This window comes from Veillonella parvula, from assembly GCF_024461875.1.
Classification (GTDB): domain Bacteria; phylum Bacillota; class Negativicutes; order Veillonellales; family Veillonellaceae; genus Veillonella; species Veillonella parvula_I.
The window spans coordinates 1-57,671 of the sequence record NZ_JANGAL010000001.1 but is presented as its reverse complement, the minus strand read 5'-3'; the positions used below and the strand labels follow the sequence as shown (position 1 = coordinate 57,671).

Below are 57,671 nucleotides of genomic sequence, written 5' to 3'. Positions count from 1 at the left end.
TAATCGCTACATTACGAAGATTTTCGCGAATCATAAGATCCTCCCTTTAATTCTTTCAGTATATTCTATATCACATAGCCTCTGTGAAAGTAGCTATGTAGGTATATTTTCCAAAAATGGCAACAGTTAATTATAACGCAGTCTATAGAAAAAAGTCAAAATAGTACACCTATTCTAATCATGGCAATTTCAACATTCGATTATACTTTTGACTCATCTTAGGACAAAAACCTATTTACGCGCTATCGCCCGCTTAGCAGATTTACGCAACAACGGAATTTGTTTATCTGTTAAATGGAAACAGAATTTAGGAATCAGCTTTTTTATAATCTCCTCATCAGAGGCTTTCAAAATATATTCTGGCTGTAGCAACGGCTCTAATTCATCAAGTCCGGGATAATCCAGCCCAATACTCCAGTCATGATCTGCATTAAAAGGACATGCATCCTGGCAGTTATCACAGCCTAATATCCACGCCTCTAACATATCCTCCGTAACGCTATCCGGCAATTTACCGTCACCGAATGTATTAATAAAAGATACACAGGTTAACGGATTCATAGTAAACGGTGCAGATAAGGATTTTGTCCTACACCCTTGCTGACATAAATTACAAGAATCCGGACATGATGGTATCTCTAACTGTTGAATATACTCACAGGACTCATCAATTAAATAGCCTACCAGTTCATAGCTAGAACCTTTAGGTCCATAAAAAAAATTATTTTTTCGATAAATGCCTAAACCAGCTGCTACCGAAGCGGGCCGCAAAGGAATAATTCCGGCAGGTTTCGCCGTTTCACCGCCAATATATCGTATTCTATTTTCACCAAGCCAGACTTCAAAAGATTGCCGTCGTTTAAACTCATCACTGTGAGGAATATTTGACAAAGATAATAACAACCCTTTTGCATATCGGTTTCGAAGAGATACAGGAAACTTATAATCATCAAAATATTCAGTACAAACCACTATGGATTGTGCCCAAGGATACTTTTCTTTTAATGCTAAAAAATCTTTACTATGCGCATATACCTCTTTACTTTCAGGTACATCTTCTAAACGCTTTATCAACCGTTCTTTATAAAAATCAAGTGCATCAAGAGGCACTATACCACAACTGTCATACCCACACGCTAGCGCTTTATCATAAATCTCCTGGGCCAACAAAGTATTCATATCATCGCCTCCAAAATATGAACTAACTATGAACCTATCATACTCTTTTAAAAACTATAAAAAAAGATTTCTTATGAATCCGTCATCCTTAAAAGAGTAACATTACATAAGAAATCTTATATTAGTATTTAATTTGTATTAATCTTCACCAATCATGCGTACTTCTGGTTCGAGATGTACACCATGTTGATCATACACACGACGTTGTACCTCACTAATCAGGTCAAGTACATCCTTCGCACTTGCACTACCTATATTAATTACGAAGCCAGCATGCTTATGAGATACTTGCGCATCACCTACAGACAAACCTTTTAGGCCTGTTTGTTCAATCAATGTACCTGCAAAGTACCCTGGTGGGCGCTTAAAGGTTGAACCTGCACTGGCATATTCCAAAGGTTGCTTTGATTCACGTTTTTCTGTTAACTCATCCATACGTGCCTTGATGGCATCCTTGTCGCCTGGTTTGAGTGTCATAATGACTTCCCCAATAACTTCATGATTATCGTGGAATACACTATGACGATAAGCAAAGTCCAAGTGAGATGCATCATACTCTTTAATATTTCCTTGGAAATCTACGGCTCTCACTGCAGTAACTACATGGCTCATTTCCCCATCATAAGCACCTGCATTCATAAATACGGCACCACCAAGTGTGCCTGGAATACCAATGGCAAATTCAAGACCAGATAAACTATTCTCCCAAGCAAATTCAGAAGCATCCTTTAACATATACCCGGAACCAATGCACAATGTGTTTTCGTTACAATCCATGATTTGGGTCATATGTCGAACTGATACGACAGCACCACGGATACCTCCGTCTTTCACTAAAATATTAGATCCACAACCAATAATAGTTACAGGCACATCTAATTCGTGAATGGTACGAAGTGTAAAACTAAGTTCTGCCATCGTAGTAGGTTCAATAAATAAGTCCGCAGGTCCTCCAATTTTGAATGTCGTATGATGACAAAGAAGCTCCTGCTCTCGTACACGTGTATTTGGTAATTTTTCTAATAAAGCTGTTTGTAATACCTTAATGTTTTGGTTGTTGTTCGCCATGATCTAACACTTTCATCCCCTCAGTGATTGGTTCGCTAATGATTTTATAAATATCATTAGAAATCTGGCTCCAACGCATTTGCGCTTGCAAATAAGCAGACGCTGCAGCATTTTCTTGAATTTGAGGCATCAATTCCTCTTGTTTCTTTTGCAACTCATCCGCTTCTGGAGCACCGGACAACTTAGCATATTCCCATTGCATTTGTTGAGCCATAAATGTGCGAACCAAACCCGTTGCTACTGCATCTGCTTTCACTGCTTCCTGAGCAGCCATTAACTCTTTGTACTCTTCAGATTCACGCATTGCGTGAGCTAAATCATGAGCTTTATCGTAGTTCATAATATCCTCCTCCAAACAACACCGTTAAAATCGCTACCTGTCATATAGATTTGGTAGATCTTCTAACACATACGTATAATATATTTCTCAATTATGAAAGTCTATTTATTTAGATTGAATCCAATTGCCTTCAGCCTTAAGATCTGGGTAGTCAAGTTGACGCATACCTTCATAAGCTATAATTGCCACCGCATTAGATAAGTTCAGAGAACGTGCTTCATCTACCATGGGTATACGAATGCATGTATCCTCTTTACCATCTAATAAACTTTCAGGCAACCCTCTTGTTTCAGGCCCAAAAACGAGCATATCACCGATTTCATATTTCACCTCGGAATGAGTATGCTTTGCCTTGGTAGTGGCGTAGAAATATCTACGATCAGGATATTTCTCATATAATTCTTGAATATTTTCATGTACCTGTACATCTACCAAGTGCCAGTAATCAAGGCCAGCCCGTTTTACATGCTTGTCATCAATAGAAAAGCCAAGGGGTTTGATGAGATGTAAGGTCATATGATTGGCGGCGCATAAACGCGCTATATTTCCTGTATTACCTGGAATTTCAGGCTCATAAAGTACTATTTCCATTTTCAATCCCCTATTCTTTATATCTATATTATTCTACAAAGGAACGGACAAAATGTCCACTTTTCCCACCTTCTTTTTCTACAAGATATGTAGGGCCTATAATCATCCCCTTATCAATAGCTTTACACATATCGTAGACTGTTAAAAGTCCTACTTGAACCGCCGTAAGTGCCTCCATTTCAACACCTGTCTTTCCTGTCGTTTTTACAGTAGCATGAACTTTAACAGCTCTATTATGTGTAGCATCCGTACAGGCTGGACTTTCACCATCAACAAGAGTACAATGCACCTCTACCTTAGTTAATGCCAATGGATGACAAAGTGGAATTAGATTACTCGTCTGTTTCGCCCCCATAATAGCTGCCAATTGAGCAACACTAAGAACATCCCCTTTTTTTATTGTTCCCGCCTCGATGCGCTCATAAATGGCATCATTAATAGCAATAAAACCTACTGCCACGGCAGTACGAGTTGTAATATCCTTATCTGATACATCTACCATCCAAGCATTACCATCTTGATCAAAATGTGTTAAATCCATAATATATCCTTACTAGTTATGTATAAATTATCACCAATAGTTTTATTTTCATTTATTATATTATACAATAGAATTAAGAATTGTATGTACAAGGAAGGAAGTGTTCCTATGAAAACAAAACTAACTTATTTTGGTCACGCTTGCTTTATGCTCACACGTGGCGATGTATCCATGATTTTCGACCCATTCTTGACCGGTAATACATGGGATATCGCTAAAAAAGAAGATATTAAATGCCAATATATCTTTGTCAGTCATGGCCATGATGATCACTATGGAGACACAGATTTTATTGCCAAAGCAAATGACGCCCTCGTTATCTCTACTGCTGAGGTAGCGGGTAAAGCAGCTGCTGCCGGTTGCCGTACACACGCCATGCATTTAGGTGGTAAGTTCGACTTTGAATTCGGTTCTGTTCGAATGGTTCCTGCCTTCCACGGCTCTGGCATCCCTGGCGGTCACGCTGCAGGTTGTATCGTAGATTTCTATGGAGATATCCTATACTTCGCTGGTGATACAGCACTCTTTAGCGATATGAAATTATTAAATCGCTTTGGTGAAATCGATTACGCCCTTCTTCCTATCGGTGATAATTACACAATGGGGGTTGAAGATGCAGCCCTTGCTGCTTCTTATGTAAAAGCACGTATTTCCATTCCAATTCACTACAAAACATGGCCCGTTATCGACCGCGAACCAGGTGTATTTACAAGCCTTGTAGAAGGTAAGTATAACCAAACAGCACTCATTATCGATCCAGGTTCCTCTATTGAGCTTAACAGCTAATAATAATCCACAGACCTAAAAAAGACGCAATCCACTGGATTGCGTCTTTTTTGTATACCGTCTTGGTTCAAGATCAGACCTATAAAAAACTTGGGACCTAATAAACTAAATCTCTTGATTAGCCATAGAAAAGCCACCACGGTTAGCCATGCGTACAAACTCATCAATATCCTGAGTCTCATCAATCCCTACATAACCGAGTTCACGAACCATGCCGTACGGGTTATGCAAAGATAATTGTGGATTCTCACCGGTCAATACCCACAGCACCTTATAGCCTCTTGGAGCCTCTCGGAGTCGCTCTTCCCCTTTGCCATCTGTAAAGTATACAAGTAAATCTACACGGTTTTGATTAGCCATAGAGAATACAGGGGTAAAGGCTGTAGCACCACGCACATTGAGGCGAGGTTTTACATCTTTTACAGATTTCATCGTATAGGTGCGGCGTACTTCATTATCACATTCTACAACAGTAATACGATGGTTATAAGCATGCACGATTTGTAGCACTTGCTCTAAAGCATTTGTAAACTCCACATCAGTTATACTACCGCTCATGTCGAGAGCTACCCATACATTTGCCTTATGTTGACGTAATGTACCAGATAATTCCAAACGCTCAGGTTGGCGACGATTACGACGCATCGTCGTTTTTTTGTATCCACTCGCTACCTTGCCCATTAGCTTTTTAAGGTAGAAATACCAAGGCAAGGCGCGGCGTGTTTTTTGAAATGTATCGATAAGGCTTTTCACATAGCCTTCCATATCACCCTTTGAGGCTTCGTTGATATAGCGCTCCGTGATTTGGTCCATCGTATCTGTATCAATAGAATCGGATTCATCCCAAATATCATGGCTGGTTTGAGGGTCAAACTCCATAGCAACCGCTGTATCTGTGTTATCGATAGGCACAAAAAGGTCTGGTTTTTCTTTCATGACCTTATCAATAGCCTTCGCATAGTATTCAATGGTACGGAAACGCTTTAATAACAAACCAAAGCGCGTATTTACATTGGCCACCGTTACCGCATCACGATCCACATGTTCAAGGTAATCATTTACGACCATGTCCATAGCCATATGGACTGCTGTTTTGTGAAAGCCTTGGCTCAGCGCTTTTACCCGCATCAAATGAGCAGAAATGATATGAAGAACTTCACGCTTAATACCATCCTTCATGACATCAGGTGATTGGCGTAACAAGATAAAGGGATTTACATATAATACATATCCGCCCTGTTTAAGATTAATACCAAAAGCACTGGCCATATCAAAGCGAATGCGATGAGTCATTTGTAAGTAAAAGTAACCAAAGAATTGGTCCTCTTCAAGGAGCAGACTGTTTACATCATGTAATATGTTCCACAACCGTTGCTCATAGGCAGGTGTCATTATCGCTTGCTGCATAACGGAAAGGTCTGTCCCCTCCACTTGTACGTCTTCAAGAGCACGACCGATAGTACCTATATGGCTATCCGACATATTATGGTTCATAAGATCGGCCGCTATGCGTTCAGGCGCCATGCTATGATGTTGTTCTTCATAGCTATCTACATAGGCCTCATAGGATGCGTATATTTGCGTATACAAAGCCTCTGCTTCGCGATGTATGCGCTCTCGTTTCGCATGCCATCGATCAAGAGCCTCGATAGCCTCCGCATCATAAGAACCCGTTTTTTCCCAGCCATCGATATGAGTCAGTAAATCCGACGCATCACGTATATCGTCCTTATCTAAGTTTCGTTGCATATTTACACCTCCTTTTCTTTAGAAAACAAATTTAATATATGTCATATGCCATATATCAATTAGCATAATAATTAATAATTTACTACAGTCGATTATCTATATATAGCTTCGATTTGGTTAACTACTCACATAGAATTATTTTTGTGCTTCAAAGAAAGTATCTATAAAGAGGTCATCTTCAATAGCATAAGCGTAAACGCGCTCATAAGTGTTACGAAGATCTTTCATAACCGCTACGCGCAAGTCCCCTGGATACAAGGTCAAAAATTTCACAAAGTGATGAACTTCCTGGGCATTGCTATTGCGATTTAAACGATGCAACATATTTTTTGCTGCTACATAAAGGCGAGTTGGACTTTCACCTTTAACCTGCTCAGCCATAGACATAATAGCACCTGGTTTTTGAACCGCCGCCAATACATCGTCAAAAGTAATAAGAGGTTCTTGGTCGGACTCGATAAAGTTTACAAAAGCCTCCGCAATGAGTTTGCCTACGTTACCACGGATAACATTCATAAATACGTCTCGGCTATAGCTTGTTCCCTCTTGGTTTTTATAAATCGTATATAGACCAGACACGCGTTCAAAGGAACGAGGTGTAGCATCGATATCATCTTCGTGACGTTGATTTAAATATTCTGGATAAGAAGAAATGAATTCAATAACCTTTTCTTCAATGCCTGCACCAATAGCCCAATCAATCCATTGCATATAATCAGCATTCATGTAAAGCCATACGAAACGGTTTTGTTGTGCCGGGTCCATGTCAATTGTTTGGTAATCAAAGGAATCCTCAGGGTTCATAGCTGCGATAATGCGCACTTGATCACTTAAGGAGAAACCATTGATTTCACGGTTTAAGATAAGGTTCATCAACTCTTGTTGCACCGCATGTTCCGCACGGTTAATTTCATCGATAAAAAGTAATACATGGCGGCCTTGGTCTACAGCTTGTGCCACATGTTCCAATGTATGATGCACAGCGTATACTGTAGTTTTCACATCCCGTGTATTGCCATGACCATCCGTATGCGTCACCGTTTCTACAGTAGGCAAGCCTCCGATTTCACCTTCTTTTAAGAGGTTTCCGTCAATAGTTACTAATTCCCAATTATGTACCTCTGCAACGCGTGATGCGAGAGAGGTTTTACCAATACCAGTCTCACCGACGAGCAAGGGCACTTGATTAGCAGCAAGCACTAATTCAACGCTTGCCATTGTATCTATAAAGTTCATTACATCTCCATTCTAATATTTCAAATATTCGCCTACTGCGATTTTCTTAACAGTTCTAGTACCATACATATCAATAAGTGACAATATATCAATAGGCCATTTTGATTGACGTCCACCGATAGCTTTATTGTTGATTAACTCGCGTATATAGTCTTCATCAACTGTATCGCTGGAAATAGCATCTACAATTATAGCTTTGATTTCGTCTACTGTAACACCCAATGTATTAGGTATATAACCGACAATAGCCGCACTTACCTTAAATAGATGCAAGGCCAAGTCCTTAGTGAGGGTTGTAATCTGCCGCATTGCCTGTGGATCTTGCTTTACTGCTGCTTCTAGTACAGCTACGCTAGGCTCATCAATGTAGCGCAAGGCTAAGTAACTCTCTTGCACGGCTTGTAACTGCACAACCTCGCTTGGAGCATTGATATATTGTAAGGCATCATAATTCGCCTTCACCGCTTCTAATTGCAATTCTTCAGATGGGTTTGCAATATAGCGAATAGCCCAGCCTGATTGAGCTAACGCGCTTTGAATTAATGTATCAGACGGATCGCTGATGTATTCTAAAACCGCCCAGTCCTTTTCTACCAAAGCACTCAACAACTCTTCACTAGGATGCTCTACGAACTGTATGGCCCGTGGTGCTTGTGAAAGCGCTGTTTCAATAACCTTTTGAGTAGGTTCTTTAATATATTGTAACAGCATGCCGTTTTGCCCCACACATGTAAGTTGCATTGCTTCCGTAGGATTTGGAATATTACGGATTCCATGTGGGTTATTGATCAGCGCCGCTATATATTGTTCCTCTGTCATAATAACCTTCATTTCTATATAAAAAGGCCATACGAATACGTATGGCCTATACTGAATTCTATTCTTATTATATCATATTTTTTCGATGTAGTTATATATCTTTCGTATACATACTACTCCGTTAATGCATCTAAATCAGAATTATTCCCAATGACTAATAATTTATCATCTTCACCGAGAATGGTAATCGGGTTTGGTGGAACTTCTAAATCCTCACCGCGTCTTATGCCTACTGCATTAAGATTATATTTCTCACGCAGATTGGAGTCCTTTAAATTAGCCCCCACCAAGAATGACGGTACTTTAACTTCTATGAGACTAATATTTTTAGATAGTTGCAAATAATCCATTACATGATCTCTAGTTAAAAATTGTACAAGGCGTAATGCCATATCATATTCAGGGTAAATCACTTGATCTACACCTATTTTATGAAGCATTTTACCTTGTATATTATTTTCAGCCTTGGCCACAATTTTAGGTGCATCTAACTCTTTAAGAAGCATAGCTGTCATTAAATTAGCTTGAAGATTGCCACCTATAGCCACAACAACCATATCAAACTGGCTTAGCGCCAATGCTTTGATTGCCTCTTCATCGGTTGTATCTGCAACTATAGCATGTGTTATAAATGGTGAAATTTTCTGTACAACTTCTGGATCAATATCTACACCTAATACCTCATGATCCATGGAAGCTAACATCTTGGCAACAGTGCCACCAAATTGACCAAGACCTATTACTGCTATCGTTTTATGTTTCATATATGCCCCCTTTTATATTCAATCTAATCTGTTTTTATAACAATACACGCTCTTCTGCATAGCTAATTGGTTTAGTCGGTGCCGTTCTTAACGCCCAAGTACCAATAACAGTCATAACCCCTACACGACCCGTAAACATGACAAGCATCAACACCCATTTACTACTTTCAGATAAATCAGGTGTAATACCCGTTGTAAGACCTACGGTCCCAAAGGCAGAGGTTACCTCAAAAAGTAGTCGAATAAAGTTATACGGCTCATCCCAAGCCAAATAACAAGTAGCAAGCAAAACAAGAAGGATAGATAAAAAGATTATCCCATTTGCCTTAAGGACAGTAAGCAACGAAATACGACGTTCAAAAATCTCTGTATCAGGACGGTTATTAAATAATGTACGCGATGCTAGAAAAGCGACAGCAATAGTACTAATTTTAACACCGCCTCCTGTGGAGTTAGGGCCTGCCCCAATAAACATAAAAATGATGGTAATAAACAGAGTAATTGGATGCAAATCATTATAATCTACAGTTGCAAGACCTGCCGTACGAGGGGTAATCGATTGAAATAGAGCAGCCATGACCTTATTCCATATAGGTAAAGGACCAAAAGTTTTGGGATTCGCCCACTCAACTCCCAAGAAAATAATAGTCCCTAAAAGGATGAGCGCCGTTGTGCCAACTAACATTATTTTTGTGTGTAGTTTTAAATCTACAAAACGTCGTAGCTTGCGATGCGACCAAATATCAAAGGTTGCGAGATATCCGAAACCACCTATTACAATAAGGGCCATTGTATTTATATTAAATAATACATCGCCCACCATGGCATAAGGTAGATCATTATCAAAGAATATAAATCCTGCGTTACAAAAGCTGGAAATAGATTGCATAATCCCCGTATATAAAGCAGCATCACCAATATAGGGATATAGCTGAATAGTATAGATAATACCACCAATAATTTCAACACAGAAGGTATAAATAGTTAGTTTCTTCGTAATATGTAGAAGCCCTTTCATGCCATCTTGCCCTACATCCTCTGACAAAAGCACGCGATTTTTTAGACCTACCCGTCGCCCTAATACTAGAGCAATAATAGTGGTAAACGAAACAATCCCCAATCCACCTAATTGGATAAGGATTACCATGACGATTTTGCCAAACAAGGACCAATGATAATAGGTATCTACTGTCGTCAAGCCTGTTACAGAAACACAAGATACTGCGGTAAAAGCTGCATCCACAAGCGTTGTACTATTGCTTTGAGCATTTGATATGGGCAACATAAGTAATATCGTCCCTATAGTCATGGCAGCCAAAAAGCTAAGGGCTAATAGACGATAAGGATTTTGTTGCATATATTGCTGAACTTGATTTTTTGAAATATTTTGCCACATAACCGTAGTCCTATCCTATAAGTTCCTGCACTGACTGTAACGTTGGTAGTGGACTTCGCCCGCCTATGCCTTGTGTATTTAAAGAAGCTACCGCAGATGCAAAAATAGCGGCCTTCTCTAAATCGGAGTGCGCACAATGTTTGATCAACTCTACAGCACGTATAGATGCACCGTGAGACTTACTCGTTGAAATCGTTTCTTGCCCCTTCATATGATTAATTATATGTGCTAAATTAGCTAAAAAAGCACCATGAAAGCTATCCCCTGCCCCCGTAGTATCTACTATACTTTTCTGCGGGAATGGCTCACAACGATACGCTGTACCATCAGGCCATACAAAATAGCTACCATTAGCCCCATCCGTAACACCTGCAATTAAAGCACCACGGTCATGAATGATACGACAAGCATCTTCTAAATTAGTTGCGCCCGTATATTTTTCAGCATAGTCGCGAGCTACGATAACAATATGACTATCTTCTGTAATAGCCTTCATATCTTCATCGTAACGCTGAGCACCACCATCTAAAGAAATGATAGTCCCTGCTTCTTTCGCTACAGCAATAGCAGAACGCATGAGTTGGCGATGTCGACCATTAATATGCAAAATATAAGCATCCTCTATCAATTGCTTATGAACCTCTAAAAAATGGGGATCAGTTGCTGTAGATCGTTCAAAGAATACAGCGCGCTCACCAGTGCTTTGTTTTACAAGAATTGTGGCAACACCACTCTTAGCACCTCTTTCAACTTGAATTGCATCTGTATTAACATTATATTTTTCAAAGTCAGCTAGTATGTGACGGCCTACCATATCATCGCCAATGCTATCAATCATAGCCGTACGAACACCATATTTTCCGGCCACCGCTAGTGCTGTAGCCACTGGCCCACCACCATCGGTAGTAGACGATACGACTTGCTGTACCTCACGACCCGTTGGATAATGATCCACCACTATAAAACGGTCTAATGTACTAGCACCGATGCCTACGATATCTATATTTTTTTGAGGAAATATACTCATACTAACCTCCTAAACCTTTTATTAGCTATACAAGCCATATCACTTCACGTCTTATAGATTCACTATCTTACTTATGGGTTTATGACTTTAACAACAATTTGTTTTTTATTGTCCTTATAGACTTATACATCTATTGTTATACTTTTTAAAGTCATGTAAGTCTTATACCTACAGAATACCTTTCGCTCTATAAAAAGTAAACCCCAGACCGAAGTCTGGGGCTACTTTGTACTACAGAGAGCACGTATATGTCACGTAATATGTCTTGTATATTATATGTTGATTATTGGAAAAGGTTGTTAGAATTGAGGTGTAACATAATAGTTTAGGACATCATACGCTCCATCATATATTCAATCTCATCAGCACTCAAATTGTACATAGCTAGTACCATTCGTTCTGCTGCTTCCCCAGAAGCACCACTCTTTGCAATTTCAGCTTTCGCCTTAGCAATGAGAGCTTCTTTACGTTGGGCTTCAGAATCTTCATCAGTTGGCACAGAAATATTAGCTTTACCTTGACCAATGCCACGTACCTCTTGATTAGGATTGTCTTTAGAAGTTGTTTTTGTATCTTGTGCAGCTACTGCTTCTACAGCAAAGGAATTCTTACCAGTCAGGATATATTCAACTGCTTCTAATGTACTTTGTGTAAGATTTACAGTCCAGAATTCACCTGCTGCAGTCAATTTATAAAGTAAACCATTATAGGCAACAAGACCGCGTTTTTCCCATAATTTATAGAGCCAGTTCAATTCATCTAGTCTTGAATCCAGTTTTACTAAACTCATAATATTGAGGAACCCTTGTTCTAATTGACTTACTACTTGGTTTACGATAGGTTGTAAATCACTTTGTTTCATAAGGGCCATAAATGGTTTTTCACCGCGGGTAACCATATCTTCGTATGGTTTTAATGCACGATGTAACATCATACCATAACCGTCGACGTTACCACCTGCACCACTGCCAAATGGGAACATTGAAACGCCCGATTTAGCTAAAGTGTTATACAAGCTACGTTCACGATTATTAGCACTCCAGTGAGCGGCACTCAATCGACGATAGGAGCGTTCATCAAGGTATTTACGACCGAATTCAAACATCTCACCTTGCATCGCAGTTGTGGCTGCAGCTGGAACTTTGCCGTTTGCAATGTCTTTATTGAGATCACTACCATCAAATACATTTAATTGATATAGATCCGCACCATCTACGCCAGAGCTTACCAAATCTGCTAAGTCTTGTTCCCAAACCTCCATAGTTTGACCAGGCAAACCATAGATCAAGTCAATAACAACAGAGCATTGACCATAAGCTTTCAAGGCAGATAAACGTTCTAATACGGTTTCTTTCGTATCTAAACGTCCTACCATTTGACGTACTTCTGTATTGAAAGATTGTACACCGATGGACATACGGTTAACACCGTTTGCCATCCAAACTTCAAGATTTTCAGGAATTAAATCGTGAATACGACCTTCTAAGGTAAGTTCGTAATCATTTGCCAATGGCAAGTACGCTTTAATTGCTTTGAGCAGTCTTTCAGAGTTTGTAGGAGATAAAGATGTTGGTGTGCCACCTCCGATAAACAAGGCATGGATTAAGCCATCTTTTAATCTCGGACGCTCACTAGCGAGCTTTAATTCACTGATAAGACCATCAATATATTGGTCTTCAACACTTTGACTCGTACCGTTTTGGAAGAATCCACAATATGTGCATTTTGTCTTACAAAACGGAATATGAATGTAAGCGCATTGCATTTCGCCCTTTTTAGGAGCCCCATTCATTAATGCATCCCAAACGGCTTGCGTTTCTTTTGGAGAAACGAGCGTACCATTGAGACCTGCATGAACAACACGTTTATGAGGAAATGCACCACTCATCGGATTATCGCATTCTAAACCTAGTTGTAGGTTTCGCTGCTTCTCCGGAATGGACTCAAAGAAACTTGCTAAACTCATACTCCAATCCCCTTTCAGAAATTAGGCTTGCAACTTTGCAAGTACAGATTTTGTGAATTCTTTTGCATTTGCAAAGTCTTGTTCGTCTGGATGAGTTTCTGCAGCTTTATGTAACGCATCGCGTTCTGGGCTTTGACCATGTGCAGATCCAGGTGGGAACATTTTGTACATCATTTCGATTACTTTAGGATCGATTTTACCTTGGCATACAAACCCATCTACAAGGGATTCTTTGTTTTGCAACAATGTAGATGCTTTATCGATACTTTCACGAGCGTGATCAGAATCAGCATACATACCCAACGTAGCAAAGAATACGATGTTAGGATTTGTCAAAGTTTCAATCAACTGAGCCGCTTCTTTGTTAGCTGTACCGCGGTCTACCCAGAAACCTACGAACACAGTATCATAATCAGCTAAATTTTCAGGTGCATCTTTTACAGGGACGCAAGGTGTACCTTCAGGCATAACGGAAGCCATTGCTTCCGCTACACTTTTAGTATTTCCCGTAAGGGAAGAATATAAAATAATAGATTTCATAATTATCTCCTTTATTACTTAGATATATTTATTCTTCTTCATCTTCGCCATCGGCCTGTACTACAAAGTGTACAGGAACTTCTACTGGTTGTATATCCCCTGTTTCATTTGGATACGGAGTCGCTCGTCGCACTGCATCAAGAGCCGCTTCTACAAATATCTCATCCCCACCACTAGTTGGATATACATCTATTAAATTACCATTAGTATCTAATTTAGCCATTACATTAATTGTAACATCTACGTTCATTTTACGTTTAATAGCCGCATAAGGAATTTGTTTTTGGCTATCTACAGCTGCATAAAACCCCTCTACATTGAACGCTGCTTTACCTGTACCATGACCATCACCTTCACCAGTACCATCACCTGTACCAGTACCATGGCCTCTACCATCACCAACTCCAGTGCCTTCACCGGTACCATGACCACCGCCAGATCCGCCACCAGATCCAGGGCCGGTGCCACCAACAGCGGAATTATCACCGGATGTATTGCCTTTATTTTCGCTTGCTTTAGCTGCCACATCTACTGCATCAGGGATATCTGTTGCTGTAGATGGTTCAACATTTGCTACAACAGCCTTTGTTCTTGCCGCTACTTCATCTGCTGACAATGGTTTTGGGAACAGATCGGCTCTGTTACCTCCGCCACCACCAGCATGTCCACTGCCACCATCATCGAGCACACTTTGTGTGAGGTCGATTTCATAGGTATCCATTTCTTGAATGGCTGGAACCACTACAAAAAAGATTACAGCAATAAAGAGAGCAATAAGATGAACTACGGCGGATATAATGGCTGCTTTTTTCCATGATATGCCTAGTCCCATAGTTATCCTTTCTGTTCAGCTGCAATAGCTAAGCGTTTAACGCCAGATTGTTTTAACATGTCCATAATCGCTACTACTTGACCATGAGCCGCTCGTTTATCGGCTTGTAAGATAACACTAGCATTAGGGTTTTCTTGGATACGTTGTTTTACCATTGCCTCAGCATCGTCAATGCTCATTGGCTTGTTATCAATCGTAATATGACCCTCCGCATCTAATGTTAAAACCACTGGTAATTGAGCTGGTGCAGAAGCACTAGTAGCCTGTGGTAATTGTACAGACAAGGCTTTTTGAGCCACTGTTTGCAAGCTGTTCATCATGAAGAATACCAACAAGAAGAAAATGATATCAATCATTGGAATGATCATGAATTCCGGCTTAGTTTTCATACGAAAGCTTTGCAAGTTCATAACTATTTCCACCCTTCTCGTTTAGCTGTAACTATATTTACACACATATTTTCAATTTGGTTAATAATGGAGTCCAAACGATGACTAAAAATTGTGTAAACGATAAATGCCATTATGGCCACACATAAGCCAGATGCTGTCGCGATAAGCGCCTCACCTACACCACCAGTAATGGCAGATGCACCCGCACCGGAGTCAAGGATACTGAAAGAGCCAATCATACCTGTTACTGTACCAAGCAAGCCCAATAATGGAGAAATTGTAACTGTTGCACTTAAGTAGTCCATATATTTTCGGAAACCAACTGCATCAACCCCCATTTGATCAGCAAAAGCGGTCTTCATTGCTTCTTCGCTAGAATCATTATTTAAACCTGCTTCCGCAATACGACTTGCAATAGAAGGGTTCTCTTTAATTACTTTATCAATTTCATCCCAACGTTGTAATTTTGCGAATTCATTTACGGCATGAGTTACAACAAATGTTTTACCTGCATACTTACGATAGAAGAAAGCACGTTCTGCAGCTATAGCGATAACCATGAAAGACAAGAGTAACAATGGATACATTACATACCCGCCACTATGAAATAAGTGAATGACATAATTTAAATTTTCCATATTAGTAACCTTTCTGCCTGTTTACAGACTGAGCATTAGAACCTATAGGTTCCTTGAATTCGTGTATAATCGCCTAACTTAAAGCTTTCACTACCATATAAAGTGTCTCGTTTATTAGTGCCCTTCGCATCGAAAGTATAGAATGCTTCAAGGAGCAAGTCCTTGCGCGGTACATAGCCGGCACCAAATGTAAAGCTACGAACACCATCTAAGTAACGATCAGGTACTGCACCCGTACCATTACCACCGAAGAAGGAGCCATGTTCAAAGTATTTGTAATCGATGAACGCATTCCAAGATTTCGGAACATCTAAATCAGCACGCCCAATATCTAGACGAGCCATCCAGAAGTGTGGTGTGCCGCCCATTTGATGACCTTTTAGAGTAAAGTCTGCTGTGCCACGTTCATGTTGATATACGGTATTACCATTGAGGTAACGTCCTAAGTTAGAACGATTTTGACCGTAATCAACCGTAACAGCTGCATTAGCACCAAGTTGATACTTAGCACCAATACCAAATACATGAGCTACATTGGAGAAGCTGTATTCATCATTACTGTTTCCATTAGCATTTAAATATGTATGTGTTTTACCACCAAAGGAACGTAAGTACCAAGCTTGTAAACCAAGACGAGCACCAATTTGTTTCTTGTATTGAATAAATGCGGCCTTATCGATGGCTGGTACAGTATCTTTTTCAAGAACTACACCTTCTGTTCTGATCAAGTTACCAATGACCTTACCGATTGCTTCGCGTGGTAATTTATTTTCAGACTCTGCGTCATGTACAACTTTTTCAAGATTATACATATAGTTAAACAATGCATTAGGCATACCCCAACCATAGTAAGAACCACCTTCGCCATAATCACCAGAGGACATGGTGAAGTTCTTTTTGTAAATGGCATCTTTAGCATCATAATCACTAAATACGTATTTACCACTATCGTATTTGTAAGTCTTTGCACCTAAGAAGCCAGTGAATTCATAATCACTTGACGGTTGACCATAGTAATCATAAGATTTCTTAAATGTACCATCAGCTTGTTTCACCCAAACTTCGTCAAGCCCACTATTGTTATAATTACTCCAGTTATCTTTTGCATTATATTTGGCAATTTCTGTAATCGATTGATTAATCTCAGCTGCATGTTTATCAACATACTCTTTAGGATTTAGCAAGGCTTCTTTATTATCAGAGGATACGATAAGACCTTTTGCCTTTTCTTTCATAGATTCAGGGTACAATGGGGAATTTACGTTATACATAATGTCGCCTGTTTTATACAGTTTTTCCCCTGTTTTCTTATTGGTGATTTCATACATTGCATACCCACCAGATGGGATATCAAGGGAGAATTTAGTCCCTGCCATATCTGTAGGATATGCTTTTGTAAGAATATCTTGTAATCGACCCATAATTTGAGCTTGTTTTTTCTGAGTTTCAGCTAATTTAGCATTAGCCTTTTCAATTTCTTGATCACGGTTCGGATTACTCCATCTTAAGTCTAAGCTTTCTTTATAAGCTTCGTATTCAGCTTGCAAGTCTTTGAGCTGTTGATAGAAATAGAGGCTATCTGTTTTACCTTTATAGGTGGAATTATAAATACCAGTTGGACTATCTGGAGCTGCCGGATCTGTTGTGGTCTTCTTCTCACCATCAGAACCAGTTTTAGTAGCACTCTCAATATCATATGGATAATCATCACGATTAATACCAATCAATTCAGCTGCTGTTGGTGGTCTAAAGATAACTTTATGCACTGCATGTGTATATGCAGAATCAGTGATACCTGTACTATGTTTGAAAGTACCAACACCAATACGAACTTGAGAATCATGACCATTCCAAACAGCACGAACGCCATCATAAGATTGACCAAACCAGTAGCCACTAGCGCCCATAGGCTCAGTTAAACGCCCTACGGATACGTCCCATTTCTTAACGCGTCTTGTAAGATCAACTGTATCGAGTCGTTGATGGTTGAGACCTTTGGAATCAGATTTTGTCCAGCTTGTATCTACTCCACTCATACCACTCATGCTACCAATAACCTTGAGGTTTGTGAACTCATTGAGTCGAGCATCAAAGCCAAGACGTAAGCGTTGTTCAAAACTATGACGATTAGCATCGTACATATTGGCTTTTGCAGAACCGATAGCAGAGTTTGCTCTAAATGGAGATTGCGGTCTATTAGAACCATCATGTGCCATCCAACGCGCTCTATAGTCGCCAACCATTGTAATACCACGTTCTTTAGTAGTATCAAAATCAGAACGAATAAAGTCAGTTAAACGAACTACATCAGCTACATTTTGTACACCAGATTCAGAATTTACCACTTCACCATTAGCTACATTAACCCCTGTAGCATTAACTTTTGAACCATCCTTAGTTTTGCCGATGGCCGTAGTTTTACTACTATCGCCACCACCAAATTTAAGGTTAACACCCATGCGGTATACGCGTTCTTGTGTAGCACGATCATCATCGCGATGGTTAAAGATATTGTTGATACCGAAATACATCATGGCATTTTTATTGAAACGTTTTTGAATCATTACATTCCAAATGCCAAATGTTTTCTTTTCATACATTTGTTTCTTATAAACGCCTGCATCACCAGACAAGATATCTGGCCAGTAGTTACCACCGTTATTAAGAGTATTACTATCAAGCATATTGATATAGTAATCACCCCAGATGGAGCCATTCCAACCGGATTTAGGGTTATCATAAGTAATGCCAATATCAACTTTGTGCATTGGTTTATCCAATAATTGACGTGGCATGGATGGATCGCTTTTGTTGATGGCGTGTAAATATGTATAACCTAATTTACCAGACCAATATTTGCCGAATTTTTGTTGTACTTCCGCTTGCAACCCTGTAATTTCAGCTTTACCAATATTTTTAAAGCTGTAAATCATATCCGGTGCACGTTGGTATTTCGCATCACCTTTGAGATATGGTGCGAAGTCCATAAAATCACCAGTGAAGTATACAGACATATAGTTCTTAATACGGTTATGGAATACACCTACGCGTGCATATGTATTTTTATTTTCACCTTCCAAGCTCATGTCGAAATTGACTGATTTTTCTGGTTTCAAATTAGGATTGCCAGCCCAATACCAACCGAGTTTTGCTACCCCAATCCCTACAGGGTTAGAAGCATACATTTCCCAGTTATACCACAATTCGCCCATACCAGGTTCTGTATAACCAGTACCTACATTGGCTTTAAATCTGCGATGTGTATTACCGTTAACGTTATATGTCATACCCAAGGATGCAGATACGTTAGAACCAAACAAGCTACTATTATCAAAACGCACAATTGGAGACAATGTTAAATTCTTATTGACTTGCCATGTATCAGAAATGTAAGCGTTTATTTTACGAATCGTACCACTACCAGTAGTCAAGCGTTGGTCGCGATTACGGTACTCTTCCAAGAAAGCCTTACCATTTAGCTTAGGCGCTTTCTTACGCATTTCTGGATCGTTAGACTCACCATATTTAAAATAGTCGCCTACGATATTTGCACGATGCGCCGCCATTTCAGGATTTTCCGATTTCAACCGATTTTCTAAAGCATAATATCGCTTCTTAAATTCATCCGTTACGGGCTGATTATTCGGTGATGTGCTTGACCATTCACTGAGTCTGCTTTCCGATAAACCATAATTCACATAATCATCGTACGTAATGCCCGGCTTTTGTGCCTTTGTTTCAGCCCCATAGTATTCATAATCCATATCCCATTGCGGCATGCCGCCACCGGAATTAATGAATTTATAGTCATGGATGTGAGAGTAAACTTTAACACTATTATCGCCTTTACGTCGCACGAGACGATCGAGGCGGTCTACTAACAAGCTTTTATCGTAATCCCATGGATCAATGTACATCGTACTTGTATTAGGAGAACTCTTTAAGCGACTACCAGAACCTTCTTCACGAGCATAGCTAACACCATAGCTTAGCAAATGATTTTTATTGACTTGCGTATTAGCATTTACTCGAATATCTAATTGACGATGATCGATGTTATCAATATAACGCAACTCATTAGAGCCTTCATAAGCGGAACGACCTGTATAGTTAATGAGCGCTACGTCATTTTCTTTAATACGAGAGTAATTAGTTTCTACAGTCCAGTCACTCTTTCCAGCTCTAGAGGACCATTGCAGATTAGCTGTATTACGATCTGCCGTACGTTTGAAGTGTTGCTGTGGCTCTAAATCGGAGTCGGAGTGCTTAACATCGCGCACAAGATCTTCCGTGTAACGATTAAGTCGCAATTCCACCTTATTTTTATCATTTGCCTCGTAGGTCGCTACAAGACCGATATCTGCCGCATCACCATAGTAACGAAGTACATTTGGCTTGAAGTTATGTTTTGCATAATCAAAGGCCATCCCAGAGGCACGACGTTTAACAGATGCTAGAACAGGCATAAGATCTCGTTTACTACCTGATAAACCAACCTTTAACTTGCCCATTTGACCAGAATCGGCACGAATGAAGAAGTTTTGGAACGGAAATACATCGCCATCGCTCTTGCGACGCAAGCCTTCAGCATTAAATTGTACGGATGGTTTCTTTTGTGCTTTTTTAGTGATGATATTAACTACACCACCTACTGCATCAGATCCGTATTTAGCACTAGCCGCACCTTGAATAACTTCAATTCTCTCTACGTTCTCTGTACCCAAACGTTGTACTTCATCTGCCGCACCAGAGTACTTATCAAAATCACCTAGCACTGGTTGACCATCTACGAGGATGAGAGTGTGACGCGCTTCTGCACCGCGAATGGACACGCCAACACGTCCCATAGCATCAACTGTTCTAGATACACCTGTTTGTGTAAAAATAATATCTTCGACGGACTTCGCCTGTTTCTTTTCAATCTCTTTCTTGGTAATGATTTGCACTTGCTGTGAGTTCAATTTTGCTTCTTCTTCTGCCCATGTGCCTTTCACATGAACAACATCTGTAGTGACAGTCGCATTATCTGCCCAAACCACTAGAGGTACGCTAAGCCACAAGGCAACTGCACTAGACAGGATTATGGTACGCTTTGTATGTCCCCACCGGTTCATTATGCCCTCCTAAACTTATAACTAAACATATGTCTTGTATCTCCCACACAAAAATTAAAAAGATACACTTCACCAACATTAATGACATTGAATATCATTCACATTTTAATGTTAGCAAAGTGTATCTTGCATATCTACTCCGAATAGACCAAAAATATACGTTTCGGACAAATCGGACATAATTTTTAGAATTTATACGTCATTTGGAAACGAGTATAATTCCCAAGTTTAAAGTTTTCAGATCCATATAAGGTATCTCGTTTATTAATCCCTTTAGCATCAAATGTATAGAATGCTTGTAAAAGAAGATCTTTAGTTGGCACATAGCCACCACCAAAGGTAAAGCTCTTAATACCATCCAAGTAACGGTCAGGTACAGCCTCTGTGCCATTGCCGCCGAAGAAGGAGCCATGAGCAAAGTATTTATAGTCCACATAGGCATTCCAAGAGCCAGGTTTATTCATATCGGCATGGCCAACATCAAAGCGCAATGCCCAGAAATGAGGTACACCACCTATATCACGACCCTTGATATCGAATTGAGCAGATCCAGCCTTATGGTCATAATGAGTATTGCCATTCATGAAGCGGCCAAAGTCACTACGGTTTTGTCCATAGTCGAAGGAAATACTTACATTATGATTTAATTGATACTTAGCTCCAACGCCGAAAATATTAGCCATATTGTTGAATTCATGCGCTTCTGTAGCATTACCATTCGCCGTGTAGAAGCGATAGTCACTACCGCCAAAGGAGCGCAAGTACCACGCAGCTAAGCCAAGTCGAGGTGTTACCATATGTTTAACTTGAACATAGGCAGCCTTTTCAATTGGTGGAATTGTATCCCGCTCCAATACGACACCTATTGAAGGAATAACAGCACCTGTATATTTGCCTAGCGCCTCTCTCGGCAAACGACTGTTGCCGTCCGCTTTTTCAAGCATTCGAGCCAAGCTATTAAAATACGAAGCTATCATAGAAGGATAATAGGCACTTCCTTTTACGTTAATAAGACCAGACGTGCCGGAGTCGTTAATATCAACGACATTTGCCTTATAAATAGACTCGTCCAGCCCGTCAAAGGCATTATCTTCAAATTTCATCGTATATGGATTATTACCGAAACTATAGGTTGCTATATCTTTCGCCTTGGCACGATACGCCTCTACGATAGCCGCCTTATTCTGATTGTACCAATTTGAAATAAACGGTTTTCCGCCCTTAGCAAGAACAGAGGTATCACTCAACTTCATTTCAAACAATGGGTTTTTCTTATCAAGCCCAATCGTTCCCGGTGCTATTTTCTGAGTGAAAGTACGTTCGTCTTCATACCATTGTTCATCATCTTCATCATAGTATCGCGATTTATAAGAATACGTTACTGACACATCCGGCATCTTAATCGATACAGTCTGTTTAGCCGCATCCGCACCATAAGCTTTCACCGCGATTTCCTGCATCCGGCGCAACACATCAAACTGCGCAGCTCGTAACGGTTCCCGTTCTTTCGCCACACGAGCTTCCACATCCGGCAAGGATGCTTCCAACTTTGCTAGCTCCGCTTTTAATGGAGCCAGTTGATCCGCGGACATGCCGTCAATAAATTCTTTAGACCAGATATCGGAAGTCATATCGTCGATTTTCTTCTTTAATGTACCTACCTCCGCATCTAAAGCGCCTTCCTTATCGCGCAAGGCTTTTAATTGCTGGTAGAAATTAATAGTATTCCCTGCATTTGGTACGATGAGTTCCTTATTGGCACCGTCCGAATCCATAGTAACACCTAAGAATTCCTCTACCGTTGGAACCCGTTTAAAATTCGTATAAATAGCATGAGTATAAGCACTGTCACTAATTCCCGTACTATGTTTAAAGGTTCCCACACCGATACGGACTTGAGTATTCTTATTCGTCCAAACACTACGAAGACCGTCATATTCTTTATTAAACCAATAACCTGTAACCCCCATAGATTCAGTAATACGACCAACACTATGATCCCATTTAGAACCATGATGTGTTACATCTAGTTCTTCGAGACGTTGATGATTAAAACCTTTAGAGCCTTCTGTTTCATGACTGCTATCTACACCAGCTTGGCCAGAAGCACTACCCACAACACGTACATTCGTATTATCGTTAATGCGAGCATCGACACCGACACGTATACGTTGATTCAAGCCGTGTTCCTTGCGGTCCGCCAGATTCTTTGCCGCCTCGTCGGACACGTAACTAGTAGTCGTCACTCGCGTAGCAGGACGATCGGATCCAAGATGACTGTCATTACGTACACGATAGTCACCTACCAGTTCCGTACCTCGTTTTCTGTCTGTATCGAAAGGACGCGTAATAAAATCATGCAGCATAACCGGAGGTAACGATTCAAACTGCTCCTTCGTAAGTTTCGTTTTACTTTCACCTGAACCGAAACCGAATTTCATATTTAATCCAATACGATATACTCGAGCCGATAAAGCCCGATCATCATCACGATGGTTAAAGAGATTATCAATACCGAAATAGATTCGTGAATCCTTATCAATCTTCTTTTGAATCATCAAATTCCATATGCCGTAAGTTTTATGTTCATACATATCGGCGGTTTTTCTATTATTCAAATTATATCTGATAACGGAACGATCGGAATTATTAGGATCAATATAAGATACCATATAATTACCGCCGCCAGACAAGGAGTTACTATCCAGCATATGAATATAATAATCGCCCCACAGACTACCGCTCCATCCGCTGGCCTTATCCTCAAAATCCACACCGATATCCACTTTATGACGCGGTTTATCCAGTAATTCACGAGGCATATCTTTATCGCTCTTATTAAGCGCTCGTAAATACGTATATCCCAAACGGGCTTTCCAGTGCTTATTCAAAGTCTGTTTCACTTCAAATTGAAGACCTGTGATTTGAGCCTTGCCGATATTACGGAAACTGTAAATCATATCCGGCGCATGCGCAAATTTCGCCGCTCCATATGTGGTAGATTCATCATATTGAGGATAAAAATCCATCAAATATCCCGTATTGTAAATCGACATATAATTCCGAATATTATTGTGGAATACGGTTACTTTACCATAGGTATTTTTATTTTCCCCTTCCAAAGAAAGGTCGAAATTCATGGATTTCTCTGGTTTAAGGTTCGGATTTCCGACCCAATACCAACCTAATCGGGCTTCACCGCCACCGATTGTAGCATTTGTAATATTTGGGCCATACATTTCCCAGTTATAATACAGCTCGCCCATACCAGGTTCCGTATAACTGGTACCCACATTAGCCTTTAATCTGCGGTGCACATTTCCATGTACATTATGAGTCATGCCGAAATTAAACGACCAGTTGGAGCCGAATAAATCACTATGATCCAGTCTTATAATTGGTGATAAAGTAGTATTTTTATTAACCTGCCACGTATCCTGAATAAAGAAATTCTGTTTCTTGATCTCCGCACGTCCTGCAGTCTGTTGATTAACGCGTTTTAAATACTCTTCTTTAAAATAAGCTCCGTTTAATTTCAACTTCGTAGAATCAAAATCTGGTACGGCGCCATAATAAAAGCTTGGTAAATAGGCATCATAAAGTGCTGGATAATACTTACCGTTTTCATCTTTTCGGCCTTCCTTATTAAAATGATAATCCTCAATAAACTCTTTATTCTCCGCTAATAAACGTTTAGCAAACTGCTGATATCGCGCATAAGCTTCAGGATTCCGTTTTTTCAGCGTACGCTCCGTCACGGGGCCATCCACAAGCCCCATTACGGCCGCCGAATCAATTCCCGCCTGAGGATCCAAATATTGAAGATATTCTTCGTAAGTAAATTCTGGCAATGTATTTGGCTTACTTTTATCCCCGTTATACCATTCTTTCTCCTTATTCCACTGCTCTACACCAGCGTCGTTTTTTCTGAAAGAATGGTCATAAATCGTGGATGAAGGAACACCGTTTTTTACCGCTAGACTTTTATCGTAATCCCAGGGATCGATATGCCGTTTATAGGTATGAGGCGCATTTTTAAGTCTGCTACCTTCGCCTGTCTCCCATATAAACCCAATGCCATAAGACAAGAGATGTTTCTTATTGACTTGCGTGTCTGCCCCGAGTGTTACGCTCCATTGACGATGATCTACATTATCCACATAGTTTAACGTATTTTTCCCTTCATAGGTACTGTTCCCATAGTCACTGGTTAATGTTACATCATCTTCTTTGGTTCGCGTATAATTCAGTTCCGCTTTCCACGAACTCTTATTATCCTGACCAGTATACGTCAAATTAAGATTATTCCTGTCTAAATCCCGTTTGTAATGAACCTGAGGTTCCAAATAAGAAGTACTGCGCTTTACATACCGTTCTAAATCCTCATTATACCGATCGATGCGGATTCCCAAAGACTGCTTATCATTAATATCATATGTAGCGGCCAAACCTATATTAGAATTTGTACCGTAATACCGTAGGGAATTCTTTAAAAAACCGTGGTCTTCATCATTGGTCATAGCACTGATACGACGCTGCTCGCTGGCATAAATAGGCATAATGTCACGTTTACTACCGTGAATATTAACTTTTAACTTACCTAATGAGCCAGAATCAGCGCGCATAAAGAAATTGGAAAACGGTACGATATCACCGTCGCCTTTAGTTCTACGACCTTCCGCATTAAACTGAAGGCCAGCGGTCTTACGCGGTTTATTGGTGATAACATTGATAACACCACCGATGGCATCGGATCCGTATTTAGCACTGGCTGCACCTTGGATAATTTCTATACGTTCCACATTTTCTGTACCGAGACGTTGTAATTCATCACCAGCACCTTGATATTTGGCAAGGTCGCCCATCACGGGCTGTCCATCCACAAGAATCAAGGTATGACGAGGATCCGCTCCACGGATAGATACACCGACGCGCCCCATCGAATCGACGGTTCTAGATACGCCAGTTTCGGAAAACACAATATCTTCTACGGATTTTGCCTGCTTTTTGACAATATCCTTCTTCGTAATAATCGTCGTCTGTTGAGACTCTTGTTTTGCCTGCTCTTCAGCCCATGTACCGCGAACATGAACCACATCGGTTGTTACAGTCGCATTATCCGCCATAACTACCGGCATTTGCAACCAGCACGCTACTGCGCAGGATAGTATAAAATATCTCCTTGCCCGCACCCAACTCCTATTCATTAAACTTCCTCCAAACATATATTTAACCATGCATATAAAAATACACTTTACCACTACAACCAAATGACATTGAAAATCATTTACAGATTTAATAGTAGCAAAGTGTATTATACATATCTACTCCGAATAGACCAAAAACATACGTTTCGGACAATATTTAATTTTCATAGACTATCACACCTAGCCTAAAGGACAAAAATTTTTAGCTAGGATAATATAAGGTCCAAATTATTTAGACCTTACGATAAGCACTTGGCGTTACACCAGTAGCCTCTTTAAATGCACTTGTAAATTTACTACCATTCTCATACCCTACCGCATTAGCGATTTCTAAAATAGACTGATCTGAGTCTTGAAGCAATCTCTTCGCTGCATTAATACGACATTCTTTTAAATATTGATGTATGGTTGTACCAAATACACCTTTAAAACAACGTTTCAGGGTGGATGTAGGAATATCAAACTGTTCAGACAAGGAGTCAATAGTAATACGCTTCATAAACTGTGTCGATACATATTCACTTACAGCTTTTACAATATCTACCTGTTGCTTTCTATAAGTACTTCTCTTTTCAGGATTAGCTGTAGAGATAACAGATAATAATAAAAAAATTTCAATTACTTTTAATTTAAAATAGTGCTCCTTTATTTGATCTGGCACATTATATAAACTGGAAAAAATGTGACGAACTGTTTCCGTTTCTTCCATCATCATACCAAAGTCGGAATGCTCACAAAATCGATTTGCTAATTCGGTTAAATCTATTCGAGAATCACTAACAAGTGCATCTAATACAGGTTGAGCTTTTTCAACATCCACTAGTAATACAATACCTTTAAATAGTTTTGTCGGGAAATAATTTTCATGTTGGTAAGCGGAGCGTGTATGCCACCCTAACGACATATCCCCTGGTCCCATATATAAATACTCACCAGATGTGAACTTGCACTCAATGCGCCCTTCTTCACAGTGATTTATAGCAAACGTCTTGGTATGTGATTTAGCATAAAATTGAATCGTCTCTTGCTTCACATCTAGAAACATTAGATCGATACCGTCAAACACCGTATACCTTGACATAGATGTTCCAGCATGTGAAGCCGCATGATTATGTGGATTCATACTATCACCATATACACAAATTCTATAAACATAAATTAATAATATTATATTATAGTATACTTATTGATAGTCATTGTCAACTTCAAAATAGTAATAATTCATTTTACTTTCAAAAATATGAGCTGGCTCATTGTAGTAATATGAAACAATTACAATCATCGCTAGAAGTTGTGCTGGGTACTATAAAATAAGCCTCATGAATTAAACTGTAAGAATTTAATTCATGAGGCTATATTTAAAACTACGGATATAAGTTTCTATTTTTTTGTTTTAATAATAAAAGCTAATGCTATGACATGAGCTACCCATATAATACCCATAACCATTAGAGCAATAGGCATATCTTGACTAAAATAGGCACCAATCGTCATTATGGCACTAACGGATACGAGAATGGACAACTTTGCCCGCAATGACAACGCTTTATCGCGTTCATAAGCAGCAACAGTCTTTTGATATAAATTAGACGCCAAAAACATTTTATGGAGCCGTTCAGATCCACGAGCCAAGCAAAATAACGTTAGCATATAAAAAGGGACTGTTGGCAATAGTGGTAGTACGATACCTGCTGTACCAAGGGCAAAACTTATGGCCCCAATAGTCAGGAATACATATCGAACAACTACATTACGATGTTGCTCAGTTGTTTTCATTAATCCTCTTCTACGTAGTTAATAACTTTACCCTTGGTTTTAATAAAGTTAGGAACAATGAGTACTAAAGCGGCAATAGCTACAATGCCATAGATACCAGCCATACCTACCCATTCGTAAGCATTACCCAATACTAGACCCATTACGGCAAAGTCCGCATCACCAAAAGTTGTATTTTGGAAACCTAATTGACCAAGAACAGGAAGCGCCAAAGCTGGCAGGAATGTAATGGCTAACCCATTTAGGAAAGCGCCTACTGCTGCACCACGGCGACCACCAGTAGCATTACCATAAATACCTGCAGTAGCACCACAGAAGAAGTGTGGTACAAGCCCAGGAATAATTAATACGCCACCTACTGCACCAAGTATAAGCATGCCGATGATACCGCCGATGAAGGAACTAAGGAAGCCTAATACTACTGCAGTTGGAGCGTAGGTAAAGAATACGGCACAATCTACAGCTGGAATTGCATTAGGAATGATTTTTGTAGCAATCCCTTGGAATGCTGGAATTAAATCACCTAAAATCATACGCACACCAGAGTATACAATTGTTACACCAACAGCAAAGTTCATAGCACTCATAACAGCGTATAAATATGGGCTCATATCACCAGATAAAGTAGCTACAAACTCGGAACCTGCCGCAAAGGCTGCAATTAAGTAGAATACAATCATAGTTAATGCGGTAGATAATGTTGAGTCACGTAAAAAGCCCCATTTTTCTGGTATTTCAATATCTTCTGTACTATCTTCAGCTTTACCAACATATTTGGCAACCCAAGCCGATAAATAGTAGCCTAAACTACCAAAATGACCAATGGCAATTTCATCACCATCTGTCACTTTAGATGTATAACTTTGGCCAATAGCTGGAGAAATAGCAGACCAAGCCCCCATTAAGAAACCACCTACAAGTATGAGTTCCATACCGGATAAACCGGCTGTACCAAGTACGGCAGACATAAGGCATGCCATAAATAAGCTGTGATGACCTGTTAAGAACACATATTTAAACTTGGTAAAACGTGCAATACATAAGTTCATCAATAAGCCTACAACAAGAATAGACATTGTTTCAACGCCAAGTACCTTTTGTGCAACAGCTACGATAGCTTCATTATTTGGCACTACACCAGTAATATGGAATCCATGTTCAATCATTTTTCCCAATGGGTCAAGATTGCTAACGATAACACCCGCACCTGCAGCTAACATTAAATACCCGAGAATAGGTTTTAATGTGCCCGTCATTATTTTATGAAACGGACGTTTCAAGGCGATCAAGCCTATACATGACATAATACCAATCAAAAGTGCCGGTTGAGACAGCACATCACGCAAGAACTCTAATACCATTTCCATGGCACTACCTCCTATATAATTGTTACATATTATTGAGCAGCTTGTTTTAATGCTTCAAGAACATCTTCTGTAATCTTCTTTTTATTAATATAGCTACGAACAATAGCAACATTTTTATCGTCAAATTGTTCAGCCAACTCTTTAACAGTTACAATGAGGTCTGCCTTACGACCTTGAGCCGCGTTAAAATCGATAGATTCGACTTGTGCATCGATACCATTTTCAGCACAAATTTCTTCAATTTTCATTTTTAACATCAAGCTAGAACCAATACCATTACCACATACAGTTAATACAGAAATCATACTTGCCTCCTTCTAAATGTTTATTGCTCGTCTAAATGCTCTGCCAAGAATGCTTGTACGTCGTCAATACTTTCAAAGTCAACGGCCGCATCTAAGAATTCTTCATCCTCAAATAAAGTAGCAATATCTGTTAACAATTGAATATGCTCATCTTTATTGGGAGCACATAAGAATAATGCGACAGATACAGGGTCATTATCAGGACTGCCAAAATTCAATGGTTTTTCCAATGTCACTAAAGCTGTCCCTACACGCTTTGCACCATGTTCTGGGCGAGCATGTGGCATAGCAAGACCTGGAGCCAATACGATATATGGGCCCATTTCGCGAACTACTTCAACCATAGCCTCTGTATAAGATGGCTCCGTAAAACCCGCATCAACCATCAGTTGACCACCATGACGAATAACATCCTCCCACGTCTCAGCGGGATAATGAAAGGATACATTATCCTCAGATAATAAATCTTGTATCAAACTAACACCTCCTAAACGTACTTGTGTACATATAGTTCTATTATAGCTATTATAATAAATTTTTCATATATCAAAATAACAATGAACTTATAAAAATGAATAAAGCTAACATAAGATTTTGCTATTTATAATTTAATAAACCCTTATACGTATAATACCTATACAGGTATTAATATTGTATATATATTGAAATTTCTCTATACTTAGATAAGACTTAAACTGCCTAAATTAAAAATAGAATAAGGAGATTTTATGCAGACTTCGGTAAAAGTATTTGTACTCTTTCTAATCCTCTGTATTTCATTAGTAACAGCTTTACAGTTTGGCGCTAAATTCATTTCTCTAGACCAAATTATTTCAGCTCTTATGTCTATGATTGATGCAAATACTACAGCATCTATGACTGATACAATTATTACAGATATTCGCTTACCACGACTTATTTACTCTGTTCTAACAGGTATAGGTCTATCACTTGTAGGTCTATTAATGCAAACTGTCACGCGCAATGCTCTCGCAGATCCCTATGTATTAGGTGTTTCTTCTGGCGCAAGCACAGGTGCCGTTTTCGCTATTATCATGGGTGGGCTTCCATTCTTAGGCCAGTACAATACGCCTATTTTTGCGGCCCTAGGAGCAGCACTTTCAATTATATTAGTCCTCTTATGTGTTGGTAAAAGCAACAGCCCCGTAAAACTTATCCTCATAGGTATGGGTATGACTGGTGTATTCTCAGCCTTAACGATGATGATTATTTACGGAGCCAAACACGAAGCTCAAGTGCGAAGTGCTATGTTCTGGCTACTTGGCAGCTTTGCAGGCATACAATGGAGTGATTTACCATTAACAGCAATTATCGTAATCTTATTTATGCTATATATCTATATGTTTAATCAAGACCTTGATGTGTTGCTACTCGGTAATCATGAAGCAGCACAAATGGGACTTTCCGTTAAGCAGTTACAATTAAGCATCGTTATCATATCCTCTATTGTAATTGCCACACTAGTATCAAAGGTCGGTGTAGTTGGCTTTATCGGCCTTATCATCCCGCACCTTGCTAGGATTATAGGTGGACCTAAACATAAACATACATTACTATTTAGTGCACTCATCGGTAGCATCGTTATGATCTGGTCAGACGTATTATCGAGAGCACTCTACAGTCCAGAAGAAATTCCTATTGGTGTGCTTACATCTTTATTAGGGGCTCCACTCTTCATTTGGATTATCATGAATCGTTATAAACACAATGGTTAGTGTATATCATATCTATAGGAGATACTATGTATCAAATTAATCAGCTGTCTTTTTCTTATGAAACAAAAGAAGTGTTAAAGAATATTTCTGTAACATTTCCTACCAATAAAATAACAGCCATAATTGGACCGAATGGATGTGGTAAGTCTACACTACTTAGCCATCTATATCGACTTCATCCATCAAAAAACAAAATCACATTAAACGAAAAACCTTTAGAATCTTATAAAGGTCGAGAATTTGCTCAATTGGTAGCAGTCTTAACACAATCTAGAGATGCTATGATCGACGATTTTCTCGTAAAAGATATCGTTCTCATGGGACGGTATCCGTACAAACAACACTTTGGCACCTATAGTTCTGAGGATGTTAAAATTGCAGAGCATTATATGAATGAAGTAGGCATCACCCATTTATCAAATGAAGAAATTCATCATTTATCAGGTGGTGAGAAGCAACGCGTATTCATTGCTAAAGCCTTAACCCAGAAACCTCAAATACTTCTTTTAGATGAACCTACTAATCATTTAGATATGAAGTATAAAGTAGCACTTATGAAGCAATTGCGTGCTTTTAAAGGCACTACGATTGTAGTCCTTCATGACTTAAATCTAGCGGCTCAATATTGCGATCATATAGTCATCATGAACAACGGGACTATCCTAAAAGAAGGTGCCCCTACCGAGGTGCTCACACCTGAAATTCTTGAACCAATTTTTGAAGTTCCTTTCAAAACCTCTTGGGATGAAGGGCGCTATCATTTATATTATTAATTAGTAAAGAAAGGACTTACTATGTTTCAGAATTTAAGAAAGTCAAAAAAATTATTATTAATCGCTATGACATGTGCTACATTCGCTATTGCTGGTTGTGGTTCTGATACTACAAAAACTACAGCGGATAATGGAGCCTCTGTAACATGGAGTGAAACATTTGACGGTACAAAAACAGACTTTTCCGTAAAATCCGCCCCTACTCATGCAGTGTCCATGTCCCAAGCAACAACGGAAATGATGTTACAATTAGGCCTTGAGGACAAAATGGCTGGGACCGCTTTCAAAGAAGAAGAAATCTACCCACCTTTACAAGCAGCTTACGACAAAGTAAAAGTATTATCTGAAAAATGGCCTTCCTATGAAGTATTCATGTCCGTAAAGCCTGACTTCGCTACGGGATGGCCTGATTCTTTCAGCAAACGAGCTATACCTGCAGATAAAATGATTTCCCAAAAGGTTAATATTTGGATTCCTGAATCCATGTTATCTACTAAAGCTGACCTAGAAACCAACTTTAGCGACATGATTAAATTGGGTGAGATTTTCGGCGTAAAACCTAAAGCTGAAGAATGGGTTGCAGGTCAACGTAAAACATTGGCAGCTATCCAGGATAAACTAAAAGACTTACCTCGTAAACGCGTTTTCATTTATGACTCTGAAGACGGTCAACCATTCACAGCATTCGAAGGTTATACTACTAACATCTTAAAACTTATCGGTGCTGATAATGTAATGAGCGGCTTAGGCGTTGATAAAACATGGGCTAAAGGTTCTTGGGAAACAGTAATTGCACAAAACCCTGATTATATTATTATCGCCGACTATGGTAATTCTATTCGCAACGATGATGATTTTCAACAAAAAATTGAAAAGATCAAGGCTAATCCTCAACTTCAAGACATCACAGCCGTAAAAGAAGGTCACTTCATTCGTGTAAAACTTTCCGAAATCACACCTGGGGTACGTACAGTTGATGCTTTAAAACGTTTAGCTGAAGAAATTCACGGCATCAAAGTAGACTAATTTAATATAACAAGATATAGAGTAATATGTAATATGTATTGTATATTATATTATATATAACGAAGAAGGTCCCAATTCAAATGAATTGGGACCTTCTTCGTACTACTTGTATTGCACACAGCATATTGTTTAGAGAGTAAAGATGTGTTGTAGTTGAAAGATTTAGAAATAATGAATTATTGTAAAATAGATTTAAAATGTATTAAATTGTATATGCTGTGACAATGCCTGATTATTTATACTTCTCGACTATATTGTTGCCTATATCGTTTATCATTATTTGCCTTAATAGCCATGATCAATGGCTTTAGCGAAAGAAACTCTTCATCACTGAGTCGAAAGGTTCTACCAATACGTTTAATAGGATTACGTGGGCGCCCGGCACCGCGTCTAGATCCACCCCATGCCATATACATACCTCACTTTTCACTTGAAAAACTCCTTCTACCGATAGTATAACCTCGTATACATAAGTATGCAATAGCCATTCACTTTAAACAACCTCTTAACAGCCTATAAATTAGTAATAAACTTCATTTATTAGTAAAATGCATAATCAACAAAACACATATTTATAAGTATTTTTCCCTATTCAACTTGAATTGTAACATTAATGTTGCCAAATATAGATAAATCTCTTTTATAGAATATAGTATTTAAAAACCAGTTTATTTCTATATTTTTAGACTATTTAGATACTATCACGTACATATATAGTAAATAGAATTTTAAAATAGAAAAGCAAATTATTTATAAATATGACAATATAGCAAGAATATTTTGATAAACAAAAAAGACTGCGTTTGCAGTCTTTTTTACTATAATAAAAAGTATATGAATTAGCCAAATAGTAAGTGACCTACTTCATAAGCAATAGCAGCAACGATGCCAGATAATGGAATCGTTACAAACCAAGCCATAACCATAGATCTTGCTACGCCCCAGTTAACGGCTTTAATACGTTTAGAAGAGCCCACACCTAGTAAAGAACCACTTACTACGTGTGTAGTACTTACAGGCAAATGTAAGAATGTAGCTGTAAAAATAGTAATCGCCGAGTTTAAATCAGCAGCGAACCCATTAATAGTTTCTAGTTTGAAAATCTTGGTACCCATTGTAGAGATAATTTTCCAACCGCCTACAGCAGTACCCATAGCCATTGCAGTAGCACAACAAAGTTTTACCCAAATCGGTACATCTAATGTATCGATGAAACCACCGCTAAGTAAGGTTAATGTGATTATCCCCATCGCTTTTTGTGCATCATTAGAGCCATGAGAAAATGCCATCATAATTGCTGATACAATTTGCATGGATCTAAATCGATCATTTAAAGCAATTGGAGAAAATCTACCGAAAATAAGCAACAATACTTTCATCACAATATAGCCACCAATCATGGCTACAATCGGAGATAAAATAAGAGACAAAAAGATTTTTAAAATCCCCGCCTCATTCAATGCATCAAATCCTACAGACCAGCCCACAGCACCGATGATACCACCAATCAAAGCATGAGATGAGGAACTTGGAATTCCCCAATACCAAGTTAAAAGATTCCATGTAATGGCACCGATAAGGGCTGCAGAAATAATACCACTATCGATAAGAGATGGCGACATTACTATATCACCACCGATAGTCTTTGCAACACCTGTACTAACCATTGCACCCAAAAAATTGAGAGCAGCGGTCATCATAATTGCCTTTTTAGGCTCAATAGCTCGTGTAGAAACGGATGTGGCAATGGCATTCGCCGTATCATGAAAGCCATTGATATAGTCAAAGGCTAATGCTAAAAATACAACTAGCCATACTAAATAATGAGCATCAAGCATACTTCAATACTACCCGGCGGAATGTACCAACCAAATCTTCGCAGCCATCAATTACATCTTCCATAGCGCTAAGGATTTCCTTCCATTTGATAATTTCAATTGGATCTGTACATTCTGTAAAGAGCTTAGCCATTTCTTCATGATAAATATTATCCGCTTCAGACTCAAGTTTCAATACTTGGTGAACACGCCCCTCTACCTTCACATGATCCTTTTTGAGACTACCCATATAACCAATGGATTTATTGATATGCTTAACGCATTTAACAACAATTTCACTCATGCGAATAGCACCATCACTTGGTTTGCCAACGTGATACATAACCATTTTATCCATGATTTCTTTGATATTATCCAATGTAGTATCCAGTTGGTCAATCAAAAGCTGAATATCCTCACGATCCATTGGAGTGATAAATGTTTTGCGTAAACGCTCTACAGTTTCATTTACTAATTCATCGGCAGCTTTTTCCTTTGTATCAATTTCAAGAAATGCCTCTTCCTTAGAGATATCCCCCTTAAACACGCGTTCCATCATTTCCGCACTTTCATAAGTTAGTGCAGCATGCTTTTCCAAAATACTGAAAAACTTTTCTTCTTTTCCTTTTAATTTAAAAGCCATGAAGATCCTCCCGAACCAGTATTGATTGCTTCTATAATAACAATTTAATTATAGCATACTACAGGTAATTCCTAAACCAATTTACCAATCTCTATATTTTAACCCCTATGCGTATATGGCATATATAGAATCTACATCTGTGAAAGCTTTTATTGACCATATTTCCACTATATAAAGTAGATAAAAAAAGCAGATAGCTGCCTAACATATCAACTATCTGCTTTATATTTCTTAGCTATCTTTGTGCTTTTTATTAACTAGTAACTATCAACTCTTAGCTATTAGCTTCTGCCGCCGCTTTAGCTGCCTCTGCCGCCTTTTTCAAATTAGGTACGGATGTAGGGCATGTAGCAGGCGTACAAGCGCCATTAGGGCCTAAATCTTCAGAACGGTTCACAAAGGTAGTATGTAACATGTGATGTGCTTTGTGGCTCATAGGTTTGCCATCAAAGAACTCAGCATACAATTTTTGGATATCTGGATTATCACAAGCAGCTTTTACAGTTACTTCTGCATCGCGAGTATACAAGGAAGCAATACGAGCCTCACGAGCTTTATCAGCCATCGGCAATTTAACGCGTGGTTGTCCACCACCACCGATACAGCCACCACGACAAGCCATTACTTCAATGAAGTCATAATGGATATTTTCTGCACGCATGCGTTCGATGAACTTACGCAAATTACCTGTACCATGAACTGCCGCTACGTGTAATGTTTTATCGCCAATCACTACGTCTGCTTCGCGAGCACCATCCATGCCACGAATAGCTTCAAATGGAATCAATGTTTGAGGTGCATCTTCACCTGTCGCCATTTTGTAAGCCGCACGCATAGCCGCTTCCATAACACCACCAGTGTTACCGAAAATGATACCACCACCAGAAGCTTCACCCATCAATGGGTCAAAAGCAGAATCTTCAAGATCATCAAAATTGATTTCTTCTGCGCGCAACCATTTTGCAAGTTCCCGTGTAGTAATACAGTAGTCTGTATCGCGCATTTCTGGTGTATCCCAGTATTCCGCAGAGGAATTCATTTCATCGCGACGAATTTCAAATTTCTTAGCTGTACATGGTGTTACTGCAACGGCAACGATTTGTTTTGCATCAAGGCCCATTTTTTCAGCAAAATAAGTTTTTTGTGTAGGCGCTTGCATAGCAATCGGGCTCTTAGCCGTAGATAGGTTTGGCAAGAATTCTGGATAGAATGTTTCCGCAAACTTAACCCAAGCAGGACAACAAGATGTGAATTGAGGCAATACTGCATCACTATTAATAACGCGTTCTAATAACTCAGATGCTTCTTCCATGATAGTCATGTCCGCACCAAAGTTTGTATCAAGAATATAGTCACCACCCAATTTACGAAGAGCAGCCACCATTTTACCTTCTACAAACGTACCAGCCTCAAGGCCAAATTCCTCGCCTAAACCAACACGTACGGCAGGCGCAGTTTGGAAAATGACGATTTTATTAGGATCAGCAATAGCTGCTTTTACTTCATCAATCTCAGAACGTTCATTAATGGAATCGAATGGGCAAATAGATGCACATTGACCACAATGAATACAAATTGGATGATCCCCATTTGTTGTTAAATCATAATAATCAAATACACCCATGTCTACAGCACAAGCTTTACGACATAAGGAGCAGTTTTTACATTTAGTTAAATCTTGTACTAATGCAATATTTCCGTCTTCAATTGGCACGCGACGGTCTAAAAATTGGTACTTACTCATGAGTTCCTCCTACTTAGGTAACGTTGTTATCGTTAATCGTAGAAATTATACTATACATTGTGAGTTTTATCAATAAACTTACACGTAATTCCTTTGCATAACAGATATTAAAAAATAGCATGATAAAAGGAGTTATAGGCGTTCCTCTAATTCCATCCACCGTTCAGTGAGCACATCTATTTGAGTCTGTGTTTCTTCTCGTTCATCCATCAGTGACTGCATTTTTTCATAATCAGTAGCCACTTGGCTTATCATAACATCGAGGCCCTTCACTAAATGTTCTAGCTTAGGCAATTCATCCATAATTTTGGCATACTCCGCTTCTTCTGCTTTATTGAGACCCTTCTTTGGTATTTCTTTGAAAGTATCTGTTTCATCACTAGCTACAACATTATCATTTCCAAGGGTATCTACCCTATTAGATTGATTATCAACAGAGTCATCGCTATCAGTCTCTCCACCTTCTACAGCTCGTACCACTTTGGAATTAGCCGGTATATTATCATTTGGCATATAGAATGGGCGCTTGCTGCCACTACTTTCATCAAGAGCATCTTTGTAGTCAGAATACGAGCCATGAACGATTTCAATATGCCCATCGCCGGTAAAGACAAACAGTTTATCCACTACGCGGTCTAGGAAGTACCGATCGTGGCAAACGGTGATGATGACGCCACTAAAGGAGTCAAGGAAATCCTCTAATACCTCCAATGTTGGAATATCAAGATCATTCGTCGGTTCGTCCAGCAATAATACGTTAGGGGCGCTCATCAACAATTTTAAGAGGTATAAACGACGACGTTCCCCGCCAGAGAGTTTTCGAATCGGTACACCATGTAATTCTGGGGTAAAAAGGAATCGCTCAAGGATTTGTCCTGCGCTCAATGTAGATCCATCACCGAGTACCATATAAGAGTGGTCCTCACGAATATAATCGAGAACGCGCATATCTTCATCAAATTCAGGTAGCTCTTGTTTAAAATGAGCAATACGAACGGTCTCACCTTTACCAATAGTACCTCTCGTCGCTTCGTAGGTGCCATCAAGGATATTCATAAAGGTAGACTTACCAACACCATTGGGCCCTACTATACCGATACGATCATGGCGTACCACATGATAGGTAAAGTCCTTAATCATAGGACGTTCATCAAAATAAAACTCTAAATGCTCAATATCAAAGATGGTTTTTCCTAAACGTGTCTTCAGCGCAATAGGATCCATTTGATCCGGACGGCGGGTTTTCTCCATATTCTTTAATTTTTCGTAACGGTCAAGACGAGCCTTTTGTTTTGTAGTTCTAGCCAGAGCACCACGACGTACCCATTCGATTTCTCGTTTTAAAAATTGACGTCGTTTTTCTTCCGTAGCAGCTTCACGAGCCTCTCGATCAGCTTTCAAGGCAATAAATTCTTCATAATTGCCATCGTATTGATACATATGACGATTTGATAGCTCTAAAATACCATTACATACGGAATCGAGGAAATATCTATCATGGGTACTGATTAATAATCCTCCTTGACGTACACTCAAATACGACTCTAGCCAATCAATACTATCTTCATCCAAATGGTTAGTCGGCTCATCTAGTAATAAAAGATCACATGGATATAGCAATGCTTGCCCCAATGCAAGACGACGCTTTTGCCCTCCTGATAACATAGCTACCTTTTGCTCCACATCAGGAAAGCCCAATTTAGATAAAATAATGCGCGCCTCTTGCTCTACCTGCCACCCGTCTTGTTGATCCATTTGCTCCAATGCATTCATATAGTTGCGAGATATTTTAGCATCGTCTTTACCAGACTCTTGCATTTGGCGATACTCACGACTAATACGTTCAAAAGCTTTTACCATTTGCAACCGAGGATGATTTCCATCAAGAACGGCCTCAAGCAAAGTAGCTTCCGCATCAAAATCAGGTGTCTGCGCTAAGTAATAAATGCTAGCCTTACCATTACGCTCAATGGTGCCTTTATCAGCTTCCATTTGTCCTGCTAATATTTTTAGAAATGTAGACTTACCCGTTCCATTGATGCCCACAAGACCTAATCGTTTTTCCGTGGTAAAAGTCATACTCACCTCTTTAAACAACAGCCTTGTGCCATATGATTTCTCTATGTTCTGTAAACTAATAACGTTCATATTCCGCTCCTATTTTGTAATTCTGTTATTTATTATACTACACATTACCATTGACAGTAACAGGCGCCCTCAGTAGAATAAACGTAACATATATATTCATGAGGAGGTCCACATGGCGACGGATATGGTTTTAGACTTTTATGAAAGTATCAACTTTGAACTTATCGACATTGATGGGTATGACACATTATTTACTGAGCTCTTAGAGGATGGCACGTATGCAACTGTGTCCGATGATGACGGCTATATGCCAGAGGACTTAGAGACACCAGTCGTATTCAATGTGTACGACGATAACGACTCCTTCCAATGGAGTGTTACCCTTGATGACTCTTACCAATTAAAAGATTTATTGGATGGTGCAGAAAGTACGGATGCTTTCTTAGTCACATTACAAAAACTTCGAAAAGAACATATTGAACAGTATCAATAGAAAAAAGCGATGGCCCTTTAGGTCATCGCTTTTTCTATATTGGTTAGCTAATTGCCTCTTGAGCTTTCACAAGCTCATCTTGTGCACTAGCATCTAAAATTTCAATGAGACTATTTACGATATCAGCAGCCCCATCCACATGCCATTCGCGAGCACGTTCAGACATTTGTTGAAGTCGCGGAGAATTAATTAACAGTGCAGTTACCACATCTTCTAAGTTGTGAATATCGCGAGCCCAACGAGCACATCCCCGTTGCTCTAACAGTTCTGCATTTGCCTCTTCCTGCCCTGGGATAGCATTAAAGAATACCATTGGCAATCCGATTGTAACAGCCTCCATACAGGTCAATGCACCAGGTTTTGTAACGAGCAAAGACGATGATTTCATGAGCTCAGAAATATTGGTAGTATAACCATATACGGTGGTCTTCGTCTTCATAGATTCACTAAGTACAACTAACGATTCGTAAAGAGACGTATTTTGTCCAGCTACAACGGTAATTTCACCAATACCATTTACTTCATCTAGATGTTTTAAAGCCGTCTCAAGAGAGCCTAAACCCAGGCCACCACCCATAACAAGAACTTTCACAGGTTCCTCTAAGCTATACTCTTCAATAGCATCACGGAAAAAAGATCGCCGCACTGGAATGCCAGATACATGAATACGAGATTCATCGATACCTGAAGCTACCATTTCAGGTACCATAGATTCTGTTGCAACATAGTAAACATCAATCTGTGGATAGAGCCAAAACTGATGACTACTAAAATCTGTCATAATAGCCACTAGTGGTACATCTATATGACCTTGACGTTTTAAAATCGATGCCGCCCCACAAGGAAATGGATGTGTAAAGACCATTACATCTGGCTCTTCTTGTTGTACCAGTTTAAGCATACGGCTTTTAAGTAGGTACGACAATGCGGTTTGCATAATAGTACCTCGTTTTTCCCCTTTTGATACGCGATAAATCATATCATAGAGCATAGGAAATACGTCAATCATCTTGATATAGGTACCCTTAATTAAATGCTCTACAGACATAGTTTCTGTATCAAGAAAATCAACATGGGTAATTGATGCTTGTGGCTCTTTTTCTTTCCAATATTCTTCTATGGCTCTTGCGGCTTGCATATGTCCAGTGCCGATTGAGGCAGACACGATGAGAACCTTCCTTGATGTTTCGTTATTCATAATGCACCCTTTCTCTGTGCATTATACCATAAATAGATAAAAAAAAGAGACCTCGAAAGGTCTCTTTCACATCCAATATGGATTATTTTTTGCGTTTTTTAGCTTTTGCAGCGTTAACTTGTTCTTTCAAACCTTTACCAGCTTTGAATGCAGGGGATTTGGAAGCTGCAATTGTGATAGTTTTACCGTTTTGTGGGTTACGGCCTTCACGAGCTGCGCGTTCACGAACTTCGAAAGTACCGAAGCCGATAACTTGTACTTTGCCACCAGCTGCTAATTCTTGAGCTACTGTGTCAAATACAGCTTTTACTGCTTTTTCAGCATCTTTTTTAGTTAATTCAGTTTTTTGTGCAACACTTGCGATTAATTCTGTTTTGTTCATGACAGAACCTCCTTAAAATTACAATACCTTAGAAGTGTATAAACCTCTAGGTTACTTTTCCTGCACTTTAGCCTCCTCCCAAAAAGCATCGAGCTCAGCTAATGAAAAGTCTTCCCATGAGCGATCGCTTTGGTTAACACAAGCTTCTACATGTAAAAAACGCTGTCGGAACTTTGTGTTTGTGCGATTTAGTGCATTTTCACCGCTTATTTTATACCATCTGAATAGATTAATCAAGGAAAAAAGCACATCTCCTGCTTCTTTTTCCATATTTTCTCTATCATTTTGGTCAATAGCCTCCTTAAATTCCCCCATTTCTTCGGAAACTTTAGCCCAAACAGGATCAAGCTCATCCCAGTCAAATCCTAGCTTTGCAGCCTTTTCTTGGAGCTTATAAGCCGCCATTAAAGCAGGTAAACTTTTCGATACACCATCCAATACAGAATTTTGAATATTTTTCTTTTCTTGTGCCTTTAATTCATCCCAAGTGTATGATTTTTCATCATTTTCTGGGCTAAAAACACGAGGATGACGACGAATCATTTTTTCAGCGACATCATTAATTACGTCTTGAAGTGTAAAATGACCAGCCTCCTCTGCCAATTGACTGTGAAAAACAACTTGCAATAATACATCACCTAATTCTTCACGAAGATTCGGCATATCTTTATTATCAATGGCATCTACCACTTCGTAGGTTTCCTCTATAAAATAGCGACGTAAAGATTCATGCGTTTGCTTTTGATCCCAAGGACAGCCATTTGGTGCACGCAAAGTTTTCACTACATCGACTAAAGGTTGAATATCAATATTGTTCTTCATATAGCTTTGCTTCCTCCCTATTGCGTTGAGCTTGTAAGCGCTTGCCTATGATTGGGAAATGGTATATATCATCTTTTACGACAGCTTTAGTAAGCCATAACGATAAACCATATACAAAAATAGCCACTACAATTGCTGCAGCCACAGCGCCACCATTGCCTAATAAATCAACAGTGCTCACATAGATGACTTGTGTAGCACCGCCCATGGCCATGGCAGATACTATTATTTTTAATAACTCTAATGTGTTGAGTACCGAACCTACATATCTTTTTACAAAAATATAATTAATAAGCGCTGCAATAGCAAAGTTTAAATTCGTCGCCCAAGCCGCACCATTAATGCCCAACTCAACACTGCCTGTCAACTCATAATCTAAGAATGTCTTCACTAATAAGCCGATAAAAATCGACACCATAGGAATTACTGTCCTTCCTAACCCTTGTAAAACACCTGCAGTAACCTGCTGCCATCCGAGGAACACAATACTCAAGCTAATAACAGCAATAACAGGCCCTGCGTGGGGTGTTGCATATATTAATTGCGATATTGGCGTAGCTAATACACAGAGACCAATACAGGCTGGAATCGTAAACATATTAGCAATTTTAATCGCCGTTTCCGCTCGTTTCAAGATGCGATGTACATCACCTTGAGTATGGGCCTCAGATACGGCTGGTACAAGACTAGCGGCTAAGGACGTAGTTAGAATAATTGGCAACCCAATCAGCGATGTTGCCATACCCGTTAAATAGCCAAATTGTGTGGTTGCTTCATTGAGATAGTATCCAATATCCATCAATCGTTTTGGGACGATAAATGTATCAATGAGTGATACCATAGGAAGCATAATATTCGCCATAGAAACAGGTATAGCAAGACTAAACAATCGTTTAACTACGGTGCCATTACTTTCACAAATAGCATTAGGATTCTGTTGTGAAAGCATCTTCTCTCGAACATTACGTTGTCGGTAGTAAAAATAAATTAATACCAGTAACCCTGCCAATACGCCTGGGAATGTAGCAAAAGTCGCACCACCTGCCGCCAAATGGAGTCCACGATCAATGAAGTAGTATGCCAAACCTACCATAGAAGACACGCGAAAGATTTGTTCAAATACTTGACTCGTACCAGTAGGCACCATATACTGGAAACCTTGGAAATACCCTCTAAAACAGCTCAGGATGGTCACTACAAAAATGGCTGGAGATAATAGCTGAATAGCAATTAAAGCACGTGGATCGGTGATGATTTGATTGTCTACGAGCCATTGCGCACTACCATATAAGGCCAAACTAAATACCAGCCCTAATATAGCGAGTACCCTTAAAGATACGGAAAATACTTGTTGTACGCCTCGCATATCATCATTAGCAAGTTTCTCTGCAATCATAATAGATATGGCTACAGGAATACCTGCAGCAGAAATACTAACGATAATTTGATAGATTGGATAGGCCATCATATATAGCCCAATTCCTTCACCACCTAAAATCCGTGCGATAAGAACCTTACTAAACGCACCAATGACCTTCACGATAATACCGGCTAAGGTTAAAATCATGGCTCCTTTTAAAAATCGATTCATAGGCCCTCCTTAGTCGGTGACTTGTGGCTAAGAGCCTTTATCACCGCTTCCGTAATGGTCAAAACAGAACCTTTCATGCCATTAAGATTCACATATAATGTGGCTGGCTTGGTGTCCATAAACTTCATTTTTTTCCATAAATCTTCTCGTACAGCCCCCATGTCCCAATCGGCCATTTTAGAATCGTCATACCAATGGATGGTGAGCTGCTTATCTCTACGGACGATACTTTTTATGCCCAGTAGGCGCGCTTGCTCTTTAATTTGAGCAATGCGCAACAAACGGTCTACTGGGTCGGTTGGTGTACCGAAGCGATCAATGAGCTCATCCGTCATATCATCGAGTTGCTCTTTAGATTTAATATGTAACAATCGTTGGTATACAGAAATCTTACGAGCACTATCTTTGATATATGCATCGTCAATAAAAGCATCTACCTCTAAATCGACGGCCGGATCAATGGATACATCTCGCTCAACTTCTTTATTTTGAGCCTTTGCAATCGCCTCTTCTAACATGCTCACATACATACCAAAGCCGACAGATGCGATATTACCATGTTGCTGTGAGCCTAAGAGATTACCTGCACCGCGAATCTCTAGATCTCTCATGGCTAACTTAAATCCTGCGCCGAGCTCGGTGAACTCCTCTATGGCTTTCAAACGCTTTTCAGCTGCCTCTGAAAGTATTTTATCTGGCCGATACATAAAGTATGCATAAGCACGTCTACGAGAACGGCCTACACGCCCTCGCATTTGGTATAGCTGAGATAAACCTAAACGATCCGCATCATAAATGATGATAGTATTGGCGTTAGGAATATCTAAGCCGGTTTCAATGATACTCGTGGACAAGAGCACATCATAATGACCTTCATAGAAATCGGTCATAATCTCCTCAATTTGACGGCCTGTCATCTGTCCATGAGCAACAGCATAACGCAAGCCAGGCAATGCGGATTCTAATAGTTCTCCCATGTGATTAATGGATGCGACACGGTTATATACGAAATAGACCTGTCCACCTCTTGCAAGTTCTCGTTTGATAGCATCTGCTATGAGATTCATATCGTATTCCACCACATAGGTTTGAACAGGCAATCGCTCCTCTGGCGGAGTATTGATAACAGACATTTCTCGAACGCCAACGAGGGACATATGTAAAGTCCGCGGAATCGGTGTAGCACTCAAAGTGAGTACATCGATATTGCTAGCCCACTCTTTCCACTTTTCTTTTTGTGCTACCCCAAAACGTTGCTCCTCGTCTACAACAAGCATTCCTAAGTCTTTGAATACCACCTTTTTGTTAAGTAATGAATGGGTTCCAATAAGAATATCAATAGATCCATCCTCTACGCCTTTAAGAATTTGTTTTTTCTCTGATGTAGTTCGGAATCGATTAAGCACATCTACTTTTACCCCAAATGGAGCAAAGCGATTCAAAAAAGTTTGGAAATGTTGCTGTGCTAAAACCGTAGTTGGTACAAGTACTGCCACTTGTTTTCCGCTCATAACGGCCTTGAAAATGGCGCGCATAGCCACTTCCGTTTTACCAAAACCTACATCACCAGCGAGCAGGCGATCCATAGGAACAGGTCTTTCCATGGATTCTTTAATCTCTGCGGTAGCCTGTAATTGGTCTTCCGTTTCCTCATATGGGAATGCATCTTCAAACTCTTGCTGCCATGGTTGGTCTGGCAAGAATGCAAAACCTTCTGTGATTTCTCGTTGTGCATATATCTCAACGAGTTTATCTGCTAAATCATCAATAGATTTTTTTGCCTTTGTAACAACCTTGCTCCAGTCACGGCCACCCATCTTATTAATACGTGGCACATCACCTTCGTTGCCAATATATTTTTGCAGTTGATCTAAATTATTAGCTGGTAAGAACAGTTTGTCCGTTCCAGCATAAGCAATCTCAATATAATCGCGGTGAATGCCTTCCGTCTCAATTGTTTTAAGACCAATATACTTGCCGATACCATGCATATTATGTACTACATAGTCACCAGGCGTTAAATCTGTAAAATAATTGATTTCTTGGCCCTTTTTAGGCTTATTACGAAGCTTGCGCTTTTGCTGTCCGTAAATATTACCTTCTACGACAACTACGAGATGGCTATTGGGCAATTCAAAACCATCTGTTAATAAGCCCTTTAAAATAACGACAGTGTTTGGCTTTGCTATCCATGTATCACTATGAATAAATGCAATATTCTCCCCTTCAAGGGCGCGCTCAATACCTTCTCGTCGTTGCTGATTATTTAGTACTAGTACCACTTGATGATTTAAACGATGCCATTGTTTAATTTCATCTGTTAATAGGGGAATTTGACGCTCAAAGCTCGTCATCGTCTTCCCTTGAATACCAATAGGGTTAAATCCAGTGAGACCAATAGAACGTTGTTGCATAAATGTGAAAGCCACTTGATTCGTAGCATCTACAGTGCGTTGTAGTTCATTCCAATCACAATGATTTTTCCGATGTGTAGGATCTTCTTTTAAGAATTTCTTTAATGCCTCTTGAATACGACCTGGCTCATCATAAATCAAAGTGCCATCTTTCACATAAGATAATAGAGTGCTATCCGCATCACTTTGACCAAGAAAGAAAGGCGTCACCGTATAGGATTCGATTTGTTCAATAGAACGTTGATTCTCAACAGAGAAGAAACGCAATGTATCAATCTCATCTCCAAAGAATTCAATACGAATCGGATGATCACTATTTACAGGATAAATATCCAAAATATCTCCGCGCACAGCAAAATGACCACGTTGTTCCACCTGGTCTACGCGTTCATATCCAATTGTTACGAGCTGTTCAAGAGCTACATCACGTTCAATTGCATCATTCAAAGCAAAATGCAACGATTGCCCCTTTAAATAATGAGGGGATACAACATATTGTGTAACCTCTTCAGCATTGGCAATGACTACTGCCGGCTCTTGCCATGCTAATAATGCTAATGCTCGCATTTGTGCACCTTGATTTTCAAGACTACGTGCTACAGTTGTAAAGTCTACATGATCTGTTATAGGAAATGATTGGACTGGCACATTAGGCCAAAAGAAAGCTAAATCTCGCTCCCACATCTCCTTATGATCCTTATCATGAACTACGATGACTACAGGCTTTTTAAGACCTGCAGAAAAAGCTTGATTTAAAAGGAAACTCTTTTGAGATCCACTAAGCCCATATATGACCGACTTTCCTTTACGCTGAAATGCGTTTAGCCCATCCACAAAGGATGGGTTCTGTGAAAGCAGTTTTGTTAATGTATTATTCATACTGCACCATATAGTATTACTATGATTGTATTAATTAAATAGTTCTAACTCATTTATTATAACATATAATGTAGTAGTTAATTCTGTACCTACCCTACTATTAAATTACAAGTGTTTATCGATATGAATATCCACATTAACTACTTAATTTTAGGCAAAAAAAATACACCTCTAAAGGTGCAATAAAGTTGGTGCGGGAGAAGGGACTTGAACCCCCACGCCGTAAGGCGCCAGATCCTAAGTCTGGTGCGTCTGCCAATTCCGCCACTCCCGCGTCTCAACTGAAATAATAATATCATGTATGGAATTCATCGTCAATCATTTTTTTATAAATGACTTAAAATTCATACATCTAAAAATAGATTCAAAGAAAAACAACTATCTAAACCTTATGATTTACGTAAACCTAAAACAAATTCTAAAACTAAAAAATCTTAACTCTACAATTGTATATCTATTAACGCTTAACGCCTCATCTAAACCTAAACTCTACAGGTCTCAATCTAAAAGATCTTACCGATAATTAATATTTGCAAAATAAAAAGAGACTGACCCAGAATCCGAACTACTAGAACCCTGGGTCAGCCTCTTTTTTAGGATGATGATGAATAAATGCATGCCCTACATTTACCATAAAATATATTAACAGTCATAACATATGTCATGCTGGTAATACCAAAAAGGTAATCCACCATGACCATAGCACGACATTTAGGTCGTATAGAACTAAAATCTAAATCAAATATAATGCAATTTAGATTCAATAGAACTAAAAAATCCTTTTTACGGGTACGTAAAAAGGAGCTATTAACTTCTCCTCCCTATCTCTCGTAGGTCAAATGGTGAATGTTGAATAGGCAGTTCTCCTGACTCGGCGTCATCGCTCATCTAGCCTTCCCAGTTTCCCAGTGACTTAATTTAGACTCGCTCGACCATACAGTGGCGGGACCGTGCCGGCCTTTAACCGGCTTCTCTATTATGCTTTTCAGCACCTATTCCCAAATATGATATTTTCTATGCCTTTATTCTAACAGTCTACATTCATTTAGTCAATACGGCAGTAGCATATTTATTAATAAAAAAATGCTATATAGGTCTGCCGTATTGTTATAACAAAATATAAAAAGTTTAACGATCTAATCATTAGCTTTATCCAACGCGATTTCTAAATAGCCATCCTGCTATGGACATGCTTATAATGATTAGGATAATCATAGGAATAAAATTAAACCAAATATCCGTCAATCCTGCACCTTCTAAATAAATCCTGCGCATTGCATCAACAGAAAACCGCATAGGATTTCCATATGTAAGATATTGCAATATTTTCGGCATGTTATGTACAGGTGTGATTAATCCGGACAATAATGCTAGTGGAAAAAGAAAGACAAAAACATATACGAGAACTTGCTGCATATTTTTTGCAATAGCCGAAATAGATAACCCCAATCCAATACTACTACTTATAAATGTAAACAACACGGCATACACAAGAAATATGTTGCCCCGAAATGGAACTTTAAACCAAAACATGGCTATTAATAACAATACAGTACTTTGAAACAGTCCTATTATCATGGGTGGTATAGACTTTGCAATCAAAATTTGCATAGATGATACGGGCGTCACCAATAATTGATCAAAGGTCCCCTGCTCTCGTTCTCTCGCCACAGATAAGCCCCCCAACATGATAACTTGTGTCATACTGATCAATATAACGAGACCTGTCAAGAAAGTCCAGGAAGACTGCTGATTTTCATTGTACCATGTACGAGATTCAATCGTGATTCCCTTATGCTCAACACCTAACCAAGTCTGATTGAATTGAGAAATGATTTGCCCCATATAGGCTGCTGCAAGACCTGAAGTCATTGTATTCGTTCCATTTACAATAACAGTAATAGATGTAGGTTGTTTAAGCTTTAAATTTTCTTCAAAATCCTGAGGTATGATAACCGCCATAATAACCTTGTTGGAGTCTATTAGTGGTGCGATTATATCCGGAGAGTTTGCAGATTGATACAGTTCAAAAACACCGGATGAATTAATAGTCGATTCTAATGCAGCTGCGGTCTGCGTATGACTTTCATCAATCAATACATAGGGAACCTTGTTGAGATTATAGGTTGCGGCGTAACCGAAGAGGAACCCTTGAATAATAACCGGTAACAGTAAGATTATACGAGTTTTCGGATCTTTAAAGGTGGCTAATAGCTCTTTCCATATGATGGAGACAATTTGATTCCAATACAGGCGCCAATTCATTATTCCACCTTCTTCCGCGTAATATAAATTGTCAATATTGTAAAGCAAATAGCAAAACCCGATAATACGGCACTATTTTTAATAATCAAATACCAGTTATTTCCACCTAGGAACAATGATTTCAGTAATTCTAAAAAATATGTAGGAGGTAAAAGCCGTGAAATATATTGAATCACCACAGGTTGTGAATGTGGATCAAATAAAAACCCCGTCAATATCAACGCCGGTAAAAAACTGGTAAGTAACGCCATTTGACAAGCTAAGAACTGTTTCTTCGTAAGCGCAGATATAAGTAGTCCCATATTTAAGGAAACAATCAAATACAATGTGGACACGATGCAGATGATCCATAAGGAACCACGCATAGGTACTTCATAAAAGAAATACGAAACACCGAGGCAAAACAACAGCCCCAATATGGCCAATACATAATAAGGCACTACCTTAGCCAAAATAATTTCAATAGGCTTAACTGGTGTAACGAATAAAGCCTCAAAAGTACCACGTTCCCATTCTCTAGCCATAACAACCGCCGTAAGAAAGACGGATACAATCGTCATGATAATCATGATGAGCCCAGGAATCAAAAACCAGGTACTTGTATTTGCTTCATTAAACCACATGCGATGGTTCATTGTTATATATCCACCACGTAGCATAAACGGAATATTCTTAACGGCCCATAAATTAATAGCTGAGTTTACATAACTTTCTATGCTCATCGCTACCGAAGTATCGACACCGTAGTAAATTCCCTGCACTTTCCCTTGTCCACGCATAACTTGAGCAGAAAAGTCCTGTGGAATCACCAATATGGCATCTACCTTTCGTTTTTCCATCAATAGTTCCGCCGTTTTTCTATCGCGAACCGCTATAGGTTGAAAGTACTCAGAGCCGTATAAGGAGTCATACACACTCTGGGTCATAGAATCTTGCCGTTCCATAACCACTGCTATCGGCACGTGTTTAACATCCAAAGTAACCCCTGAGCCGATGAGGATAATAAGTAGTATAGGTAGCACAACACCCAACAAAATAGTGCTAGGGTCGCGCAATACTTGTAAGGTCTCCTTGTATACCAATGAGGAAAACCGTCTTATAAATCCGTTCATACGTCATCCTCCTGTTCCCGTTTTTTTAGTATGACGGAGATAAACGCTTCATCCATAGTACAATTCTCATCGCCGGCAATCCGTCTAACTTCATCAGGTGTTCCCAGTACAACGAGTTTTCCTGCATCTTGAATCATAATACGGTCACAATATTCCGATTCATCCATAAAATGAGTCGTAATAATAATCGTTGTTCCTCGCCTTGATAAAGAAGTAATCTGTCGCCAGAAATTACGCCGTGTAAGAGGATCAATACCACTTGTGGGCTCATCCAAAAAAAGAATTTTAGGCTCATGCATTAAGGCAGCCGCCATGGACAAGCGCTGTTTATAACCACCAGGCAAATCACCGGCTATCATATCTCGCACATCATTTAGACGAAACTCCTTGATAACAGCTTCTATTCGATCATCCTTTTTTTGACTGTACAAACCGTACACACCAGCAAAAAATTCTAGATTTTCCATAACGGACAAATTGCCGTACAAAGAAAACTTTTGCGCTACATATCCGAAATTGCTTCTTGCTGCCGTACGAGATTTAACGACATCAACACCGGCTACACGTAAATCCCCGCTCGTTACAGGTAATAATCCACACAACATACGAAATGTCGTCGTCTTGCCGGCTCCGTTTGGTCCAAGCAATCCGAATACTTCTCCGCGCTGCACCGTAAATGATGTATTAGCTACCGCCGTAAAATCACCGAATGTCCTCACCAAATGAGATACGGAAATTTCTACTGGACGCTCAACCATTTCATTTGGGGACAACAAACGTTTTCGTTCTTTCTCTATCACACTTTCATTCAAATCCATATCGATACTATCTAAAGGCTCAGCCCCTTGTTTTGAGGCAATTTCATCCTCTTTTAACAACATCATAAAGGTATCTTCCAAACGGCTCTGAACTGGTTGTTCCTCCATACCGTACTCGCTAAGCCAAGGAATCGAAAGCATTTCTTTTGTTTTTATGTACCTCACGGCACCGGCCTCTGGAACGGCATCCGCCACGCATTTCCTGTCATCCATCAATGCGGCCTGTACATTTCTCATGCTCAACGACTTCGGAATCTTTACCTGAAAGCATCGTTCCTCAGACATTTGAGTCAACTCATGCGGTGTCCCAGTTGCTAAAAAGTGCCCCTTATTGAGGACGAAAACATCTTTACAACGCTCCGCCTCATCTAAGTATGCAGTGCTAACAAGTACGCTAATTCCATCTGTACGTACTAACGACTCTAAGATTTCCCATAACTCCCGCCTTGAAAATGGATCTACCCCTACGGTAGGCTCATCGAGCAATAAAAGCTCCGGAGAACGCACCAATGTACAGGCTAGGCTAAGCTTTTGCTTCATACCACCTGACAATTTACCGGCTTGACGCTTAGTAAATTTGGCTAGCCCCGTCATATGTAGTAATTTTTCAAACCGCTCCGTTCTCACATGCAAAGGAATACCGTGTAAATCTGCATAGAGATTCATGTTTTCACTGACGGATAATTCCTCATAAAGCCCAAACTTCTGAGGCATATAACTAAGTCTATCTTGAACTGCCTGTGAATGTGCTTTCACATCCATTCCGAGGACATCTAAAGAACCAGACGTGGCATCCAATAAACCGGCTATCAAACGAATCAAAGTCGTTTTCCCCGCCCCATCTGGCCCGACCAACGCAGTTAAACAGCCTTTTCGAATTTTAAAATCCAAATGGTCCAATGCTATTATAGGATCATCTCCGACAAGGGGAAATTCTTTATATAATTGTGACGCTTCGATTGCATATACATCATTCACCGCACACCTCTATATATCAATGGAAACAGTGGCAGGCATTCCTAAACGGAGACGATTATCAGGATCATCTACATATACCCGCACTTCATATACAAGTGTAGTACGCACATCCTTCGTTTCTACCGATTTAGGTGTAAATTCCGCTACGGAGGATATATATCCGATTGTACCGTGAATCGGTTCATTCTTATTGGTATCCGTCGTCACATTCGCATCCATACCGTTATAAATTTTTCCTAAATCCCGTTCGTTCACATATACACGTACCCATTTCTTAGTATTCTCAGCCAATTTAAATACAGGTGTATTCGGTGAAGCCATATCACCGACCTGTAATAATCGGGCCGTTATAACACCGTCTATAGGAGCTGTTAATACGGTTTGGTTTAACAAAAACTCCTGACGGGCCAGTTCGCTTTTCATCGCATCCAATTGGGCTTGGGCCTGTGCTATATCTTCCTGTCTTGGCCCTGCGACAGCTAAATTGTATGCTTGCTGAGCCTCGTTTAATTTGGCTTCCGATACTTTCACCTTCGCCTGTATATCATCTACAGACTGTCGACTAACGGCCTTACCATTTGAAGCATTATAGGATTTTTGTAACTTCTCTGCTTCCTGTTTCGATTGAGCTAACGCAGCTTCTGCAGATGTAACTCGTGCCGATGCTTGAGCGATTTCTTCTGGTCTACTGCCGGCCTGCAACTTGGCCACTATAGCGTCCTGTGCTGCAATGGTAGCCTTAGCCTGCTGTACAGTAAGATTCAATTCATCAGAATATAAATACCCCAAAATCTGCCCTTGGCTCACCACCGCACCTTCATCCACCAAAAGGCTGGCAATCCGGTCACTTCCTCGAAATGCAACATTAACTTCACGCAGATTCACATTGCCTTGCAACACAATATGATGAGAGGCAATGTACGCTTCGTATTGATTATAAGCATAATAACTTACTCCACCCAAAATTATTAGAAAGGCAATCATTATACCTGCGCACTTTTTTCTATTATTCGCCATCCACCCTTTAAGGACATCAAGTTTCTCTTTCATAATCATTCCCCGTTTCTCACACTATTTCTTAGCATGCGAGTCCGCCTCTGCCTCCTGATCCATGTCCATGGCTTCCCAACCACCGCCTAAGGATTTGAATAAACGAACGGTATCAGCAAACTCTTGCCCCCGACTCATGATATATTGCCGCCTTGCAGACAATACATTTCTTCGTGCATCAAGAACACTTAAGTAATCGCTAAGACCGGAGTCAAAATTGGTTTGCGCCAAAGATTCCGCTTGCTGTGCAGATTCTACAGCAGATTTCAATTCCTCAGACTTAATATGATCCTGAGATGCATCCGTTACCGCATTTCGGACCTCTCCTACAGCTTTCAAAACAGTCTCTTCGTAAAGTGCCAAGTATTCCTGTTCCTTTTCCGTTTGTACTTTTATATTCTTACGAATAGCACCGGCATTGAAAATAGGCATAGTGATAGATGGTCCTATTCCTATCATTTTACCGATAGCCGAAATAAGACCTCCCGATGAAAACGACTCCAAGCCTATACTGCCATTTAGTGAAAATCTAGGTTTAAGATCAGCCTTTGCAGCCTTGGTTTTCTGTTGTTGCGCCGCAATACGTCGTTCCGCCGCCTGAATATCAGGCCGTTGTCGTAAAGCTTCCGCCGGTATGCCGATAAATATGTGTGGATTCACCGTAGGTAATGAAGTATTTTCAATCAATAACCCGTCAATCTCGCCTGGAACTGTTCCTGTCAATATAGAAAGAGCAGCCATTGTGGAAGCTATATTTTTCTTTAATGAAGGAATCTCCGCTTGAGTCTGAGATAATGCATATGTAGCCTGTTGCACAGGTAATTTATTAATAATACCAGACTGATTATTTATCTTAATCAGTTCCAACGCTTCCTGTTGACGCTTCACATCATCTTCTGTTATGCGCAATTGCTCCTGTAAAGTTCTTAACGACATATACTGTAATGCGGTTTCCGCGCTCAAAGATACCCAGGTGGAATATAAATCCGCCTGTGATGCTTGTAACGAATTCGATGCAGCTCGTGATTTTGCTTTTTGTCTTCCGAATATATCAATTTCCCATCGCGCATCAATTCCCAATTTACCGGTTTCTACATTTCTCGTCATCTTATCAGATATAGGTAAATTCTTTATCGCTTCTCGGTCTGAATCCCATTCACCCTGACCTCTATTAGCCGACCATGAACCGGAAGCATCTAGCCAAGGTAATCGCTGTGCTTCAGCAATACCCAACTGTAACCGTCCTTGTCTAACTCGAGAACGAGCTACCTCTAACTGCCGATTATTTTTGAGGGTCAAATCAATTAATTGATCCAATACGGGATCATTAAAAACCTTCCACCAGTGGGCTAACTCTTCTTCACTGACCGCGTTCCCTTCCACAACCGCATACGGTAAGGGATGTTTTCCCGCTTCTTCTACCCAAGAATGTTCATTCAATTCTTTAGTTGCTTTTTGTTTCTCTGAAAGCTTAGTCTCATCAGCAGCAGTACTCTTTTTCTTCTTTTTTTTGCCATCTTTGTAATACGATGCAATAACAGGACTGCCTTGGTCAGAATCGTCAACAGTTTTTTCAGACTTATGCTGTATTATCGTATTATCTCGACGCGTTTGATTCGTATCTCTATTTGATTGACTAAAGCTGATGCCAGCGCTAGCACTCCAAGCCCCTAATGCTAAACATATATAAACAATTAAAAGTTGTTTTCTATTCGTCTTCATAGCAAACCTCTTTTCATTTCCATATATATCAGTATCATTATATGTTCATCTTATAATATAAAACCATTATGTATCAATAATATGAAGTATCATTTCAATCTAACTTGAGTTTTATCGAACTTTCACATAAAATAAAAATGTATTAATATAATTCAAGTGGAGGCGATTATGTATATCGGTGAAATCATTAAAAGCTATCGCGAACAACATAATATGACAGTTGAAGAATTCGCAAATAAATCGAATCTAAGTCAAGCAGAAATCACCCAATTGGAAGAATTATTTCAAAGCGATGGAACAACACCTTATCCTGTTGCAATGCGACAAATTAAAAGTATAGCTGAAGCCATCGAACAGCCAATCCCCATCATTATGAATCTTATTTCTGCAGATCAAGAAATTGTCGTTAACGTAGTAGCTGAATCAGATCAGCCACATGCGAAATAATAAAACTTAGTTAATTAAATAAAGATCATTAGCTCATAAAAGGACCCTACATAAATATGTAGGGTCCTTTATATACATATAAAAAGCAAAATAAAAAAGCACCACATTACTGTGATGCTTTAATTTGGTGACCCAGAAGGGATTCGAACCCCTGGCCTTTTGATTCGTAGTCAAACGCTCTATCCAGCTGAGCTACTGAGTCATGTACAAGGTACTCACTTATATTAACATAATGATTGCGGCTACGCAAGCATTTTTTAATATTTTTTGAGTAATTTTATGGACATGCGGCCCGAAGACCGCCATCCAAATTTTGGCAGGGGCAGTAGGACTTGAACCCACAACCAACGGTTTTGGAGACCGCTACTCTACCAATTGAGCTATACCCCTATATTCATCAAGCTTTGCTTGATACTTGATTAGTTTAACAAATATTACATACTATGTCAAGAAATATAGGCTTATTAATCAATAAATAATAAGAAATATTAAAGGAAAAGAGCCCTCTTTCAAGGGCTCTTATGTCTACCTAACTTTTACCTTTATATATACGGGAGATGGTATATATAATTAGAGAGTTTTGTATATGTATTGTTTTGTTTATACACAGGGAGAGTATTGTTGTGTATTTAAGTGTTGTTTTATGTGTTGTATTGTTTTGTGTTGTTTGTATTATTTGTAAAAGGGACAGGTAAAAGTTATTAGTAGTAGACCTCCATTTCCTTAGTTGATCTCAATCAACTATAGCTAGTATATAGATAGTTCGTGAAAACATAGTGAAAGTGATATGAAATATAATTAAAACGAGTAATTTTTGGTACATTTTGGTATATTATTAAATATCAGAAAGATAGCTATAAAGCACGTATTTACTAGGCTAGATAGGGACCTATATAAAAAAGTGATAATTCTATGCATGAATAGAATATGTAATAAATAGTAATTATTAAAATTTATAATTGAACCTCCATTAATTATTTAATCTCAATTAATTGAAAAATATGATTAAAAAATAATGAAATAATTAATACAGTAAACCGGTCATCGCTCTAGCATTTCTATCTTCTACATCCCCACTCATCAGATTTTCTAGTAGAAGAAAAGCCATACATAAAAAAGACACCCCCCTTATGTGTGCCTTCAATCAATCAGCGACTTTCTATCAATCCTCACTGTGGATTTTCCTTCACTGCTTTGCAGCTCGGTAAATCTTACGGTCAGAAGAAGGTGATGTGTGGGCCCCATACGTCGTTTAATCCTAATTACTTTTCGCTTGCCCTACTTGCTTCCTCACTGTGGATTTTCCTTCACTGCTTTGCAGCTCGGTAAATCTTACGTTCGGAAGAAAGCGATGCAGTGAATCTGTCGTCGTTTCACTCCTCCATCTTCTACTGCCCTGCTTTTCCCAAGGCCGTCTTACACAGACACGCAGATAGATATAACCTCTACAACCTTGGCTGGAGACGGTTCTAGCAAGGTTAGCTAGTCGAAGACTAGCAAAAAGAAAAGGCCTACCATTCGGTAGACCTTTTCTTTTCGTTAATCAGCAGCTTCCTATCCTCCCAGGCCGTCTCCAGCCAAGTACTTTCGGCGTTTATGAGCTTAACTACTGTGTTCGAGATGGGAACAGGTGGATCCTCATAGCCATCGCCACTGAATCTGTCAGAGTTTGTACTCTGAAAACCACATAGAAGTTATATATATTTGTTTGCACATTTCTGCTCAATGTTTTATTGTATGTTGCGTCCCATACTCAAAGTACACGTCTGGAGGATTGCGTCGAAGCCTGTGGATTTCACATCGTGAAATCTTACGTTTCGACGTAAGCGACTCCACGCAACTTGTGCGTCGCGTTGCTCCTTCAAGTTGGTTACGCTGCTTAAGTAAAGCCCTCGATCGATTAGTACCAGTCAGCTCCAAACCTCACGGCTCTTCCACACCTGGCCTATCTACCATGTCGTCTACATGGGATCTTACTAGCTTACGCTATGAGAAACCTCATCTCAAGGCTGGTTTCACGCTTAGATGCTTTCAGCGTTT

Annotated in this window: 45 protein-coding genes, 3 tRNA genes, 2 rRNA genes, 1 pseudogene and 1 riboswitch (1 of these 52 running past the window's edge); of the genes and pseudogenes, 6 read left to right on the top strand and 45 right to left on the bottom strand. The window is 39.5% G+C overall.

Annotated elements, in window-relative coordinates:
• From typA to moaC, 6 genes are all read right to left on the bottom strand, one after another.
• A protein-coding gene (gene typA, locus NE668_RS00250; protein WP_227037129.1) for a translational GTPase TypA crosses the window boundary here: on the bottom strand, positions 1–34 show its 5' end (the start). 1,778 nt of this gene lie to the left of the window's left edge; 34 of the gene's 1,812 nt are visible here — the first part of the coding sequence; the start codon lies at positions 32–34; the stop codon falls past the left edge of the window.
• A 197-nt stretch (positions 35–231) separates the two neighbouring features.
• Positions 232–1,179: an epoxyqueuosine reductase gene (locus NE668_RS00245; RefSeq protein ID WP_227037130.1), complete on the bottom strand. Its 948-nt coding sequence runs from the start codon at positions 1,177–1,179 to the stop codon at positions 232–234.
• 138 nt (positions 1,180–1,317) lie between these two features.
• On the bottom strand, positions 1,318–2,247 hold the full coding sequence (gene murB / locus NE668_RS00240) for a UDP-N-acetylmuramate dehydrogenase (RefSeq protein WP_227037131.1): 930 nt from the start codon (positions 2,245–2,247) through the stop codon (positions 1,318–1,320).
• Complete coding sequence (locus tag NE668_RS00235) at positions 2,222–2,587, bottom strand: YlbF/YmcA family competence regulator (RefSeq protein ID WP_227037132.1); 366 nt, start codon at positions 2,585–2,587, stop codon at positions 2,222–2,224. The genes murB and NE668_RS00235 overlap by 26 nt, the downstream gene beginning before the upstream one ends.
• Before the next feature lie 105 nt (positions 2,588–2,692).
• Complete coding sequence (gene trmL / locus NE668_RS00230) at positions 2,693–3,178, bottom strand: tRNA (uridine(34)/cytosine(34)/5-carboxymethylaminomethyluridine(34)-2'-O)-methyltransferase TrmL (protein ID WP_004696651.1); 486 nt, start codon at positions 3,176–3,178, stop codon at positions 2,693–2,695.
• A 28-nt stretch (positions 3,179–3,206) separates the two neighbouring features.
• Positions 3,207–3,719: a cyclic pyranopterin monophosphate synthase MoaC gene (gene moaC / locus NE668_RS00225; protein WP_264467085.1), complete on the bottom strand. Its 513-nt coding sequence runs from the start codon at positions 3,717–3,719 to the stop codon at positions 3,207–3,209.
• A gap of 108 nt (positions 3,720–3,827) precedes the next feature.
• Between moaC and NE668_RS00220 the strand changes: the two genes are divergently transcribed.
• Positions 3,828–4,505: a metal-dependent hydrolase gene (locus NE668_RS00220; protein WP_004696654.1), complete on the top strand. Its 678-nt coding sequence runs from the start codon at positions 3,828–3,830 to the stop codon at positions 4,503–4,505.
• A 105-nt stretch (positions 4,506–4,610) separates the two neighbouring features.
• Here the strand turns inward: NE668_RS00220 and NE668_RS00215 are convergent, their stop codons facing one another.
• The 18 genes from NE668_RS00215 to NE668_RS00130 all read right to left on the bottom strand — a co-directional run bounded on the left by NE668_RS00215 (position 4,611) and on the right by NE668_RS00130 (position 30,109).
• Positions 4,611–6,254, bottom strand: coding sequence for a vWA domain-containing protein (locus tag NE668_RS00215; RefSeq protein WP_227037133.1), 1,644 nt, complete (start codon positions 6,252–6,254; stop codon positions 4,611–4,613).
• A 135-nt stretch (positions 6,255–6,389) separates the two neighbouring features.
• Complete coding sequence (locus tag NE668_RS00210) at positions 6,390–7,490, bottom strand: AAA family ATPase (RefSeq protein ID WP_227037134.1); 1,101 nt, start codon at positions 7,488–7,490, stop codon at positions 6,390–6,392.
• A gap of 12 nt (positions 7,491–7,502) precedes the next feature.
• Positions 7,503–8,309, bottom strand: coding sequence for a hypothetical protein (locus tag NE668_RS00205; protein ID WP_256195327.1), 807 nt, complete (start codon positions 8,307–8,309; stop codon positions 7,503–7,505).
• 113 nt (positions 8,310–8,422) lie between these two features.
• Positions 8,423–9,073 (bottom strand): potassium channel family protein, encoded by a 651-nt coding sequence (locus NE668_RS00200; RefSeq protein ID WP_227037136.1) that lies wholly within the window; start codon positions 9,071–9,073, stop codon positions 8,423–8,425.
• Between the two features lie 34 nt (positions 9,074–9,107).
• A complete protein-coding gene (locus NE668_RS00195; protein WP_227037137.1) occupies positions 9,108–10,469 on the bottom strand; it encodes a TrkH family potassium uptake protein in 1,362 nt (453 codons plus the stop codon).
• Between the two features lie 10 nt (positions 10,470–10,479).
• A complete protein-coding gene (locus NE668_RS00190; protein WP_227037138.1) occupies positions 10,480–11,496 on the bottom strand; it encodes a carbohydrate kinase family protein in 1,017 nt (338 codons plus the stop codon).
• 325 nt (positions 11,497–11,821) lie between these two features.
• Complete coding sequence (gene hutW, locus NE668_RS00185) at positions 11,822–13,462, bottom strand: heme anaerobic degradation radical SAM methyltransferase ChuW/HutW (RefSeq protein ID WP_227037139.1); 1,641 nt, start codon at positions 13,460–13,462, stop codon at positions 11,822–11,824.
• A 21-nt stretch (positions 13,463–13,483) separates the two neighbouring features.
• A complete protein-coding gene (locus NE668_RS00180; RefSeq protein ID WP_123137759.1) occupies positions 13,484–14,002 on the bottom strand; it encodes a flavodoxin family protein in 519 nt (172 codons plus the stop codon).
• Positions 14,003–14,030: 28 nt separating this feature from the next.
• Positions 14,031–14,834, bottom strand: a complete 804-nt coding sequence (locus NE668_RS00175; RefSeq protein WP_004696671.1) for an energy transducer TonB — start codon at positions 14,832–14,834, stop codon at positions 14,031–14,033.
• A 2-nt stretch (positions 14,835–14,836) separates the two neighbouring features.
• Entirely contained in the window at positions 14,837–15,244 is a 408-nt protein-coding gene (locus NE668_RS00170; RefSeq protein WP_004698605.1) for an ExbD/TolR family protein, read from the bottom strand.
• Between the two features lie 2 nt (positions 15,245–15,246).
• A complete protein-coding gene (locus NE668_RS00165) occupies positions 15,247–15,864 on the bottom strand; it encodes a MotA/TolQ/ExbB proton channel family protein (protein ID WP_123137758.1) in 618 nt (205 codons plus the stop codon).
• Between the two features lie 35 nt (positions 15,865–15,899).
• Positions 15,900–20,978 (bottom strand): TonB-dependent receptor plug domain-containing protein, encoded by a 5,079-nt coding sequence (locus tag NE668_RS00160; RefSeq protein WP_227037140.1) that lies wholly within the window; start codon positions 20,976–20,978, stop codon positions 15,900–15,902.
• A 185-nt stretch (positions 20,979–21,163) separates the two neighbouring features.
• Entirely contained in the window at positions 21,164–26,185 is a 5,022-nt protein-coding gene (locus NE668_RS00155) for a TonB-dependent receptor plug domain-containing protein (RefSeq protein WP_227037141.1), read from the bottom strand.
• A 232-nt stretch (positions 26,186–26,417) separates the two neighbouring features.
• A complete protein-coding gene (locus NE668_RS00150) occupies positions 26,418–27,308 on the bottom strand; it encodes a helix-turn-helix transcriptional regulator (RefSeq protein ID WP_227037142.1) in 891 nt (296 codons plus the stop codon).
• A gap of 257 nt (positions 27,309–27,565) precedes the next feature.
• On the bottom strand, positions 27,566–27,961 hold the full coding sequence (locus NE668_RS00145) for a YbaN family protein (protein WP_227037143.1): 396 nt from the start codon (positions 27,959–27,961) through the stop codon (positions 27,566–27,568).
• Entirely contained in the window at positions 27,961–29,328 is a 1,368-nt protein-coding gene (gene ulaA / locus NE668_RS00140) for a PTS ascorbate transporter subunit IIC (RefSeq protein ID WP_004696684.1), read from the bottom strand. Before ulaA ends, NE668_RS00145 begins: the two co-directional genes overlap by 1 nt.
• A 29-nt stretch (positions 29,329–29,357) precedes the next feature.
• On the bottom strand, positions 29,358–29,633 hold the full coding sequence (locus NE668_RS00135; RefSeq protein ID WP_004696686.1) for a PTS sugar transporter subunit IIB: 276 nt from the start codon (positions 29,631–29,633) through the stop codon (positions 29,358–29,360).
• Positions 29,634–29,653: 20 nt separating this feature from the next.
• Positions 29,654–30,109 (bottom strand): PTS sugar transporter subunit IIA, encoded by a 456-nt coding sequence (locus NE668_RS00130; RefSeq protein WP_021148434.1) that lies wholly within the window; start codon positions 30,107–30,109, stop codon positions 29,654–29,656.
• Positions 30,110–30,361: 252 nt separating this feature from the next.
• Here NE668_RS00130 and NE668_RS00125 point away from each other — a divergent pair, with 252 nt between their 5' ends.
• The 3 genes from NE668_RS00125 to NE668_RS00115 are packed head-to-tail and all read left to right on the top strand — an operon-like array spanning position 30,362 to position 33,168.
• Complete coding sequence (locus NE668_RS00125) at positions 30,362–31,369, top strand: FecCD family ABC transporter permease (RefSeq protein ID WP_227037144.1); 1,008 nt, start codon at positions 30,362–30,364, stop codon at positions 31,367–31,369.
• Between the two features lie 26 nt (positions 31,370–31,395).
• Positions 31,396–32,142, top strand: coding sequence for an ABC transporter ATP-binding protein (locus NE668_RS00120; protein WP_227037145.1), 747 nt, complete (start codon positions 31,396–31,398; stop codon positions 32,140–32,142).
• Between the two features lie 21 nt (positions 32,143–32,163).
• Positions 32,164–33,168: an ABC transporter substrate-binding protein gene (locus NE668_RS00115; protein WP_227037146.1), complete on the top strand. Its 1,005-nt coding sequence runs from the start codon at positions 32,164–32,166 to the stop codon at positions 33,166–33,168.
• Positions 33,169–33,404: 236 nt separating this feature from the next.
• Here the strand turns inward: NE668_RS00115 and NE668_RS00110 are convergent, their stop codons facing one another.
• From NE668_RS00110 to NE668_RS00090, 5 genes are all read right to left on the bottom strand, one after another.
• Complete coding sequence (locus NE668_RS00110) at positions 33,405–33,578, bottom strand: hypothetical protein (RefSeq protein ID WP_004697552.1); 174 nt, start codon at positions 33,576–33,578, stop codon at positions 33,405–33,407.
• A 429-nt stretch (positions 33,579–34,007) separates the two neighbouring features.
• On the bottom strand, positions 34,008–35,006 hold the full coding sequence (locus NE668_RS00105; RefSeq protein WP_008601598.1) for an inorganic phosphate transporter: 999 nt from the start codon (positions 35,004–35,006) through the stop codon (positions 34,008–34,010).
• A complete protein-coding gene (locus NE668_RS00100; RefSeq protein WP_004697557.1) occupies positions 34,999–35,628 on the bottom strand; it encodes a DUF47 domain-containing protein in 630 nt (209 codons plus the stop codon). The genes NE668_RS00105 and NE668_RS00100 overlap by 8 nt, the downstream gene beginning before the upstream one ends.
• 274 nt (positions 35,629–35,902) lie before the next feature.
• Positions 35,903–37,372 carry a [FeFe] hydrogenase, group A gene (locus NE668_RS00095; RefSeq protein WP_008601602.1) on the bottom strand — a complete coding sequence of 490 codons (1,470 nt, stop codon included), beginning with the start codon at positions 37,370–37,372 and terminating at the stop codon, positions 35,903–35,905.
• Between the two features lie 132 nt (positions 37,373–37,504).
• Positions 37,505–39,520, bottom strand: coding sequence for an ABC-F family ATP-binding cassette domain-containing protein (locus NE668_RS00090; protein ID WP_227037147.1), 2,016 nt, complete (start codon positions 39,518–39,520; stop codon positions 37,505–37,507).
• A 112-nt stretch (positions 39,521–39,632) separates the two neighbouring features.
• Between NE668_RS00090 and NE668_RS00085 the strand changes: the two genes are divergently transcribed.
• The gene (locus NE668_RS00085; protein WP_008714437.1) at positions 39,633–39,953 is read left to right on the top strand and encodes a hypothetical protein; all 321 of its coding nucleotides are present in this window, start codon (positions 39,633–39,635) and stop codon (positions 39,951–39,953) included.
• Between the two features lie 43 nt (positions 39,954–39,996).
• Here NE668_RS00085 and NE668_RS00080 read toward each other — a convergent pair whose 3' ends face one another.
• The 12 genes and pseudogenes from NE668_RS00080 to NE668_RS00030 form a co-directional block, all read right to left on the bottom strand.
• Positions 39,997–41,151 carry an MGDG synthase family glycosyltransferase gene (locus tag NE668_RS00080; RefSeq protein WP_008714438.1) on the bottom strand — a complete coding sequence of 385 codons (1,155 nt, stop codon included), beginning with the start codon at positions 41,149–41,151 and terminating at the stop codon, positions 39,997–39,999.
• A gap of 82 nt (positions 41,152–41,233) precedes the next feature.
• Positions 41,234–41,533: a non-specific DNA-binding protein Hbs gene (gene hbs / locus NE668_RS00075; protein ID WP_004696710.1), complete on the bottom strand. Its 300-nt coding sequence runs from the start codon at positions 41,531–41,533 to the stop codon at positions 41,234–41,236.
• 51 nt (positions 41,534–41,584) lie between these two features.
• Positions 41,585–42,355 (bottom strand): nucleoside triphosphate pyrophosphohydrolase, encoded by a 771-nt coding sequence (gene mazG, locus NE668_RS00070; RefSeq protein ID WP_008601616.1) that lies wholly within the window; start codon positions 42,353–42,355, stop codon positions 41,585–41,587.
• Positions 42,339–43,946, bottom strand: coding sequence for a putative polysaccharide biosynthesis protein (locus NE668_RS00065; protein WP_227037148.1), 1,608 nt, complete (start codon positions 43,944–43,946; stop codon positions 42,339–42,341). The genes mazG and NE668_RS00065 overlap by 17 nt, the downstream gene beginning before the upstream one ends.
• Complete coding sequence (gene mfd, locus NE668_RS00060) at positions 43,943–47,239, bottom strand: transcription-repair coupling factor (protein WP_227037149.1); 3,297 nt, start codon at positions 47,237–47,239, stop codon at positions 43,943–43,945. The genes NE668_RS00065 and mfd overlap by 4 nt, the downstream gene beginning before the upstream one ends.
• Positions 47,240–47,428: 189 nt before the next feature.
• Positions 47,429–47,513 (bottom strand) — tRNA-Leu (locus tag NE668_RS00055).
• 565 nt (positions 47,514–48,078) lie between these two features.
• A riboswitch (cobalamin riboswitch) is annotated at positions 48,079–48,250 on the bottom strand.
• A gap of 138 nt (positions 48,251–48,388) precedes the next feature.
• Positions 48,389–49,504 carry an ABC transporter permease gene (locus NE668_RS00050; protein WP_101928792.1) on the bottom strand — a complete coding sequence of 372 codons (1,116 nt, stop codon included), beginning with the start codon at positions 49,502–49,504 and terminating at the stop codon, positions 48,389–48,391.
• Complete coding sequence (locus NE668_RS00045) at positions 49,504–50,616, bottom strand: ABC transporter permease (protein ID WP_024061120.1); 1,113 nt, start codon at positions 50,614–50,616, stop codon at positions 49,504–49,506. The genes NE668_RS00050 and NE668_RS00045 overlap by 1 nt, the downstream gene beginning before the upstream one ends.
• Positions 50,613–51,374 (bottom strand): ABC transporter ATP-binding protein, encoded by a 762-nt coding sequence (locus NE668_RS10390; protein WP_371745236.1) that lies wholly within the window; start codon positions 51,372–51,374, stop codon positions 50,613–50,615. The genes NE668_RS00045 and NE668_RS10390 overlap by 4 nt, the downstream gene beginning before the upstream one ends.
• Positions 51,375–51,824: 450 nt before the next feature.
• Positions 51,825–52,412, bottom strand: a pseudogene (locus NE668_RS10385) (ABC transporter ATP-binding protein); the annotation flags it as partial.
• Between the two features lie 9 nt (positions 52,413–52,421).
• Complete coding sequence (locus NE668_RS00035; protein WP_227037151.1) at positions 52,422–53,462, bottom strand: HlyD family secretion protein; 1,041 nt, start codon at positions 53,460–53,462, stop codon at positions 52,422–52,424.
• Positions 53,463–53,483: 21 nt separating this feature from the next.
• Positions 53,484–55,184: an efflux transporter outer membrane subunit gene (locus tag NE668_RS00030; RefSeq protein WP_256195302.1), complete on the bottom strand. Its 1,701-nt coding sequence runs from the start codon at positions 55,182–55,184 to the stop codon at positions 53,484–53,486.
• A 168-nt stretch (positions 55,185–55,352) separates the two neighbouring features.
• Between NE668_RS00030 and NE668_RS00025 the strand changes: the two genes are divergently transcribed.
• Complete coding sequence (locus NE668_RS00025; RefSeq protein ID WP_004696724.1) at positions 55,353–55,631, top strand: helix-turn-helix domain-containing protein; 279 nt, start codon at positions 55,353–55,355, stop codon at positions 55,629–55,631.
• Positions 55,632–55,756: 125 nt separating this feature from the next.
• Here NE668_RS00025 and NE668_RS00020 read toward each other — a convergent pair.
• From NE668_RS00020 to NE668_RS00005, 4 genes are all read right to left on the bottom strand, one after another.
• Positions 55,757–55,833, bottom strand: a tRNA-Arg gene (locus NE668_RS00020).
• Between the two features lie 112 nt (positions 55,834–55,945).
• A tRNA-Trp gene (locus NE668_RS00015) sits at positions 55,946–56,021 on the bottom strand.
• A 1,151-nt stretch (positions 56,022–57,172) separates the two neighbouring features.
• Positions 57,173–57,289 (bottom strand): 5S ribosomal RNA (gene rrf, locus NE668_RS00010).
• A 221-nt stretch (positions 57,290–57,510) separates the two neighbouring features.
• Positions 57,511–57,671, bottom strand: a 23S ribosomal RNA gene (locus tag NE668_RS00005); the annotation flags it as partial.

Excerpts from the sequence above, each read along its gene's own strand:
- NE668_RS00195 (WP_227037137.1), bottom strand. The coding sequence starts at position 10,469 with ATGTGGCAAAATATTTCAAAAAATCAAGTTCAGCAATATATGCAACAA.
- NE668_RS00105 (WP_008601598.1), bottom strand. The coding sequence starts at position 35,006 with ATGCTTGATGCTCATTATTTAGTATGGCTAGTTGTATTTTTAGCATTA.
- NE668_RS00080 (WP_008714438.1), bottom strand. The coding sequence starts at position 41,151 with ATGAATAACGAAACATCAAGGAAGGTTCTCATCGTGTCTGCCTCAATC.
- NE668_RS00115 (WP_227037146.1), top strand. The coding sequence starts at position 32,164 with ATGTTTCAGAATTTAAGAAAGTCAAAAAAATTATTATTAATCGCTATG.
- NE668_RS00150 (WP_227037142.1), bottom strand. The coding sequence starts at position 27,308 with ATGAATCCACATAATCATGCGGCTTCACATGCTGGAACATCTATGTCA.
- NE668_RS00125 (WP_227037144.1), top strand. The coding sequence starts at position 30,362 with ATGCAGACTTCGGTAAAAGTATTTGTACTCTTTCTAATCCTCTGTATT.
- NE668_RS00180 (WP_123137759.1), bottom strand. The coding sequence starts at position 14,002 with ATGAAATCTATTATTTTATATTCTTCCCTTACGGGAAATACTAAAAGT.
- mfd (WP_227037149.1), bottom strand. The coding sequence starts at position 47,239 with ATGAATAATACATTAACAAAACTGCTTTCACAGAACCCATCCTTTGTG.
- NE668_RS00160 (WP_227037140.1), bottom strand. The coding sequence starts at position 20,978 with ATGAACCGGTGGGGACATACAAAGCGTACCATAATCCTGTCTAGTGCA.
- murB (WP_227037131.1), bottom strand. The coding sequence starts at position 2,247 with ATGGCGAACAACAACCAAAACATTAAGGTATTACAAACAGCTTTATTA.
- trmL (WP_004696651.1), bottom strand. The coding sequence starts at position 3,178 with ATGGAAATAGTACTTTATGAGCCTGAAATTCCAGGTAATACAGGAAAT.
- NE668_RS10390 (WP_371745236.1), bottom strand. The coding sequence starts at position 51,374 with ATGGTTGAGCGTCCAGTAGAAATTTCCGTATCTCATTTGGTGAGGACA.
- ulaA (WP_004696684.1), bottom strand. The coding sequence starts at position 29,328 with ATGGAAATGGTATTAGAGTTCTTGCGTGATGTGCTGTCTCAACCGGCA.
- NE668_RS00235 (WP_227037132.1), bottom strand. The coding sequence starts at position 2,587 with ATGAACTACGATAAAGCTCATGATTTAGCTCACGCAATGCGTGAATCT.
- hutW (WP_227037139.1), bottom strand. The coding sequence starts at position 13,462 with ATGAGTTTAGCAAGTTTCTTTGAGTCCATTCCGGAGAAGCAGCGAAAC.
- NE668_RS00025 (WP_004696724.1), top strand. The coding sequence starts at position 55,353 with ATGTATATCGGTGAAATCATTAAAAGCTATCGCGAACAACATAATATG.
- NE668_RS00045 (WP_024061120.1), bottom strand. The coding sequence starts at position 50,616 with ATGAACGGATTTATAAGACGGTTTTCCTCATTGGTATACAAGGAGACC.
- NE668_RS00170 (WP_004698605.1), bottom strand. The coding sequence starts at position 15,244 with ATGAACTTGCAAAGCTTTCGTATGAAAACTAAGCCGGAATTCATGATC.
- moaC (WP_264467085.1), bottom strand. The coding sequence starts at position 3,719 with ATGGATTTAACACATTTTGATCAAGATGGTAATGCTTGGATGGTAGAT.
- NE668_RS00165 (WP_123137758.1), bottom strand. The coding sequence starts at position 15,864 with ATGGAAAATTTAAATTATGTCATTCACTTATTTCATAGTGGCGGGTAT.
- NE668_RS00175 (WP_004696671.1), bottom strand. The coding sequence starts at position 14,834 with ATGGGACTAGGCATATCATGGAAAAAAGCAGCCATTATATCCGCCGTA.
- NE668_RS00220 (WP_004696654.1), top strand. The coding sequence starts at position 3,828 with ATGAAAACAAAACTAACTTATTTTGGTCACGCTTGCTTTATGCTCACA.
- NE668_RS00030 (WP_256195302.1), bottom strand. The coding sequence starts at position 55,184 with ATGAAGACGAATAGAAAACAACTTTTAATTGTTTATATATGTTTAGCA.
- NE668_RS00065 (WP_227037148.1), bottom strand. The coding sequence starts at position 43,946 with ATGAATCGATTTTTAAAAGGAGCCATGATTTTAACCTTAGCCGGTATT.
- mazG (WP_008601616.1), bottom strand. The coding sequence starts at position 42,355 with ATGAAGAACAATATTGATATTCAACCTTTAGTCGATGTAGTGAAAACT.
- NE668_RS00035 (WP_227037151.1), bottom strand. The coding sequence starts at position 53,462 with ATGAAAGAGAAACTTGATGTCCTTAAAGGGTGGATGGCGAATAATAGA.
- NE668_RS00200 (WP_227037136.1), bottom strand. The coding sequence starts at position 9,073 with ATGAAACATAAAACGATAGCAGTAATAGGTCTTGGTCAATTTGGTGGC.
- NE668_RS00110 (WP_004697552.1), bottom strand. The coding sequence starts at position 33,578 with ATGGCATGGGGTGGATCTAGACGCGGTGCCGGGCGCCCACGTAATCCT.
- NE668_RS00245 (WP_227037130.1), bottom strand. The coding sequence starts at position 1,179 with ATGAATACTTTGTTGGCCCAGGAGATTTATGATAAAGCGCTAGCGTGT.
- NE668_RS00205 (WP_256195327.1), bottom strand. The coding sequence starts at position 8,309 with ATGACAGAGGAACAATATATAGCGGCGCTGATCAATAACCCACATGGA.
- NE668_RS00190 (WP_227037138.1), bottom strand. The coding sequence starts at position 11,496 with ATGAGTATATTTCCTCAAAAAAATATAGATATCGTAGGCATCGGTGCT.
- NE668_RS00095 (WP_008601602.1), bottom strand. The coding sequence starts at position 37,372 with ATGAGTAAGTACCAATTTTTAGACCGTCGCGTGCCAATTGAAGACGGA.
- NE668_RS00145 (WP_227037143.1), bottom strand. The coding sequence starts at position 27,961 with ATGAAAACAACTGAGCAACATCGTAATGTAGTTGTTCGATATGTATTC.
- NE668_RS00085 (WP_008714437.1), top strand. The coding sequence starts at position 39,633 with ATGGCGACGGATATGGTTTTAGACTTTTATGAAAGTATCAACTTTGAA.
- NE668_RS00215 (WP_227037133.1), bottom strand. The coding sequence starts at position 6,254 with ATGCAACGAAACTTAGATAAGGACGATATACGTGATGCGTCGGATTTA.
- NE668_RS00050 (WP_101928792.1), bottom strand. The coding sequence starts at position 49,504 with ATGAATTGGCGCCTGTATTGGAATCAAATTGTCTCCATCATATGGAAA.
- NE668_RS00090 (WP_227037147.1), bottom strand. The coding sequence starts at position 39,520 with ATGAACGTTATTAGTTTACAGAACATAGAGAAATCATATGGCACAAGG.
- NE668_RS00210 (WP_227037134.1), bottom strand. The coding sequence starts at position 7,490 with ATGAACTTTATAGATACAATGGCAAGCGTTGAATTAGTGCTTGCTGCT.
- NE668_RS00135 (WP_004696686.1), bottom strand. The coding sequence starts at position 29,633 with ATGATTTCTGTATTAACTGTATGTGGTAATGGTATTGGTTCTAGCTTG.
- NE668_RS00155 (WP_227037141.1), bottom strand. The coding sequence starts at position 26,185 with ATGAATAGGAGTTGGGTGCGGGCAAGGAGATATTTTATACTATCCTGC.
- hbs (WP_004696710.1), bottom strand. The coding sequence starts at position 41,533 with ATGAACAAAACAGAATTAATCGCAAGTGTTGCACAAAAAACTGAATTA.
- NE668_RS00120 (WP_227037145.1), top strand. The coding sequence starts at position 31,396 with ATGTATCAAATTAATCAGCTGTCTTTTTCTTATGAAACAAAAGAAGTG.
- NE668_RS00100 (WP_004697557.1), bottom strand. The coding sequence starts at position 35,628 with ATGGCTTTTAAATTAAAAGGAAAAGAAGAAAAGTTTTTCAGTATTTTG.